This is a genomic window from Neisseria leonii (assembly GCF_028776105.2).
Taxonomy (GTDB): Bacteria; Pseudomonadota; Gammaproteobacteria; order Burkholderiales; family Neisseriaceae; genus Neisseria; species Neisseria leonii.
Window position 1 is genome coordinate 509,172 of sequence record NZ_CP145606.1, and the last position, 55,659, is coordinate 564,830.

At 57.2% G+C, this 55,659-nt stretch carries 54 protein-coding genes, 1 tRNA gene, 2 pseudogenes and 1 riboswitch (2 of these 58 running past the window's edge); of the genes and pseudogenes, 26 read left to right on the plus strand and 31 right to left on the minus strand.

Translation table 11 applies throughout. The features are described 5' to 3' along the window. The 4 genes from purN to ORY85_RS02495 form a co-directional block, all read right to left on the minus strand. Window positions 1–470: the 5' portion of a phosphoribosylglycinamide formyltransferase gene (gene purN / locus ORY85_RS02480; RefSeq protein ID WP_274571394.1), read on the minus strand. 157 nt of this gene lie to the left of the window's left edge; only the first 470 of its 627 coding nucleotides appear in the window; its start codon is at window positions 468–470; its stop codon lies beyond the left edge, outside the window. A gap of 82 nt (window positions 471–552) precedes the next feature. Next, the gene (locus ORY85_RS02485) at window positions 553–1,026 is read right to left on the minus strand and encodes a YchJ family protein (RefSeq protein WP_405030345.1); all 474 of its coding nucleotides are present in this window, start codon (window positions 1,024–1,026) and stop codon (window positions 553–555) included. A gap of 2 nt (window positions 1,027–1,028) precedes the next feature. Then, the gene (gene pncB / locus ORY85_RS02490; RefSeq protein ID WP_274571396.1) at window positions 1,029–2,252 is read right to left on the minus strand and encodes a nicotinate phosphoribosyltransferase; all 1,224 of its coding nucleotides are present in this window, start codon (window positions 2,250–2,252) and stop codon (window positions 1,029–1,031) included. Window positions 2,253–2,330: 78 nt separating this feature from the next. Beyond that, window positions 2,331–2,720 carry a RidA family protein gene (locus tag ORY85_RS02495; RefSeq protein ID WP_274571397.1) on the minus strand — a complete coding sequence of 130 codons (390 nt, stop codon included), beginning with the start codon at window positions 2,718–2,720 and terminating at the stop codon, window positions 2,331–2,333. Between the two features lie 116 nt (window positions 2,721–2,836). On the opposite strand from ORY85_RS02495, the gene ORY85_RS02500 reads away from it, so the two are divergent. Then, window positions 2,837–3,676, plus strand: a complete 840-nt coding sequence (locus tag ORY85_RS02500; protein ID WP_274571398.1) for a CoA ester lyase — start codon at window positions 2,837–2,839, stop codon at window positions 3,674–3,676. Window positions 3,677–3,778: 102 nt separating this feature from the next. Here the strand turns inward: ORY85_RS02500 and ORY85_RS02505 are convergent, their stop codons facing one another. The 4 genes from ORY85_RS02505 to queC form a co-directional block, all read right to left on the minus strand. Next, window positions 3,779–4,414: a 7-carboxy-7-deazaguanine synthase QueE gene (locus ORY85_RS02505; protein WP_274571399.1), complete on the minus strand. Its 636-nt coding sequence runs from the start codon at window positions 4,412–4,414 to the stop codon at window positions 3,779–3,781. Between the two features lie 73 nt (window positions 4,415–4,487). Beyond that, a complete protein-coding gene (locus ORY85_RS02510; RefSeq protein ID WP_274571400.1) occupies window positions 4,488–4,856 on the minus strand; it encodes a DUF1304 domain-containing protein in 369 nt (122 codons plus the stop codon). Window positions 4,857–4,859: 3 nt separating this feature from the next. Then, window positions 4,860–5,282, minus strand: coding sequence for a 6-carboxytetrahydropterin synthase QueD (queD, locus tag ORY85_RS02515; protein WP_274571401.1), 423 nt, complete (start codon window positions 5,280–5,282; stop codon window positions 4,860–4,862). Further along, a complete protein-coding gene (queC, locus tag ORY85_RS02520) occupies window positions 5,279–5,935 on the minus strand; it encodes a 7-cyano-7-deazaguanine synthase QueC (protein WP_274571402.1) in 657 nt (218 codons plus the stop codon). The genes queD and queC overlap by 4 nt, the downstream gene beginning before the upstream one ends. A gap of 4 nt (window positions 5,936–5,939) precedes the next feature. Further along, a riboswitch (PreQ1 riboswitch) is annotated at window positions 5,940–5,985 on the minus strand. A 155-nt stretch (window positions 5,986–6,140) separates the two neighbouring features. Between queC and ORY85_RS02525 the strand changes: the two genes are divergently transcribed. Together ORY85_RS02525 and grxB are read left to right on the plus strand one after the other, a co-directional pair. Then, on the plus strand, window positions 6,141–6,692 hold the full coding sequence (locus ORY85_RS02525) for a GNAT family N-acetyltransferase (protein WP_274571403.1): 552 nt from the start codon (window positions 6,141–6,143) through the stop codon (window positions 6,690–6,692). A 24-nt stretch (window positions 6,693–6,716) separates the two neighbouring features. Continuing rightward, window positions 6,717–7,364 carry a glutaredoxin 2 gene (gene grxB, locus ORY85_RS02530; protein ID WP_274571404.1) on the plus strand — a complete coding sequence of 216 codons (648 nt, stop codon included), beginning with the start codon at window positions 6,717–6,719 and terminating at the stop codon, window positions 7,362–7,364. A gap of 290 nt (window positions 7,365–7,654) precedes the next feature. On the opposite strand, the gene ORY85_RS02535 is transcribed toward grxB, so the two are convergent. From ORY85_RS02535 to ttcA, 4 genes are all read right to left on the minus strand, one after another. Continuing rightward, window positions 7,655–7,731, minus strand: a tRNA-Pro gene (locus tag ORY85_RS02535). Window positions 7,732–7,781: 50 nt separating this feature from the next. Beyond that, entirely contained in the window at window positions 7,782–8,276 is a 495-nt protein-coding gene (locus ORY85_RS02540; protein WP_274571405.1) for a DUF4442 domain-containing protein, read from the minus strand. Window positions 8,277–8,283: 7 nt separating this feature from the next. Continuing rightward, on the minus strand, window positions 8,284–9,144 hold the full coding sequence (locus ORY85_RS02545) for a folate-binding protein YgfZ (RefSeq protein ID WP_274571406.1): 861 nt from the start codon (window positions 9,142–9,144) through the stop codon (window positions 8,284–8,286). Between the two features lie 50 nt (window positions 9,145–9,194). After that, window positions 9,195–10,148, minus strand: coding sequence for a tRNA 2-thiocytidine(32) synthetase TtcA (gene ttcA / locus ORY85_RS02550; RefSeq protein WP_274571407.1), 954 nt, complete (start codon window positions 10,146–10,148; stop codon window positions 9,195–9,197). Window positions 10,149–10,321: 173 nt separating this feature from the next. Between ttcA and ORY85_RS02555 the strand changes: the two genes are divergently transcribed. The 3 genes from ORY85_RS02555 (at window position 10,322) to asd (ending at window position 13,247) form a co-directional block, all read left to right on the plus strand. Continuing rightward, entirely contained in the window at window positions 10,322–11,569 is a 1,248-nt protein-coding gene (locus ORY85_RS02555; protein ID WP_274571408.1) for a lipoprotein-releasing ABC transporter permease subunit, read from the plus strand. After that, window positions 11,562–12,236 carry a lipoprotein-releasing ABC transporter ATP-binding protein LolD gene (gene lolD / locus ORY85_RS02560; protein WP_274571409.1) on the plus strand — a complete coding sequence of 225 codons (675 nt, stop codon included), beginning with the start codon at window positions 11,562–11,564 and terminating at the stop codon, window positions 12,234–12,236. Before ORY85_RS02555 ends, lolD begins: the two co-directional genes overlap by 8 nt. A gap of 108 nt (window positions 12,237–12,344) precedes the next feature. Further along, the gene (gene asd, locus ORY85_RS02565) at window positions 12,345–13,247 is read left to right on the plus strand and encodes an archaetidylserine decarboxylase (protein WP_274571410.1); all 903 of its coding nucleotides are present in this window, start codon (window positions 12,345–12,347) and stop codon (window positions 13,245–13,247) included. A 214-nt stretch (window positions 13,248–13,461) separates the two neighbouring features. On the opposite strand, the gene rlmB is transcribed toward asd, so the two are convergent. Continuing rightward, complete coding sequence (rlmB, locus tag ORY85_RS02570; protein WP_274571411.1) at window positions 13,462–14,208, minus strand: 23S rRNA (guanosine(2251)-2'-O)-methyltransferase RlmB; 747 nt, start codon at window positions 14,206–14,208, stop codon at window positions 13,462–13,464. A gap of 232 nt (window positions 14,209–14,440) precedes the next feature. On the opposite strand from rlmB, the gene cmk reads away from it, so the two are divergent. The 3 genes from cmk (at window position 14,441) to ORY85_RS02585 (ending at window position 17,241) form a co-directional block, all read left to right on the plus strand. Further along, window positions 14,441–15,094 carry a (d)CMP kinase gene (cmk, locus tag ORY85_RS02575; protein WP_274571412.1) on the plus strand — a complete coding sequence of 218 codons (654 nt, stop codon included), beginning with the start codon at window positions 14,441–14,443 and terminating at the stop codon, window positions 15,092–15,094. A 140-nt stretch (window positions 15,095–15,234) separates the two neighbouring features. Continuing rightward, entirely contained in the window at window positions 15,235–16,923 is a 1,689-nt protein-coding gene (rpsA, locus tag ORY85_RS02580) for a 30S ribosomal protein S1 (RefSeq protein ID WP_405030336.1), read from the plus strand. Between the two features lie 15 nt (window positions 16,924–16,938). Further along, window positions 16,939–17,241 carry an integration host factor subunit beta gene (locus ORY85_RS02585; RefSeq protein ID WP_274571414.1) on the plus strand — a complete coding sequence of 101 codons (303 nt, stop codon included), beginning with the start codon at window positions 16,939–16,941 and terminating at the stop codon, window positions 17,239–17,241. A 156-nt stretch (window positions 17,242–17,397) separates the two neighbouring features. On the opposite strand, the gene ORY85_RS02590 is transcribed toward ORY85_RS02585, so the two are convergent. Beyond that, a complete protein-coding gene (locus ORY85_RS02590) occupies window positions 17,398–18,084 on the minus strand; it encodes a sulfite exporter TauE/SafE family protein (RefSeq protein ID WP_274571415.1) in 687 nt (228 codons plus the stop codon). A gap of 146 nt (window positions 18,085–18,230) precedes the next feature. On the opposite strand from ORY85_RS02590, the gene lysM reads away from it, so the two are divergent. Beyond that, on the plus strand, window positions 18,231–18,707 hold the full coding sequence (lysM, locus tag ORY85_RS02595) for a peptidoglycan-binding protein LysM (protein WP_274571416.1): 477 nt from the start codon (window positions 18,231–18,233) through the stop codon (window positions 18,705–18,707). A gap of 113 nt (window positions 18,708–18,820) precedes the next feature. On the opposite strand, the gene ORY85_RS02600 is transcribed toward lysM, so the two are convergent. Further along, a complete protein-coding gene (locus ORY85_RS02600; protein WP_405030337.1) occupies window positions 18,821–19,714 on the minus strand; it encodes a hypothetical protein in 894 nt (297 codons plus the stop codon). Between ORY85_RS02600 and ORY85_RS02605 the strand changes: the two genes are divergently transcribed. Continuing rightward, complete coding sequence (locus ORY85_RS02605; protein ID WP_274571417.1) at window positions 19,677–22,694, plus strand: DNA translocase FtsK; 3,018 nt, start codon at window positions 19,677–19,679, stop codon at window positions 22,692–22,694. The two genes, ORY85_RS02600 and ORY85_RS02605, sit on opposite strands and share 38 nt — an antisense overlap. A 169-nt stretch (window positions 22,695–22,863) precedes the next feature. Then, window positions 22,864–23,268, plus strand: coding sequence for a DUF2846 domain-containing protein (locus ORY85_RS02610; RefSeq protein ID WP_274571418.1), 405 nt, complete (start codon window positions 22,864–22,866; stop codon window positions 23,266–23,268). Between the two features lie 200 nt (window positions 23,269–23,468). Here the strand turns inward: ORY85_RS02610 and ORY85_RS02615 are convergent, their stop codons facing one another. Further along, window positions 23,469–23,645, minus strand: a complete 177-nt coding sequence (locus ORY85_RS02615) for a protein MIGRI (RefSeq protein WP_274571419.1) — start codon at window positions 23,643–23,645, stop codon at window positions 23,469–23,471. Window positions 23,646–23,728: 83 nt separating this feature from the next. On the opposite strand from ORY85_RS02615, the gene ORY85_RS02620 reads away from it, so the two are divergent. The 5 genes from ORY85_RS02620 to ORY85_RS02640 all read left to right on the plus strand — a co-directional run bounded on the left by ORY85_RS02620 (window position 23,729) and on the right by ORY85_RS02640 (window position 29,791). Next, entirely contained in the window at window positions 23,729–24,865 is a 1,137-nt protein-coding gene (locus tag ORY85_RS02620; protein WP_274571420.1) for a homoserine O-acetyltransferase, read from the plus strand. After that, window positions 24,862–25,449, plus strand: a complete 588-nt coding sequence (metW, locus tag ORY85_RS02625; RefSeq protein WP_274571421.1) for a methionine biosynthesis protein MetW — start codon at window positions 24,862–24,864, stop codon at window positions 25,447–25,449. The genes ORY85_RS02620 and metW overlap by 4 nt, the downstream gene beginning before the upstream one ends. Before the next feature lie 318 nt (window positions 25,450–25,767). After that, entirely contained in the window at window positions 25,768–28,047 is a 2,280-nt protein-coding gene (locus ORY85_RS02630; protein WP_274571422.1) for an NADP-dependent malic enzyme, read from the plus strand. Window positions 28,048–28,151: 104 nt separating this feature from the next. Beyond that, window positions 28,152–28,568, plus strand: coding sequence for an HIT family protein (locus ORY85_RS02635; RefSeq protein WP_274571423.1), 417 nt, complete (start codon window positions 28,152–28,154; stop codon window positions 28,566–28,568). Window positions 28,569–28,612: 44 nt separating this feature from the next. Then, window positions 28,613–29,791, plus strand: a complete 1,179-nt coding sequence (locus tag ORY85_RS02640; RefSeq protein WP_274571424.1) for an LD-carboxypeptidase — start codon at window positions 28,613–28,615, stop codon at window positions 29,789–29,791. Window positions 29,792–29,933: 142 nt separating this feature from the next. On the opposite strand, the gene ORY85_RS02645 is transcribed toward ORY85_RS02640, so the two are convergent. From ORY85_RS02645 to earP, 3 genes are all read right to left on the minus strand, one after another. After that, a complete protein-coding gene (locus ORY85_RS02645; protein ID WP_274571425.1) occupies window positions 29,934–30,842 on the minus strand; it encodes an NAD(+)/NADH kinase in 909 nt (302 codons plus the stop codon). Between the two features lie 95 nt (window positions 30,843–30,937). Beyond that, entirely contained in the window at window positions 30,938–31,498 is a 561-nt protein-coding gene (efp, locus tag ORY85_RS02650) for an elongation factor P (protein ID WP_274571426.1), read from the minus strand. Window positions 31,499–31,549: 51 nt separating this feature from the next. Further along, a complete protein-coding gene (earP, locus tag ORY85_RS02655; RefSeq protein ID WP_274571427.1) occupies window positions 31,550–32,710 on the minus strand; it encodes an elongation factor P maturation arginine rhamnosyltransferase EarP in 1,161 nt (386 codons plus the stop codon). Between the two features lie 423 nt (window positions 32,711–33,133). On the opposite strand from earP, the gene gyrA reads away from it, so the two are divergent. The 3 genes from gyrA to cysD all read left to right on the plus strand — a co-directional run bounded on the left by gyrA (window position 33,134) and on the right by cysD (window position 38,054). Then, window positions 33,134–35,953 (plus strand): DNA gyrase subunit A, encoded by a 2,820-nt coding sequence (gyrA, locus tag ORY85_RS02660; RefSeq protein ID WP_274571428.1) that lies wholly within the window; start codon window positions 33,134–33,136, stop codon window positions 35,951–35,953. Window positions 35,954–36,374: 421 nt separating this feature from the next. Then, a complete protein-coding gene (locus ORY85_RS02665; protein WP_274571429.1) occupies window positions 36,375–37,124 on the plus strand; it encodes a phosphoadenylyl-sulfate reductase in 750 nt (249 codons plus the stop codon). Between the two features lie 12 nt (window positions 37,125–37,136). Then, window positions 37,137–38,054 carry a sulfate adenylyltransferase subunit CysD gene (gene cysD, locus ORY85_RS02670; RefSeq protein WP_274571430.1) on the plus strand — a complete coding sequence of 306 codons (918 nt, stop codon included), beginning with the start codon at window positions 37,137–37,139 and terminating at the stop codon, window positions 38,052–38,054. Window positions 38,055–38,298: 244 nt separating this feature from the next. Here cysD and prmB read toward each other — a convergent pair whose 3' ends face one another. The 5 genes and pseudogenes from prmB to ORY85_RS02685 form a co-directional block, all read right to left on the minus strand. Beyond that, complete coding sequence (prmB, locus tag ORY85_RS02675) at window positions 38,299–39,201, minus strand: 50S ribosomal protein L3 N(5)-glutamine methyltransferase (RefSeq protein WP_274571431.1); 903 nt, start codon at window positions 39,199–39,201, stop codon at window positions 38,299–38,301. A gap of 93 nt (window positions 39,202–39,294) precedes the next feature. Then, the gene (locus tag ORY85_RS10610; RefSeq protein ID WP_405030346.1) at window positions 39,295–39,717 is read right to left on the minus strand and encodes a hypothetical protein; all 423 of its coding nucleotides are present in this window, start codon (window positions 39,715–39,717) and stop codon (window positions 39,295–39,297) included. Window positions 39,718–39,861: 144 nt separating this feature from the next. Then, window positions 39,862–40,173 (minus strand): annotated as a pseudogene (locus tag ORY85_RS10615) (ATP-binding cassette domain-containing protein); the annotation flags it as partial. Window positions 40,174–40,353: 180 nt separating this feature from the next. Continuing rightward, window positions 40,354–41,322, minus strand: a pseudogene (locus ORY85_RS10620) (ABC-F family ATP-binding cassette domain-containing protein); the annotation flags it as partial. Beyond that, a complete protein-coding gene (locus ORY85_RS02685; RefSeq protein WP_274571433.1) occupies window positions 41,289–41,678 on the minus strand; it encodes a MerR family DNA-binding protein in 390 nt (129 codons plus the stop codon). The pseudogene ORY85_RS10620 and the gene ORY85_RS02685, both read right to left, overlap by 34 nt. Before the next feature lie 219 nt (window positions 41,679–41,897). On the opposite strand from ORY85_RS02685, the gene ORY85_RS02690 reads away from it, so the two are divergent. Both ORY85_RS02690 and ORY85_RS02695 read left to right on the plus strand, forming a co-directional pair. Next, on the plus strand, window positions 41,898–42,923 hold the full coding sequence (locus ORY85_RS02690) for a cation diffusion facilitator family transporter (RefSeq protein WP_274571434.1): 1,026 nt from the start codon (window positions 41,898–41,900) through the stop codon (window positions 42,921–42,923). A 232-nt stretch (window positions 42,924–43,155) separates the two neighbouring features. Next, window positions 43,156–43,761, plus strand: coding sequence for a DUF4230 domain-containing protein (locus ORY85_RS02695; protein ID WP_274571435.1), 606 nt, complete (start codon window positions 43,156–43,158; stop codon window positions 43,759–43,761). Between the two features lie 70 nt (window positions 43,762–43,831). On the opposite strand, the gene ORY85_RS02700 is transcribed toward ORY85_RS02695, so the two are convergent. Further along, window positions 43,832–44,572, minus strand: coding sequence for a MarC family protein (locus ORY85_RS02700; protein ID WP_274571436.1), 741 nt, complete (start codon window positions 44,570–44,572; stop codon window positions 43,832–43,834). Between the two features lie 28 nt (window positions 44,573–44,600). Further along, window positions 44,601–45,122 carry a hypothetical protein gene (locus ORY85_RS02705; RefSeq protein WP_274571437.1) on the minus strand — a complete coding sequence of 174 codons (522 nt, stop codon included), beginning with the start codon at window positions 45,120–45,122 and terminating at the stop codon, window positions 44,601–44,603. 164 nt (window positions 45,123–45,286) lie between these two features. On the opposite strand from ORY85_RS02705, the gene recD reads away from it, so the two are divergent. Then, complete coding sequence (recD, locus tag ORY85_RS02710; protein WP_274571438.1) at window positions 45,287–47,050, plus strand: exodeoxyribonuclease V subunit alpha; 1,764 nt, start codon at window positions 45,287–45,289, stop codon at window positions 47,048–47,050. Here the strand turns inward: recD and ORY85_RS02715 are convergent. The 5 genes from ORY85_RS02715 to ORY85_RS02735 all read right to left on the minus strand — a co-directional run bounded on the left by ORY85_RS02715 (window position 46,995) and on the right by ORY85_RS02735 (window position 51,621). After that, on the minus strand, window positions 46,995–47,189 hold the full coding sequence (locus ORY85_RS02715; RefSeq protein ID WP_274571439.1) for a hypothetical protein: 195 nt from the start codon (window positions 47,187–47,189) through the stop codon (window positions 46,995–46,997). The genes recD and ORY85_RS02715 overlap by 56 nt on opposite strands. 1 nt (window position 47,190) lies before the next feature. Next, entirely contained in the window at window positions 47,191–49,197 is a 2,007-nt protein-coding gene (rep, locus tag ORY85_RS02720; protein ID WP_274571440.1) for a DNA helicase Rep, read from the minus strand. An 80-nt stretch (window positions 49,198–49,277) separates the two neighbouring features. Next, complete coding sequence (gene grxD, locus ORY85_RS02725; protein ID WP_274571441.1) at window positions 49,278–49,586, minus strand: Grx4 family monothiol glutaredoxin; 309 nt, start codon at window positions 49,584–49,586, stop codon at window positions 49,278–49,280. Between the two features lie 75 nt (window positions 49,587–49,661). Beyond that, window positions 49,662–50,546, minus strand: coding sequence for a DMT family transporter (locus ORY85_RS02730; RefSeq protein ID WP_274571442.1), 885 nt, complete (start codon window positions 50,544–50,546; stop codon window positions 49,662–49,664). 106 nt (window positions 50,547–50,652) lie between these two features. Next, window positions 50,653–51,621, minus strand: a complete 969-nt coding sequence (locus ORY85_RS02735) for a class 1 fructose-bisphosphatase (protein WP_274571443.1) — start codon at window positions 51,619–51,621, stop codon at window positions 50,653–50,655. Between the two features lie 280 nt (window positions 51,622–51,901). On the opposite strand from ORY85_RS02735, the gene ORY85_RS02740 reads away from it, so the two are divergent. The 3 genes from ORY85_RS02740 to ORY85_RS02750 form a co-directional block, all read left to right on the plus strand. Beyond that, window positions 51,902–52,987 carry a hypothetical protein gene (locus ORY85_RS02740; RefSeq protein WP_274571444.1) on the plus strand — a complete coding sequence of 362 codons (1,086 nt, stop codon included), beginning with the start codon at window positions 51,902–51,904 and terminating at the stop codon, window positions 52,985–52,987. Then, window positions 52,984–53,808, plus strand: coding sequence for an SDR family oxidoreductase (locus ORY85_RS02745; RefSeq protein ID WP_274571445.1), 825 nt, complete (start codon window positions 52,984–52,986; stop codon window positions 53,806–53,808). The genes ORY85_RS02740 and ORY85_RS02745 overlap by 4 nt, the downstream gene beginning before the upstream one ends. Before the next feature lie 96 nt (window positions 53,809–53,904). Further along, window positions 53,905–55,659: the 5' portion of a site-specific recombinase gene (locus ORY85_RS02750; protein WP_274571446.1), read on the plus strand. The gene runs 246 nt beyond the window's last position; 1,755 of the gene's 2,001 nt are visible here — the first part of the coding sequence; it begins with the start codon at window positions 53,905–53,907; the stop codon falls past the right edge of the window.

The window sequence follows — 55,659 nt, forward strand, 5'->3', positions numbered from 1 at the left end:
CCGTCCAAAACCGGTACTGCGCCTTGTGCGATGATCGGCCCGCAGTCCAGTTCGGCAGTAACAAAGTGAATGGTACAGCCGGCCACGCGGCAGCCTTCGGCCAATGCACGCTCGTGCGTGTGCAGGCCGGGAAACGCAGGCAGCAGCGAGGGGTGGATATTCATCAGACGGCCTTCGTAATGCGTGCAGAATGCGGGGGTGAGAATGCGCATAAAACCGGCCAGTACCACCAAATCGGGCCGGTAACCGTCAATCAGCGACATCATGGCACGGTCAAAGGCTTCGCGGCTGTCGAAATCTTTGTGGTTGAGCGCGGCGGTCTCTATACCGCGCGCTTGCGCCCAAGCCAAACCGGCGGCATCGGGGCGGTTGCTCAAAACGGCGGCAATCCGCACATCGGGCAGGCGGGCTGCGACAATGGCCTGCATATTGCTGCCTCGGCCGGAAATCAGGATAACGACGTTTTTCATAGTGTGTTTCCGTGTGTCAGTCAGAGTAGGGCAAACGGCGGTGTTCAGACGGCCTCGGGCAGCCGGAGCCGCCGTCAGCTGTTTAGTGTGTCGGCATTTTGAGCCGGCCGCCGCAACAGTGTTTGAATTTTCTGCCCGAACCGCAGATACAGGGCGATTTCATCGTGGGTAGGGCAACGGTGGGGTCGATAAAATACCAGCGCCCGCCGATGTATACAAAAGCGGAATCTTCGCGGTGGCAGTGTGTTTCGCCGTCGGCGCGGAAACGGGCTTCGAACACGACCCGGGCATGGTTTTTGCCGGTGTCGGGAATGTGGTGCAGAACCGTCAGCCCCAGCCATTCGCTGTCTCGGCTGTAACGGATAATGGCGGGCATATCCAGCAGCGGCTGCTGGGCGGGGACGGTGGTGTCGCGGATATAGCCGGTTTCGCCCAAGGCGTACGCGCTGTAACGCGAACGCATCAGGGTTTCGGCATCGGCGGCCGGGCGGCGGTTTTGGTGCAGCGGCGCGCAGCAGTCGGCATAAGGCGTATCCGTACCGCAGGGGCAGGGCATGGTCATGCCGTGCCGCCCTGAGGTTCGGGGATTTGGAATACTTGGCGCAGATAGGCCAGGAACGTATCGTTGTCGGTCATGGTTTTGCCGGGGCTGTCGGAAATTTTGGCTACCGATTGGCCGTTGCATTCCACCAGCTTCAAGACGATGTTCAGCGTGGTATGTCCCAAGTCGTTGGTCAGGTTGGTGCCGATGCCGAAGCTGGTTTTGAAACGGTCTTTGAAGTATTGGTGCAGGCTCCAAGCTTTTTCCAGATCGAGGCCGTCTGAAAAGGTGAGCATTTTGGTGCGGCTGTCGATTTTGAGTTTCCGGTAATGCGCATAGGCTTTGTCGCCCCACAGATAGGGATCGCCGCTGTCGTGGCGCAGGCCGTCGAACAGTTTGGCGAAATAGAGGTCGAAATCGCGCAGGAAAGCATCCATGCCGACGACATCGGTCAGTGCGATGCCCAAATCGCCCCGGTATTCTTTGACCCATGCTTCGAGCGCGGCTTTCTGGAAATCGCGCAGGCGCACGTTCAGTGCCTGAAAAGCCTGTAAAAATTCGTGTGCCATCGTGCCGATGGGGGTCAGGTTGAGTTTTTTCGCCAGATAGACGTTGCTGGTGCCGCGGAACAGCTCCGGCGCGGCGGCGGCCAAGGTTTGCACGACATATTCCTGCCAGGCCAGATTGTAGCGGCGGCGGGTGCCGAAATCGGAAACGAGAAACGGCGGGTCGGCGGGATTCTGCCGTGCGGCGTATTGTTGCAGCAGGGCGGCTTTGGCGGCCAGACGGCGGCGGCCTTCGGCCAGTACTTCGGGCGTTTCGAGGCGGCGGAAGTACAGCTCGTTCACAATGGCCAGAATGTAAATCTCGAAAAACATGGCCTGTATCATCGGGCCTTCGATGCGGATATGCAGGCGGCCTTGTCCGTCGCCGGAGACGCGGACAAAGCGGCGTTTGAGCTGGAACAGTTCGAGATAATCGACAAAATCGCTTTTGATAAAGCGCAGGCTGCGCAGATAGGCCAGTTCGTCCTGCGTCAGACGCAGTTCGCACAGATGATCCAGTTCGCGCTCGAGTTCCCCGCGTATTTCGGCCAGCGGATAGACCGTTTGGTCGTTGTTGCGGCAGCGGAATTCGTACACCCCGTGCGCCTGCGGGAATTGGTGCAGTACCACTTGCAGCATGGTGAATTTATAGAGATCGGTGTCCAGCAGCGAGCGGATAATCGGCGGATGCGCCATGACGGTCTTTCGTAAGCGTTATTTATGGAAAAGGCCGTCTGAAAACGGCATGGTTTCTGTTTTCAGACGGCCTGTGCATCAATCGGCCAATACCAGAACGGCTTCGGCTTCCACCTGTACCCCCTTGGGCAGGGCGGCCACGCCGACGGCGGCACGGGCGGGGTAGGGTTGGGCAAAATATTCCGCCATCACTTCGTTGAATACGGCAAAGTTGGCCAAGTCGGTCAGGTAGGCATTCACTTTGACGATGTCTTCCAGCGAACCGCCTGCCGCTTCGGCCACCGCGCGCAGGTTTTTGAAGACCTGATGGGTTTCGGCGCGGAAATCGCCGTCGCCGACCACCGTCATATCGGCAGGGTTCAGCGGAATCTGGCCGCTCAGATAAACCGTGTTGCCCGCGCGCACAGCCTGGCTGTATGCGCCGATGGCGGCGGGGGCGTGATCGGTATGGATAATCTGTTTGCTCATAAATCGTTACCTCCGGGCTGTTTAGGCAAAAAACGGCTTTATGGTAGCAGACTTTCCGCACACGGGCTATATTGATGCCTGCGGTAAAGATACCGCCGGACAGTAATCAGGAGAAAATGATGGGGAAAATACAGCCGGTCAGTTATTTGTTTGTGCCGGGTATGCGCACCGACCGGATTTCGAAAGCCTTGGCCGCCGGTGCCGACGCAGTGGTGGTGGACTGGGAGGACGCAGTGGCCGAAGCGGACAAGGCAGCAGCGCGCACCTTGCTGGCCGATTATTTTGCCGTCGGCGGCGCACCGGTGTGGCTGCGCATCAATGCGGCTGGCAGTGTGCATTATGCGGCAGATGTGGCGGCCCTGCGCACCCTGCCCGACATCATCGGTGTGCTGCTGCCGAAAACGGAGAGTGCGGCACAGGTGGAGGATTTGGCCCGGGCGTGCGGCCGGCCGGTGCTGGCGGTATTGGAAACGGCGGCCGGTTTGTGCGCGCTGGGCGGCATTGCCGGCGCGCGGGGCTTATATGCTTTGAGTTATGGCTGCCTGGATTTGTGCTGTCAATTGGGTATCCGCACCGGCAGTGCGGCGGCAGCCGATTTTTTCCGCCGTATCGGTTTTGATCTGCTGCTGCACAGTCAGGCAAACGGACTGGCCGCACCCGTTGCGACGATTTTCCCCGATTTCTGCGACGAAGCCGGTTTGGCGGACTACGCCGCTTATGCGGCCGATGCCGGTTTCGGCGGTATGCTCTGTATCCACCCGAATCAGCTGCCGACGGTACACCGCGCCTGGCAGCCCGATGCGGCGGCTTTGGCCGAAGCGGCACAAATTGTGGCGCAGGCCGATGCGGTCGGAGAAGCGGTGTTTGCCGTAAACGGCAAAATGGCGGACAAACCGCTGATCGAGCAGTCGCGCCGTCTGTTGGAGAGAGCCAAACGGTGCGGCGGTGCAGCGTAGCGGGCGGGTGGCGGAAAGCAGGAAAATGAGTGTCGGATATACGGTATCCGACCTACTGTTTGGTAGGGGAAAAATGGGGGCAAGAACCGCTGTGGCAGCGGTTTATTCGATGCCGGCCCATTTGTGTGTCTGCACACTCAATTGCCAATGGACGGGGCGGTTGGCGCGGCTGTTCAAGATGCCGATTTGGCGGATGGTATCGTAAATATTCATTTCGCCGTTTTGATCGCAGGGCGAGAGATAGTAATGGGCGGCACGGATCTGCTGTTCGATTTGCCGTGCGAATGCCAATACGTCGCCGTCGGCCACAATGCGCACTTCCGAGGCCGTCTGAATACACTGTTTGCCGTATTTTTCCGCATAGCGGGCTTTGGGGCTGGCGGAAACAAAGTCGATTTGCGGCGGTGCGGGGTTGAGGCCGTTGGTTTCCATGCACAGGAAATAGCCCGCATGTTTCAGTGCATCGAGCAGAACGGGCAAATGCGGCTGTATGGTGGGTTCGCCTCCGGTAATGATGATGTTGCGGGCGGTATAGGCGTTCAGACGGCCTAAAATATCGTGCAGCGCCATCATGCCGAAAGTGCGGTAGTCGGTATCGCACCACGGGCAGGCCAGATTGCATTTTCCCAAACGGATAAAGACGGCCGGCATACCGGTGTTGTAGCCCTCGCCTTGCAGGCTTTCAAAAATTTCGACAATGCGGTAAGCGGGGTTTTCGGGAAGCATATCGGTCGGCATTTCTTGAATCAAGGGGGCAGGCTGTCTGAAAACGGGTTTTCGGACGGCTGAAAACGGGCTGCCGCAAAGCGGGTCAGGCGCATAAAACGGCCGCTAAGGCCAGTGCGGCGGGCAGACCCTGTTTGATCAGAATATTCCTGCTTGACGTCAGTGCGCCCCAGAGTGCGGCTGTCAGCACGAAAGCGAGAAACAGCACGGTGGCGGAAGTACGGGCGTTGTCGGGAGCGAAAAACTGTGCCCAAATGATGCCGGCGGCGAGAAAGCCGTTATACAGCCCCTGATTGCTGAACATGACCTGTACGCGTTTTTGGCGCATAAATTCTTCGGGCAGACCGAAAATACGCGAGGCCTGCGGGCCGGGGATTTTGCACATTTCGAGATACATAATGTAAAAATGTTCGGCGGCTACGATTAGGGTCAGTACGGTTGCCAAGGTTTGCATGATTCAGTCTCCTTCATATTCGGCGCAGGATGCCGGGGTTTCCCACAGTTTGACGCGGCAAACCGCCAAGCCTGTGTTTTTCAGACGGCCGTAAATGTCCGCAGCCAGATTTTCGGCGGTGGTGCGGCGGTTCAGACGCAGGGTTTTCATGTCCCAGCTTTCCAGCAGTGCGGCGATGCGGCTTTCGCGTCCGTTGCTGCCATCATAGAGAAAAGCGTGGTCGAACGGCTCGATAACGGCCTGCCGAACCATGTTTTTCAAGTCGGAAAAATCCATGACCATACCGTCTTTCGCACCGCCGTGAATCAGGCCGCCTGAAACAGTGATTTCCAGAGAGTAAGTGTGGCCGTGCAGGTTTTGGCATTTTCCGTCGTGGCCGTCGAGCATATGGGCGGCATCGAACGTGAAGATTTTCGTGATTTTCATGCCGCTTTGCCTGCCAGATATTCGGCCAATCCGTTTTCGCGCAAAATACAGCTCGGGCAGCTGCCACAACCGCCCGACACGCCGTGATAGCAGGTGTGGGTATGTTCGCGGATATAGTCGAGTGCCCCCATTTCATCGGCCAGGCCCCAAGTTTGCGCTTTGGTCAGATACATCAGCGGGGTGTGGATTTGAAAGCCGTAATCCATCGCCAGATTGAGGGTAACGTTCATCGATTTGACGAAAACGTCGCGGCAGTCGGGATAGCCGGAAAAGTCGGTTTCGCACACGCCGGTGATGATGTGGCGGATGCCTTGGCTTTTGGCGTAAATCGCCGCATAAAGCAGAAACAGCGCGTTGCGCCCGTCGACAAAGGTATTGGGCATACCGTTTGAGGCCGTCTGAATTTCGGCGGTATTGTCCGTCAGCGCATTATGGGTAATCTGCCCCATCAGCGACAAATCCAAAACCATATGGTGCACACCCCAATCAGCGGCGATACGTCGGGCGCATTCCAGCTCGATGGCATGACGCTGGCCGTATTGGAAACTGAGGGCGGAAACGTTTTCTGCACCGTAGCGGCGGACTGCCTGAATCAGGCAGGTTGCGGAGTCCTGACCGCCTGAAAAGACGACCACGGCTTTTTGAGGGTTCATATCGGGGTTCCTAGTTTTGTTGTCGCGGGAGGATTGCGAACCGCGTTTGGCGAAAGGCGGCATCATAACCGAAAACCGGCGTTTGATAAAACGTTTTGCACGCCCGGCAGCTTGTTTCGGGCGGCGGTTTGGGGTATGTTGCCTTTTTTGCCGATCGGCCGCCCGGGTCGGGCGGGTGTGGAATCACCAAAATCAGGATAAGGCCATGAAACGCAAACCGCTGATCCGTCCAACCGAACCGCATGATTATGAAGGGCTGTACAAGCTGTATGCCTGCCCCGAAGTCTGCCGCCAAACGCTGCAACTGCCAGATTTGAGCGCGGCAGACTGGCAGCGGCGGCTGGCCGCCATTCCCGATTATGTGCATTCGTTTGTGGCGGCCGATCTGGCTGACGGGCAGATTCTGGGCAATATCGCACTGACGGTCGAAACCCGGCCGCGCCGCCGTCATGCGGGCAGTTTGGTCATGGCCGTCCGTCCCGACTGCCACAGACAGGGCATCGGTTCGGTACTGATGCAGACTGTTACCGATCTGGCGGACAACTGGCTGAATCTGGCCCGGCTCGAATTGCAGGTATTTACCGACAACGCCCCTGCGGTTGCCCTGTACCGCAAATCCGGCTTTGAGACGGAAGGTGTTTTGCAGGATTATGCCTACCGCAACGGCCGGCTGTGTGCGTTGTACAGCATGGCACGGTTGCGCCGGAGCATTGCGGCCGACAGCAGCGGTTCAACTGCGGCCGGCCATATCGAATAACGGATAAAACAGGAATTACCGACCATGAAACTTTATACTTACGACCATTGCCCGTTCTGCGTGCGGGCGCGCATGATTTTCGGCCTGCACCGGCTGGAGTTTGAAGAAGTGGTGCTGGCCAATGACGATGAAGCCACACCGGTGGCCATGATCGGTGCCAAGCAGGTGCCGGTTTTGGAAAAAACAGACGGCAGCTATCTGGCTGAAAGTCTGGACATTGTCCGTTATATCGACCATTTGGGCGGCCGGCCGCTGCTGGATGAAGCGGTACGCCCCGAAGTGTCGGACTGGATAGCGCGCACGGCCGATACGGTACGCCGACTGGTACATCCGCGCGTCGTATTAATCGGCCTGCCCGAATTTGCCACGCAAAGTTCAGCCGATTATTTCACACGCAAGAAAGAAGCCGCTATCGGCTGTTTTGCCGACAATCTGGCGCAAAGCGAAACCTTATTGGTACAACTGCACGGGGATTTGGCCGATTTGGCAGAGCTGGCCGTATCCGAACAGGCATTCGGCGGACGGTTGGGGTTGGAAGATATTCTGATTTTCCCGCTGCTGCGCAATCTGACCATGGTGCGCGGCCTGCAACTGCCGCCCAAGCTGGCGGCCTATACGGCAAAAATGTCCGCTGAAACGGCCGTACCGTTATATACGGATCAAGCGGTTTAACCGGATTGCTGCGGTGTCTGCCGCACAAAAGCAGATATAGTCGGGTTCCTTGGATTTTGACGGGGATGCCGGATAAATAAAGGAATTCGAACCGGGCTTACGCCGGTCATCATGACGGTGGCTCAAAGATACCGTAAAGTTTGGTTAATATTTTTCGAGCCTGTAATATATAAAGCCGTCTGAAAACCGGAAATGGATTTTCAGACGGCCTTTGGAGTTTGAAATACGCGCTGTTTCTGCGGGAAGTGCACAATAAAAAAGACCCGGTCAAAACCGGATCTTTAAAATTTTGGTCGGAGTGAAAGGATTCGAACCTTCGACCCCTTGCACCCCATGCAAGTGCGCTACCAGACTGCGCCACACTCCGACTCGATAAGCTGTGCATTATAGCGGTGTCCGAGGTGTTTGACAACTTTTTTATTGCGCCGGCGTGGTTTTCTGTGGCCGGAATTCGGGTTTGAGACGGATATACAGTGTTCGGCGGGCGACGGCGACGGTTTCGCCCGCTTTGTCTTTGATGACGACTTCATACTCGGGCAGGTATTTGCCGCCGTCGGCGGTGTGGCGGTAGATGTCGGCCATCATGTCGTCGGTCAGCACGCATTCGATGGAAACTTCGCCGCGGCCGGGGCGGATAAAGTCGATATGGGCGGATTTGTCCCAGACATAATATTGATCGCCGATCATGTGGTTGAGCATGATGGCGTAGGCGGCATCGGTCAGGGCAAACAGGTTGCCGCCGAATTGTGCGCCGTGCAGATTGCGCGTACCCGGCCAGTTTTTCAGGCGGGTTTTCATACGGCGGAAGTCGTCGGACAATTCGGTAACTTGAATGCCGCTCAGCAGCAGCGGCGGCCAGAGGTTCAGCATCAGGCGGGCGAGGCGGGGGTGGCGGAAACGGCGGCGCAGCATGATGGATTTACTCCTGAATGGCGGTTGCAAAGAACAGATGTTCAACGGTCAGCGGGCAGTCGGCCGCGTTCAGCGGGCGGGCTGCGGCGGCGTGTTTGATGACGGCCAAATGGACGGCACGTCCTTGTTGCGGCGCGCTGTTGATGATGAGGCCGGCTTCTTCGTTCTCTGTGTACACGGGGCTGCCCGCTTCAAGCGGGCGGCTCGAAGCCAGTACGGCTAAGCCGCGCTTGACTTGGCCGCGGTATTGGGCGCGGGCGATGATTTCCTGGCCGGGATAGCAGCCTTTTTTGAAATGGATGCCGCCGATGATGTGCTGGTTGAGCATTTGGGCGACCGAGCTGTCGGCGGTGGCGGCGGCAATCCACGGGTAGCCGCTGAGGATTTCATGTGCCTGCCATGCCTGTTCGGCCGTTTCGCTGTAAACCGGCAAAGATTCGCGCGGGCCGGCCAGCCATGTGCCGCCGTGGGGCAGGGCGATGCGGATCAGGCCGTCTGAAAACGCGGCGGGAAAGTTTAATGAAGGTTCGGCAGCGGGTTTCGGCATCAGGCTGTCCGGCCATTCGGCGGCCACGCCCCAATCGGGCAGCGGCTCGAATACGGCTTTGGCGCGCAGGACAAACAGGCGCAGCCGCTTCATCAGATTTTCCGCCACATCGGCGGCGGTTATCAGCAGGAAATCGGCTTCGCGGCGCAGCACAATCATATTGGCCGACACGCGGCCTTTGGGCGTGTTGTAGGTGGCGTAACAGGCTTGTCCGACGGCCAGACCTTCAATATGGTTGGACAGCTGGCCGTGGAGAAAAGCGGCAGCATCATCGCCGCTGACGCGGATCAGGCTGAAAAAGGGCAGGAGTGTGCGGTTCATGATGTGTGTTTTTCCGTAAAGGGGATCGGAGTGTGTTTATCGGGACGGCATCAGCTGTTTTTCGGTTTGCTCGCCAGAATATTGATGACTTTGCGCGCCGGTGCGGCGGTTGGGACGGGCGTTCCGCCATCTTCTTCATCAAGGCCGTCTGAAAAACGGGCGGGCACGGTTTCTTTATCAAACGCCAAATCGCCGCCGTGTTTCAGTTTCTGGCCGCGTTGCAGGGCGGGAAAGTCGAAAAGCTCGGTATCGGCCAGATGCGAGGGGACGACGTTTTGCAGGGCGGAAAACATGCTTTCGATGCGGCCGGGAAAGCGTTTGTCCCAGTCTTGCAGCATTTCTTTGATGACTTGGCGTTGCAGATTGGGCTGCGAGCCGCACAGATTGCACGGGATAATCGGAAACTGTTTCCATTCGGCATAGCGCACCAAATCTTTTTCTTTCACATAAGCCAGCGGGCGGATGACGATATGCTCGCCGTTGTCGCTCACCAGCTTGGGCGGCATGGCTTTGAGTTTGCCGCCGTAAAACATATTGAGAAACAGGGTTTCCAGAATATCGTCGCGGTGGTGGCCCAGCGCGATTTTGGTGCAGCCCAATTCTTTGGCGGTACGGTACAGCACCCCCCGGCGCAGACGGCTGCACAGCGAGCAGGTGGTTTTGCCTTCTTCGATCACGCGCTTGACGACGGAATACGTGTCTTCTTCCACGATTTTGTACGGCACGCCGATACTGTCGAGATAATCGGGCAGGATATGTGCGGGGAAGCCGGGCTGTTTTTGGTCGAGATTGACCGCGACCAGCTCGAAATCGACCGGTGCGGAGGCTTGGAGCTGGCGCAGAATGTCCAAGAGCGCGTAACTGTCTTTGCCGCCGGAGAGGCATACCATGATTTTGTCGCCGTTTTCAATCATATGGAAATCGTTCACGGCATCGCCAACGGCATGGCGCAGACGCTTGTTGAGCTTGTTGTTTTCGAGTTCGGTTTTGGTTTTTTTGGACATGGTGCAAATCTGAAAAAAATTGCGTCCATTATAAACAAATGAGCGGCGGCTTTCATCTTTCCGCGCACTCGGGCCGTCTGAAACCGTCCGCCGTTTCAGACGGCCTTAAAACGCTTTAACGGAAAATCGGGTAGAATGCGCGTTTTGTTTTGGTTGGGGAAGGCCGTCTGAATATGGCTTCTTTGGAAACTTGGATCGGCCTGCGCTATCTGCGGGCGAAAAAGCGCAACGGCTTTATGTCGTTTATCACGCTGGTATCGGTGGCGGGCATTGCGCTGGGTGTCACGGCACTGATTGTGGTGCTTTCGGTGATGAACGGTTTTCAGAAGGAAATCCGCGGCCAGCTTCTGAATGTCGCGCCGCATGCCGAAATCGGCTATTACGATGCTGAGGCGGGCGACTGGCGGGATTTGCGCAGGCTGGCGGCGGACAATCCTGCCGTGCTGGCCGCCGCGCCGTATGTGGCCGATCAGGCACTGCTGGCCAACGCGGGCGAGGTGCGCGGCGTGCAGGTGCGCGGCATTGAGCCTGCCGAAGAGAAAAATGTCGTGGATTATTGGCAGAAAATGACGGCAGGCAGTCTGGACGATCTGCGCCCGGGCAGCTTCGATATTATTCTCGGACAGAACCTGGCCGAAGCATTGGATGCGCAGGTGGGCGGACAGGTTACCGTGATTACGCCGGAGGGTAATATCACGCCGGCCGGTATGGTGCCGCGCCTGAAACAGTTTAATGTGGTGGGCATTGTGAAAACCGGCGTTTACGAAATGGACAATACGCTGGCCGTTATCCACATGAAAGACGCGCAGGTGCTGTATCGGTTGGGAGACGGGGTGAGCGGTGTGCGCCTGAAACTGGCCGACCCGCAGAATGCGCCCGCGCTTACGCCCAAGCTGCTGCCGGAAGCCCTGAAAGATCAGGCATGGGCGCGCGACTGGACGTTCAGCAATAAAACCTATTTCGATGCGGTGGAACTGGAAAAGCGCATGATGTTTATTATTCTGACGCTGATTATTGCCGTGGCGGCGTTTAATCTGGTGTCCTCGCTGGTGATGGCCGTTACCGAAAAGCAGGCCGATATTGCCATTTTGCGTACGCTGGGACTGCCGCCCAACGGCGTGATGAAGATTTTTATGGTGCAGGGCGCATTTGCCGGTTTGGCCGGCACGGCAATCGGCGTGGTATCCGGCGTGCTGCTGGGCTGGCAGGTTGGGCGGATTCTGGCTTTTTTTGAAAATCTGTTCGGCGTGAATCTGATTAATTCCCAAGTCTATTTTATCGACTACCTGCCCAGCCGGGTGGTGTGGCAGGAAGTGCTGCTGATTGCCGCCGTTTCGCTGCTGCTGGCGTTTCTCGCCACGCTGTATCCGAGCTGGCGCGCATCGCGCACGCAACCGGCGGAGGCTTTGCGTTATGAATAATCCGGTATTGCAGGCAGAGGCCGTCTGTAAAAGTTATCAGGACGGCGAGCTGAACGTATGTGTGTTGGATAATTTGAATCTGAATGTCGCTGCGGGCGAGAGCGTGGGCATTATCGGCTCTTCCGGCAGCGGCAAATCCACCCTGCTGCATATTCTGGGCGGTTTGGACCTGCCCACGGCGGGCAGCGTGCGTATTCTGGGGCAGGATTTGGCGCAGTTGGGCGCAAAAGCTTTGGGGCAGTGGCGCAACCGCCATCTGGGCTTTGTTTATCAGTTTCATCATCTGCTGCCCGAATTTTCCGCGTTGGAAAACGTGATGATGCCGCTGCTGATTGCCCGACAGCCCAAGGAAAAAGCCGAAGAACAGGCGCTGGCGATGCTGGACAGGGTGGGGCTGAAAGCGCGGGTGCGGCACAGGCCGTCTGAATTGTCCGGCGGCGAACGCCAGCGGGCGGCCATTGCGCGCGCACTGGTTACCCGCCCGTCCTGCCTGCTGGCCGACGAGCCGACGGGCAACCTCGACCGCAAAAACGCACACCATATCCTCGATATGATGCTGGATTTGAAAAACGAATTGGGTACGGCGCTGGTGGTGGTCACACACGATGACGATCTGGCACGGCGTTTCGACCGTATCCTGAGTATGCAGGACGGGCGTTTGGCTTAATGTCGTACCGGTTCCGGCCGCCTGAAATCCGCTTTTCGGGCGGCCTGTCAGGGGCGGCGGAATGCTTTGCCGTACTGCCGTTGCCGAAATATGATGAAGGAATATTTTATGCCTTTGAAACCATACCGCGAACCCCGTTGCGGCGAACGGGCAAAAATCGCGCTGCATTATCTTTTGCCGCAGTTGGCACTGACCCGTGCCGCCGGCTGGCTGGCCGAGCGCCGCTGGGGCGGAGCCACCCGGCTGATGATTCAACTCTTTGCCGGGCAATACGGCGTCAATTGGCAGGAAGCGGCCAAAGGGCCGTCTGAATTTGCTTCGTTCAATGAATTTTTTATCCGCAAACTGAAAGACGGCGCACGCCCGATTGATGCCGATTCCGATGCGTTATGCCTGCCTGCCGACGGCAGGGTGAGCGAGGCCGGTGCGGCGGACGGACGGCGGCTGATTCAGGCCAAAGGGCATTTTTTCACACTGGACGCATTGCTGGCAGGCGATAAGGCTTTGGCAGACGCGTTTTCAGACGGCCTGTTTCTGACCACTTACCTGTCGCCGCGCGATTACCACCGCGTGCATATGCCGTGCGACGGCGTTTTGCGCAAAATGATTTATGTGCCGGGCGCGCTGTTTTCTGTGAATCCGTTTTTGGCCGAACACATTCCGAATCTGTTTGCGCGCAACGAGCGGGTGATTTGCATATTCGATACCGATTTCGGCCCGGTGGCGCAGATTTTGGTGGGCGCGACGGTAACGGCCAGCATCAGCACGGTGTGGGCGGGCGTGGTCAATCCGCCGCGCAGCCGTACCGTGCGTGTGTGGGACTACCCGGCAGAGGGCGACAGTGCGGTGCGTTTGGCCAAAGGTGCGGAGATGGGCGCGTTCCGCTTGGGTTCGACCGTGATTAACCTGTTTGCACCGGATAAGGTTGCCTTGCTGCCGCATCTGACGGCGGGCGCGGTAACACGGATGGGCGGAAAAATGGCGGTGAAAACCGCATCTGAATCAGCATAACGTGGAAAAACGGTACGTTGAAAATAGGGAAGTTATCCCGTTTTCAGCGTACCGTTTTTGCCGGAAAGATGCGGCCGTATTCTTTAATTCTATTTTTCTCAGAACCGCCCCATTGGCCGGGCGAAACAGATGAGCGGGCTGCGGGGCGGTTGTGCCACTGGGCGGATTTACCGTATGCGGGGAAATGTGCGGGCACACGGTTTGCGGCGGTTTGTCAGTCCTGTTGCGATACACGCTGGCGGCGGGTTTCGGCCAGCACCATGCCGGCGGAAACGGAAACATTCATGCTTTCTACGGTGCCGAACATCGGAACGGACACCAGTTCGTCGCAATGTTCGCGGGTCAGGCGGCGCATCCCTTCGCCCTCGTTGCCCATCACCCAGGCCACGCTTTGCGGAATAGTGTAATGGAACAGGTCGCTTTTGCCGCCCGTGTCGGTGCCGACAATCCAAATGCCGTATTCTTTCAGTTCGCGCAGGGTGCGGGCCAGATTGGTTACGGTGATGTAGGGGACGGTTTCGGCGGCACCGCAGGCCACTTTGCTGACGGTGGCGTTCAGGCCCGCGCTTTTGTCTTTCGGCGCAATCACGGCGTGTACACCCATCGCGTCGGCCGTGCGCAGGCAGGCACCGAGATTGTGCGGGTCGGTGATACTGTCCAAGATCAAAAGGAAAGGCGGCTCTTGCAGGTTTTCCAGCACATCCTCCAAATGGATATGGTTTTTGCTGGCATCGATAAATCCGGCCACGCCCTGATGGCGCGCGCCTTTGGCGATGTTATTCAGGCGTTGTGTATCGGCAAAATGGATACGTATGTTTTCGGCGGCGGCTTTTTCCAGTACATCGCGGATACGCGCGTCCTGACGGCCTTCCTGAATATAGAGTTCGGTGATGGATTTCGGGTTTTGCCACAGGCGGGCATTGACGGCGTGAAAGCCGTAAATCAGGCGTTGGTTGGACATGGCGGTTTCCGCAAAAATCAGAACAGGCCGTCTGAAAAGCGGGCGGTATGCCGTTTTCAGACGGCCTGTATTTTAGCAAAAAGGAAACTTGCCGCGCGAATAATTATGCACCGGTTTCGTTGGAAGCAGAGGATATTTTGCCGCACCATTGCGGTAAATTGTCTTCCCGGATAGCCGAAGTGTTAGAATCGCACTTTTTCAGTCTGTGAAAAAGGGGGAGTGGAATCATATCATGCAGACAAAAGTAATCGCCATTGACGGGCCGGGCGCATCGGGCAAAGGGACGGTGGCTTCGCGCGTGGCGGACGCATTGGGCTGGGACTATCTCGATTCGGGCGCGCTTTACCGCCTGACTGCTCTGTATGCGCGCAGGCAGGGCGCGGAATGGGAAGACGAAGCGGCGGTGGCGCGCTTGGCCGCCGATTTGCCCGTCGCGTTTTCAGACGGCCGCGTTTGGCTGGCAGGAGAGGATGTTTCCGGTGAAATCCGTACCGAAGCAGTGGGTATGGGGGCTTCCGCCGTGGCGCGTTTTCCGGCGGTGCGCGCCGCCCTGTTGCAGCGTCAGCGGGATTTCCTGACCGACAAAGGGCTGGTGGCAGACGGGCGCGATATGGGATCGGTGGTGTTTCCCGATGCCGTCTTAAAAGTTTTTTTAACGGCTGATGCACGGGTGCGTGCCGAACGGCGGGCAAAACAGCTGGGACTGCCGCCGCACGGTGTGGCGTTTGACCGGATTCTGGCCGACATCGAAGCGCGCGACGAGGCCGACCGCCGCCGCTCCGCCGCACCGCTCAAACAGGCAGAGGACGCGCTGCTGCTGGACACTTCCGATATGGGCGTGGACGAGGCGGTAAAAAAAGTGCTTGATTGGTATGAAAAAAAATAAAGCTGCGGTATAATGCGGTGTTTTTCGTTTTCATCGGCAGCATTGAGGCCGTCTGAAAACAGTGATTCTGCCTGTTTGGCTAAGGAAAACAGGTATTTGCCAACCTTAACCCCGCATACCTTAGCGATGCACAGAAAGACATGACAAACATGGAAAATTTTGCCCAGTTGTTGGAAGAGTACTCAGCCGTACAGGAAATGAACCAAGGCGAGGTGATTACCGCCGAAGTGGTCGCCATTGAAGACAAATTCGTTATTGTCAACGCCGGTTTGAAATCCGAGTCTCTGATCGACATCAGCGAGTTTAAAAATGCCCAAGGCGAAGTGGAAGTCAAAGTAGGCGACTTCGTAACCGTTACCATCGAATCGGTGGAAAACGGCTTCGGCGAAACCAAACTGTCGCGCGAAAAAGCCAAACGCGCCGCCGACTGGATTACTCTGGAAGAGGCCATGGAAAACGGCGATATTCTGTCCGGCGTGATCAACGGCAAAGTCAAAGGCGGTCTGACCGTGATGATCAACAGCATCCGCGCTTTCCTGCCCGGTTCTCTGGTTGATGTCCGTCCGATTAAAGATACTTCGCACTTTGAAGGCAAAGAAGTCGAGTTCAAAGTCATCAAACTGGACAAAAAGCGCAACAATGTCGTGGTATCGCGCCGCGCGGTTCTGGAAGCGACTTTGGGCGAAGAGCGCAAAGCCCTGCTGGAAAACCTGCAAGAAGGTACAGTGGTCAAAGGTATCGTCAAAAACATCACCGATTACGGTGCGTTTGTCGATTTGGGCGGCATCGACGGCCTGCTGCACATTACCGACTTGGCATGGCGCCGCGTGAAACACCCGAGCGAAGTTTTGGAAGTCGGCCAAGAAGTCGAAGCCAAAGTACTGAAATTCGATCAGGAAAAACAACGCGTTTCTCTGGGTATGAAACAGCTGGGCGAAGATCCGTGGAACGGTTTGGCCCGCCGCTATCCGCAAGGCACCCGCCTGTTCGGCAGAGTGTCCAACCTGACCGATTACGGCGCGTTTGTTGAAATCGAACAGGGCATCGAAGGTTTGGTACACGTTTCCGAAATGGATTGGACCAACAAAAACGTCCACCCGAGCAAAGTTGTCCAACTGGGCGACGAAGCCGAGGTTATGATTCTGGAAATCGACGAAGACCGCCGCCGTATTTCTCTGGGCATGAAACAGTGCCAGGCCAATCCGTGGGAAGATTTTGCCGCCAACTACAACAAAGGCGACAAAATCCGAGGTGCGGTTAAATCGATTACCGATTTCGGCGTGTTTGTCGGCCTGCCCGGCAATATCGACGGTCTGGTCCACCTGTCCGACCTGTCTTGGACCGAGTCCGGCGAAGAAGCCGTACGCAAGTACAAAAAAGGCGAAGAAGTCGAAGCCGTTGTTTTGGCCATCGACGTGGAAAAAGAGCGCATCTCTTTGGGCATCAAACAGTTGGAAGGCGACCCATTCGGCAACTTTATCAGCGTAAACGACAAAGGTTCGCTGGTTAAGGGTACGGTGAAATCTGTTGAGGCCAAAGGTGCTGTGGTTGCACTGGCCGATGAAGTAGAAGGCTATCTACCCGCTTCCGAATTCGCCGCCGACCGCGTGGAAGACTTGACCACCAAGCTGAACGAAGGCGATGCCGTTGAAGCCGTTATCGTTACTGTGGACCGCAAAAACCGCAGCATCAAACTGTCTGTTAAGGCCAAAGATGCCAAGGAAAGCCGCGATGTTCTGAACTCGGTAAATGCCGCTTCGACTGCCAGCGCAGGTACAACCAGCTTGGGCGATCTGCTGAAAGCCAAACTGTCCGGCGATCAAGAATAAGCATCAGAGCCAGCCATGACCAAATCCGAGTTAATGGTTCGCTTGGCCGAAGTATTTGCCGAAAAAAGCGATGCGCCCCTGCTGGCCAAAGATGTCGAGTACAGCGTCAAGGTTTTGGTGGATACCATGACCCGCGCACTGGCTCGCGGCCAGCGGATCGAAATCCGCGGTTTCGGCAGTTTCGACTTGAACCACCGTCCGGCGCGTGTCGGACGCAATCCGAAAACCGGCGAAAAGGTGGACGTACCGGAAAAATACGTACCCCATTTCAAACCGGGTAAAGAATTGCGCGAACGCGTGGATAAGGTAAATGCCTGAATGATGTTTTAATAGAGTAAGAAATGAAAGCACCGCTTCTGCGGTGCTTTTCGTTTGTTGACCGACCGTCGGCCGTTGCCGCCGCACGCCTGTTGTTCGCTCTGCTTTGGAGTCTGCGCGCCCAACTATATGCCCATATCAGAATCGGCGGAGCCGTTAAGCTGCCGTCGGAAGCCCGGCGGCAAAAACAGCCAAGCGCCATACTGCCCATGCGGCAATCAGCAGTCCGGCAGTGAACCGGATACGGCGGTGTTGAAATATGCCGGTCAATTGCGACGAAAACCAGCCGACGGCTAAGAGATTAGGCAAAGTACCCAAGGCAAATGCCAGCATGGTCAGCCCGCCTTGCAGGGCATTGCCGCTGCCTAATGCGTACAGTGATGCGGTGTAAACCAAACCGCAGGGCAGCCAGCCCCACAATAGGCCGACACCGAAACAGGCCGGTGCACTGCGTATCGGCAGCAGGCGGTTCATCACAGGATTCAGCTGCCGCCAGATCGGCCTGCCCAGCGATTCGATTTTGCGAACTAGGCCGGATAATCCGGCCAGATAGAGTCCCAAAAACAGCATCAGTAGATTGGCAGACGCAAACAGGATGTTTTGCAGCCACCTGCTGTCGTCCAGTGCGATGCCGAACTGGCCGAGTGCCCCCAGCAGCAGGCCGATTAATGTGTAGCCGGTGATGCGGCCCAGGTTGAGCAGTACGACCAGCCAGAAACGCGGCAGGTTCGGCGGCAGTTGCAGCGAAAAGGCAGAGGAGAGCGGGCCGCACATGCCCAGACAATGTGTCCCGCCGAAAAAGCCGATGAAAAACAGGGAAAGGAAGCCGATGTCGCTAATCATGTGAGGCCGTCTGAAAAAGGAGTATGTAAAAGCAGGTAAGGGCAGGGCGGCGGGACTTGCTAAGTGTATGCCCAAGCATAATTATAGCAGCCGGCAGTATACCGCTGCCGATTCTGTCATCAATGATTATTGTTAGGAGTGTATCAATGGGTTTGTTCAGCTTTATCAAAAGTGCCGGTGAGAAACTGTTCGGCAAAGACGAAAAAGAAGTAGAGGAACAGGCATCGGTTGATGTCGAAGCATTAAACAGCAAGGCGGCAGCGGCGATTCAGGCTTATATCGAAAAGCAGAATCTGAATTTGGCCAACCTGCGTGTGCAGTTTGACGGTGCCAGCGGCAAAGTTACCCTCAGCGGCGAAGCGCCTTCGCAAGAAGCGGCGGAAAAAGCCCTGTTGGCTGCCGGTAATGTAACCGGTGTGGCCGATGTGGAAAACAATCTGACTTTCCCTGCCGAAACGGCCGCCCGTTATCATGATGTGGTGCGCGGCGATACTTTGTCGGCGATTGCGAAGCAGTATTACGGTGATGCCAATCAATATATGAAGATTTTCGAGGCCAACAAACCGATGCTGAGCCACCCCGATAAAATTTATGTCGGCCAGAAGCTGCGTATTCCGGCCTGAATCTGTATTTGACTTTCAAAAGGCCGTCTGAAACACCTTGTCAGGTATTTCAGACGGCCTTTTTGCAGGTATCTGGCGGTGTATCTGCGGTATTTTCCGGCTGCCGGATTGGTTTACGGCTCCGGCGGCCAGATGCGGTTGTCCGGTTTCAAATAACGCGCATCGTTGAAAGTGGCCAAAAGTTGCGGTGCGAGTGCGACAAAAATAGCCGTAAACAGCCCGCTGAGAAAGGCCTCGGCCCAGCTGAGCAGGAAGAATACCGGAAATGCTTTGCCCCACAATGCCGGTGCGGGAAAGGCATCGGCCGCCGCCAGCAGCAGACAGACGGACAGGCCGGTTAAAAGCATACCGGCCGCAGCGGCCAGAAAACCGTTGAGAAAAATATAGACAAACAGATTGGCAGGCAGCTTCGCAGCAGCGCGCCGCACAATCAGATTGGCGGCGACGGCGGGCAGAAAGAGAGCGCATGCATTCAGCGCCGTCAGCGGCAGAGCCGCGCTGCCGTAATAAAGTGCAAGGTAGGCCGGCAGCAGCAGTACTGCCAGCCAGACGGCGGCCGGTGCACCCAGCATCAGAACAGCCAGGTTTATACCAATTAAATGGTAGTTCATACCGGCCAGACTGCTGCCGCCGAGTTGGGCGCGCAGACTCCACAGCAGGGCGAACAACAGGCAGGCTGCGGCAACGGCCTGCGGCCGGCCGGTCAGACTGCGGGCGGCAGGGCGGGCGGTCAGTACCAGCAGCAATAACAGCGGCAGCCATGCGGCGGCAGACCAAAAAGCAGGAAACCATACAGGCAGAAAATTCATCGGCAGGCAGATACGCGGCAGGAAAACAGCAGCATTATAGCCCGATGCCGCATTTTTTCGTATGGTGAGGCCGTCTGAAAAAGCGGCGCAAAAACTGTTCAGAGTGGCGGGAAACACGTTAAAATAACGCTTTTGCCGTTTATTGAAGGTCGGTTCGGAAATGTTGTGGATAGTGTTGATTGTCTTGCTGGCGGCCATGGCTGCCCTCTTGTGGTGGAATCACAAGCAGGAACAGGAATGGCGTCAGGATATGGCGTATTTCAACCGCCACGAAACCGCACAAGTCAGCCCGCCTGAGGCCGATGTCAAGCCTGCCAAAATGCCGCGCGGTGCCGATTCCAACCTGCAAGACAGCCGCAGTCGGCAGAAAACCGCCCACGAGAGCCGTTTGGTGTACGAGCGCACCATGGAAAAGCTGCTCGAAATTTCCCCCAAGCGCCGCCGTTTGGCCGCTTTGAACAAACAAAAAACGTTGCCGCCGGAAGAAGATACGGGCATGCCGCTGTTTGCGGCACCCCATGCCGACGGGGCGGCAGACGGATTTCGGGAAATCGGTATTTCGGCAGACGACAGTCATACGGCAGGGCAGGTGGCTGCCGGAGACGGTATTCAGACGGCCTCAAACGGCCAAGTAGAAATCATTACGCTGGAAGAAGCCATGCGCAGCCTGAGGGAGCCGTCCAAGCCGTCAATCCCGGCCCCAGACGCGTACCGGTCTCCGTCCGCCGACCTGCCCGTGATTTCTCTGGAAGAGGCCACGCGCACGCTTCATGAGGAGTTGCAGGAAAAAATACAGATCCATCCGGTTGTCGAGAACGCTATGGTGGCGGAAGACGCGCTGCCGCAACCGCCGTCTGCCGATCTGCCCGTGATTGGGTTCAATGACCCCGCCGTGATGCGTACCCGCGAGCGCACCTTGGCCGAAGTGGAAAAACTGGCTTACGAACAGCGCCGGCCGGAGCCGAAAGCAGCGGTACGGGAGGTTGCACAACCGCCCCGCCAAACCATAGGCGAAGACGATATCCGCAGCAATCTCTTGCGTCAGCGTATGGCGCGCCGCCGCCAGATTTCGGTACAGGAACCTGTGAATGCGCAGAAAGTTGCGGTGATTGCCGAAGACGAAGTGCTGGCCAATCTGGCGAAAACCGATTCGCCGCTCAACCGCCGCCTGCGCCGCATCAGTACGGCAGTTCAGGCCAGCGTTCTGCCTGCGGCCGCGCGGGTGGACGAAGCGCACGCCAGCGAAGTAGTGCGTCCGAAAACGGCAGCGGACAAGAACCGTCCCGACAGCGCATTGAGCAACCGCTATGCGCCGTATTCTGCGGCAGCCAAAAAAGCATCTGTCCCGAGCGCATCGGCGACGGTGGTCGAACCGCCCGCAGTGCCGCCGACACCGCCGCTGAGCGTGAGTATCGCCTCGCCCGCTGCTTTCGATTCTCCTGCGGTGGCCGTAGTGGAAACGCCCAAACCGGTGATGCCCGACGTACATATCAGCGATGCACCGCGCTGGTCGATTACCGACCGTTTGGTCAGCGAATCGGTATGGGAAGCCGACAGCAGGCCGTCTGAAAACGGTATCTCGGCCGGATTGAGGGAAGCGGAAGAACAGGCCGAATGGCATGGCGGCGATGCCGAAGCGGACGATGTGCCGGTCGGAATTTCCGAAGCCGCAGACAATGCTTATCCGCTGCCCGGTCTGAATCTGCTGCTGCCCGCCAGTTATGATCCGAATGCGGCGCAAAGCGATGAAGCACTGCTGGAAAACAGCATTACGATTGAAGAAAAACTGGCCGAGTATAAAGTGAAAGTCAAAGTGATGGACGCTTATGCCGGCCCCGTGATTACCCGTTACGAAATCGAGCCCGATGTCGGCGTGCGCGGCAGCGCGGTGATGAACTTGGAAAGGGACTTGGCGCGTTCGCTGGGTGTATCGTCCATTCGGGTGGTCGAAACCATTCCGGGTAAAACCTGCATGGGCTTGGAGTTGCCCAATCCCAGACGGCAGATGATCCGGTTGAGCGAAATTTTTTCCGCACCCGTATTCCAAGAGAGCAAATCCAAACTGACACTGGCTTTGGGGCAGGACATCACCGGCCAGCCGGTGGTAACGGATTTGGCCAAAGCACCGCATCTTCTGGTGGCGGGTACGACCGGTTCGGGCAAATCGGTGGGCGTGAATGCGATGATTTTGTCCATGCTGTTCAAAGCATCGCCCGAAGATGTGCGCATGATTATGATTGACCCGAAAATGCTGGAATTGAGCATTTACGAAGGCATTCCGCATCTGCTTGCGCCCGTGGTAACCGATATGCGGCTGGCGGCCAACGCACTCAACTGGTGTGTCAATGAAATGGAAAAACGCTACCGCCTGATGAGCCATGTGGGCGTGCGCAATCTGGCCGGCTTCAACCAGAAAATCAGAGAATCGGCCGCGCGCGGCGAAAAAATCGCCAATCCGTTCAGCCTCACGCCCGACAATCCCGAATATCTGGAAAAACTGCCGTTTATCGTGGTGGTGGTCGATGAATTTGCCGACCTGATGATGACGGCGGGCAAGAAAATCGAAGAGTTGATTGCCCGTCTGGCACAGAAAGCGCGCGCCGCCGGTATCCACCTGATTCTGGCCACCCAGCGACCGAGCGTCGATGTGATTACCGGCCTGATTAAAGCCAATATCCCCACCCGCATTGCCTTTCAGGTATCGAGCAAAATCGACAGCCGGACGATTCTCGACCAGATGGGGGCGGAAAACCTGCTCGGTCAGGGCGATATGCTGTTCCTGCCGCCGGGAACAGGCTACCCGCAGCGCGTGCACGGTGCGTTTGCCTCCGATGACGAAGTGCACGGCGTGGTGGAGTATCTCAAACAGTTCGGCGAGCCTGACTATATCGACGATATTCTCACCAGCGGCGTAGGCAGTGACGATATATTCAGCAATGCCAACGACGGCCGCAGCAACGAAGGCGATCAGGATCCGCTCTACGATGAAGCGGTGGCGTTTGTGATTAAATCGCAGAAAGCGACGATTTCTTCCGTGCAGCGCCAATTGCGTATCGGCTATAACCGTGCGGCCAATCTGATTGAGCAGATGGAAAACGACGGTATCGTTACAGCGTCCGACAGCGCGGGAAAACGTACCGTACTGGCACGCGACAGCAGCCATCTTGATCCGGCGTGATAATTTTTTAATAAAAGTTTTTATTATCAAAAATGAGCGGCCGTTTCAGGTTTAGGATAAAATGCCGCCTGAATATTGATGGCATATTCAAAAGTAAATAATTCAAAATAAATTAATTATTTTAGGAGGAATCATGAAGAGACTCTTGCTGGTTTTGATACCGGTTTTGTTGGCTGCCTGTGCAGGCGGACCACTGGCCACAGTGGAGGCAGATGCTGCCGCGAAAAAATTTGTTGCACCGTCTGATAATACCGCTAATTTATATATCTACCGCAACGAATCGTTCGGTGGCGCGATTAATATGAATATCTTCATTGATAATCAGCGTGTTGCAACCACAGGGCCGAAAACATATATCATGAAAAACTTGCCGGCCGGTGCGCATAAAGTCGAGGGGGTGGCCGCAGAAGGAACCAGTATTTTAAATATCGACTTATTGCCCAATACGATTAAATTTGTGTGGCAGGAAGTGAAAATGGGCATTTTCGGTGCCCGAAATAAACTTCAAGAAGTATCGGCAGAAGAAGGCATGAAAGGTGTGCAGGAAAGCAAATTGCTGCTGCACGACAAATAATGAACTTGATGTAGAGCATAATGGAGGCCGCCTGAAAATGCTGTGTGCGTATTTTCAGACGGCCTTTTGCTGTGTCCGATAATGCCGTAGGTCGGATTCCCGAATCCGACATTAAATAAAAACTCGGTATCTCTAAAAGATATTTTGATAACAGAAACCCGTTTCAGTTTCAGACGGCTTTTCCCGCCCTGTCGTGCAGTCTAAGCAGCCAAAAAATAATACCATGCCAGCGCAAGCGCAGAGGCACTCAGACAGATCAGGGCACTTGTCTGTACGGTTTCATGCAGCGCACGTTTATGCCGCCGCCCGAGCAGGCATTGGAAAATCAGTACGGCCAGCGATGCCAGCAGGAAAAGTTTCAACAAACGGCCGATCATAGATGAAAACCGCCGCTGCGGGCGGTGCTAAATCTGATGGGAAACGCTATAATAAGTGCTTTGACAGCTTGGCGTACAGATTTATGTTTCCGGCCGACAGCGTGGGCTTGGTCAGCCCGCAGAAAATCGCTTTCGATACCCCGCTTACCCTGCAAAGCGGCCGTGTCCTGCCGCGTTTTGATTTGATGGTGGAGACTTACGGCCGTCTGAATGCGGCCAAAGACAATGCGGTATTGGTCTGTCATGCTTTGTCGGGGCATCATCATGTGGCCGGTTATCACAGTGAGAACGACAAGCAGCCGGGCTGGTGGGACAATATGGTCGGACCGGGCAAGCCGGTGGATACCGACCGTTTTTTTGTGGTCGGTGTCAATAATCTGGGCGGCTGCCACGGCAGTACCGGTCCTTTGAGTACCAATCCCGAAACGGGCGGCGAATACGGCGCGGATTTTCCGGTGGTTACCGTCAAAGACTGGGTACGCAGCCAAGCCATGCTGGCCGATTATTTCGGCATCGGGAAATGGGCGGCGGTCATCGGCGGCAGTATGGGCGGTATGCAGGCCTTGCAATGGGCGGTGGATTATCCCAAGCGGATTGCTCATGCGCTGGTGATTGCCGCCGCGCCGCGCCTGACGGCGCAGAATATCGCTTTTAACGATGTGGCGCGCCAAGCCATCATTACCGACCCCGATTTTCACGGCGGCCACTACCGCCGCCACGGCACATTGCCGCGCCGGGGTCTGCGCATCGCGCGCATGATGGGGCATATCACTTATCTGGCCGAAGCGGGTTTGGGGCAAAAGTTCGGCCGCAGTATGTGCCACGATACTTATCAGTACAACTACGATTTGGAATTTCAAATCGAATCGTATCTGCGCCACCAGGGCGACAAATTTGCCGAACAGTTTGATGCCAACACTTATCTGCGCATGACCAAAGCCTTGGATTATTTCTCGCCGGCCGAAGATTTCGGCGATGATTTGGTGGCCGCGCTCAAACAGGCCGAAGCCAAATTTTTTGTGGCCGGATTCAGCACCGACTGGCGGTTTGCGCCGCAGCGTTCGCGCGCATTGGTCAAGCATTTGGTGAAAGCGGGCAAGTCGGTGCAGTATATCGAAATCGAATCCGTCCACGGCCACGATGCCTTTCTGATGACCGACGAACCCTATATCCGCGCGGTGCGCGCCTTTATGAAAAATGTAGCCGGAAGCCCGATATGACACAGTTGCGCGATGATTTGCAGTTGATTTACGACTGGATTCCCGCAGAAAGCCGCGTGTTGGATTTGGGCTGCGGCGACGGCGCGCTGCTGGCCGCGCTGGTGGCACAGAAAGGCTGTACGGGCTACGGGGTGGAAATCGACACCGAAGGTGTACTGGCCTCGATTGCCCGCGGGGTAAACGTTATTCAAGCCGATTTGGAGCAAGGTTTGCGCGATTTCGACAGCAACAGCTTCGATGTGATTGTGCTGAGCCAAACCATTCAGGCCATGCAGAACACGGAAACCATTCTGCGGGATTTGAAACGCGTCGCCACGCAGGCGATTGTTTCCTTTCCCAATTTCGGCTATTGGCGCAACCGTCTGCAAATCGCATTGGGCGGCCATATGCCGGTGAGCGAGCGTATGCCGTACCAATGGTATAACACGCCGAACATCCATTGGTGTACCTTGAAAGATTTCGACCGGCTGTGTGCGAAAAACCGCATCGGCGTGCTGGAGCGCGCCGTGATGACGGGAGGCAGACGCATCAGCCTGATGCCGAATCTGCTGGGCAGTCTCGCGTTTTACCGTATCGGCGGCTAAGGCCGTCTGAAACAGTGCCGCGCAGCCTGTTTCGCAGCTGTTTTCAGACGGCATGATACGGCTGCTGCTGATGCGGCAGCAGGTACGTTGTGCTAGAATGGCGGTCATGTCCGTACCGTATTTCAAGGCTTGGCGGCACGGCGGGGAAATTTTGATGTCTCGGATGCCGGTCGGGTCTGTGTACGGAATCAGGCCGTCCCGGTGTCTGCCGCCGGAGGAGTCAGGCCTTAGAAAGCCGTCTGAAAACACCGGTTCTGCACAGGAAAATGCCGTTTCCGTTTTTCAGACGGCCTGTTACCAACGATTAGGAAAATCAGCATGGATGATTTAATCAAAGAAGCAGCACTCAAATTTCACGAATACCCCAATCCGGGCAAAATCCAAGTGGCGCCGACCAAGCCTCTGGCGACCCAATACGATCTGTCGCTGGCCTATTCGCCGGGTGTGGCCGCACCGTGTATGGAAATCTATGCTGACCCGCTCAATGCCTACAAATACACCGCGCGCGGCAACCTGGTGGCCGTGATTTCCAACGGTACTGCCGTTTTGGGCTTGGGCAACATCGGTCCTTTGGCCTCCAAACCCGTGATGGAAGGCAAGGGTGTTCTGTTTAAGAAGTTCGCCGGTATCGACGTATTCGATATCGAAGTGAACGAAACCGATCCCGACAAGCTGGTCGAAATCATCTCTGCGCTGGAACCGACATTCGGCGGCATCAATCTGGAAGACATCAAAGCCCCCGAGTGTTTCTATATCGAGAAAAAACTGCGCGAACGCTGCAATATCCCCGTTTTCCACGACGATCAGCACGGTACGGCCATTATTACGGCCGCTGCCGTACTCAACGCCCTGCGCGTAACCGGCAAAAAAATCGAAGAAGTGAAATTGGTCTGCTCCGGCGCGGGCGCGGCGGCGATTGCCTGTCTGGATCTGCTGGTTGCTTTGGGTATGCAGCGCGAAAATATTACCGTGTGCGATTCCAAAGGTGTGATTTTCCGCACCCGCGAAGACCGCGAACGTATGGATGAGAGCAAAGTGCGTTATGCCGTAGAAGACAACGGTCAGCGCACGCTGGGCGATGCCGTGCCGGGCAAAGACATTTTCCTCGGCCTTTCCGGTGCCAACCTGCTCAAAGCCGAGATGCTCAAACAGATGGCCGACTCGCCGATTGTGCTGGCTCTGGCCAATCCCCAGCCGGAAATCTGGCCGCCCGAGGCCAAAGCTGTGCGCCCCGATGTGATTATCGGTACCGGTCGTTCGGATTTCCCGAACCAGGTTAATAATGTCCTGTGCTTCCCGTTTATTTTCCGCGGTGCGCTCGATGTGGGCGCAACCACGATTAACGAAGAAATGAAGCTGGCCTGCGTACGCGCGATTGCCGATTTGGCGATGGCAGAATCCAGTGCCGAAGTGGCCGGTGCCTACGGTGATGCCGATTTGACTTTCGGTCCCGAGTATCTGATTCCGAAACCGTTCGACCCGCGCCTGATTGCCAAAATCGCACCGGCCGTGGCGCAGGCGGCCATGGATTCGGGCGTGGCCGCCCGTCCGATTGCCGATATGGAAGCTTATGTCGAACAATTGAACGAATTTGTTTACAAAACCAGCCTGATTATGCGTCCGGTCTTTGCGCAGGCGAAAAAAGACATCAAACGCATCGTGCTGACCGAAGGCGAAGACGAGCGTGTGCTGCACGCGGCACAGCAGGTGGTGTCGCAGAAACTGGCGTTTCCGATTTTGGTCGGCGATGCGCGCCTGATTGAAGAGCGTCTGCACAGCCAAGGCCTGACTATCCGTTCCGGTACCGATTTCGAGCTGATCGACATCAACGATAACCCATATTTCGACGAAAGTGCCAAAGCCTATTACGAACTGCTCAAACGCAAAGGCGTAACCGAAGAAATGGCCCGCCGCCGCGTGCGCGCAAACAGCACGCTGGTCGGTGCGCTGATGGTGCGGTTGGGGTATGCCGACGGTCTGGTATGCGGCACGATGGGGCGTTTCCGAGACCATTTCTCGATTATGGAGGAAGTCATCGGTTACGATAATCCCGAAAAGCATGCTTTTGCCATGAACGCGCTGATTTCCAACAAAGGCAATTTCTTTATCGCCGATACTTATGTCAATCACGACCCGACGGCCGAGCAGCTGGCCAAGGGGACACTGATGTGTGCGGCCGAAATGAAGCGTTTCGGCATCAAGCCGAAAGTCGCGCTGATTTCCAACTCCAACTACGGTTCGCACAGCGACAAAGACAGCGACAAAATGCAGGCAACGCTGGAATTGGTGCGCCAATGGGATCCGGATTTGGAAATCGACGGCGAAATGCAGGCCGATGTGGCTTTGGACGAAGAAATGCGCAAGAGCATTTTCCCCGAAACCACATTGTCCGGCGCGGCCAATCTGCTGGTGATGCCGAATGTGGAAGCGGCCAATATCAGCTACAACCTGCTGCGCGTGAATGCGACCAACGGCATTACGGTCGGTCCGATTCTGATGGGCCTGAACCGGCCGGTGCATATCGTTACCCCGATTTCCACCGTGCGCCGTATTGTCAATATGATTGCGCTGGCCGCCGTTGATGCGCAACGCCAATAAAGGCAGGGCTTAAATTTACGTAAATTCTGTCAGAAAAGGCCGTCTGAAATTCAATTCAGACGGCCTTTCCTTTACAATAACCCCCTTGTTTGGCGAGGAAAAGCATGAAACCGGATTGCCCGATCTGTTGCGCGGAAAATGAAGAAATCCTGCTGCAAACCCCGCAGTTGCGCGTGATTGCGCTGCACAACGAGCCGAACGCACCGGCCTTCTGCCGCGTCATCTGGCAGGAGCATACTGCCGAAATGACCGATTTGGCACCGGCGCAGCGTGCTTTGCTGATGGAAACCGTTTATCGTGTGGAAGCGGCGATGCGCACAGTGTTGCGGCCGGTCAAAATCAATTTGGCCAGTCTCGGCAATGTGGTGCCGCATCTGCATTGGCATATTATTGCACGCTTTGAAAACGATGCCTGCTTCCCCGCGCCGGTATGGACGGCGGCGCAGCGTGAGGCTGCCGTTACCCTGCCGCCCGACTGGCAGCTCCGTGTGGCCGAACTGCTGGCAGCCGGTTCTGCCTGATATTTGACCGGTATGCCGAACCTCCATTCTCCGAAAAGGACTGTATGAATATTGTATTATCCCGCCGCGGCCTGCTGCGCGGCGGCGCGGCACTGGCAGGCAGCGGCCTGCTGGCCGCCTGTGCCGCACCCGCACCGAAACCCGCCGCCCGCCCGGCCGCGTCCGCCAGCCCGGTTTCATCCGGCCGTGTACCCTCTGTATCAGGAAATACCGTGTTACGCATTATCGCTTCTTCGGGTTTCGGTTCCGACGGCAACCGTATCCAAACCGCGCTCAACCGATTGAGCCATGCCGGTTTCAGTGTGACCAACCATCAGGCGGCCTACCGCCGTTTCCAGCGTTTTGCCGGTACGGATCAGGAGCGTATTGCCGATTTTCAGGATATGGCGGCGGGCAGGGTTGCGACGCCGAAAGTGATTATGGGCTTCCGTGGCGGTTACGGTGCGCACCGTCTGCTGCCGCACATCGATTTCGCTTCGCTGGGCGCACGTATGCGCGAGCAGGGCACGCTGTTTTTCGGTTTCAGCGATGTGTGCGCACTGCAGTTGGCCTTATTGGCCAAAGGCAAAATGATGAGCTTTGCCGGCCCGATGGCATACAGCGAGTTCGGCCGTCCCGTTTTGTCGGATTTCACCATGGACTCCTTTATTCGGGGCACTACCGATCCGAACCATACCATTCACGTTTTCGATGAAATGCAGACACGGCCGGTTCAGGCGGAGGGCGTGTTTTGGGGCGGCAATCTGAGCGTGTTGGCGGCATTGGCCGGATCGCCGTATCTGCCCGACATCAGCGGCGGGATTCTGTTTCTGGAAGATGTCGGAGAGCAGCCCTACCGTATCGAGCGTATGCTGCAAACCCTGCTGCTGGCCGGAGTGCTGCAAAAACAGCAGGCGGTTATTCTGGGCGATTTCCGCATGGGTTCGATCCGTGATGTCTATGACAGCAGCTATACGCTTTCAACTGTGGCGGCGCAAATCAGCCGCACGGCGAAAGTGCCGGTATTGAGCGGTTTTCCGTTCGGCCATATTGCCGACAAAGCCACATTCCCCTTGGGCGCACACGCCAAGCTGCGCAGCAGCGGCAACGGCTATTCGGTACAGTTTGGCGGTTATCCCACGCTGAACCTGTCTGTTTTGGCTTTGGATACGCTGCGTCCGTCTGCTGTAGGCGTGGAGACCAGCGGTTTTGTGGCGGAGGACAGCGCGGCGGAATCCGATTAATCAGATCATCAGGGCTTCAAGATTTCTTGAATTTTTGTTGATATTCTTCTATCAGGCCGTCTGAATCCGATCACCATTTTGATTCAGACGGCCTTTGGGTTGTTGGAGACAGCGGCAAGGCGCTGCGGACAGGAAAACGCGGTCAGAATTTATCCGACAGATTGACCAGCTGTTCGCCCCAGTGCAGTTTTTGGCGCAGGATTTTGTAGTATTGGTAGTCGCTGGGATGCAGTACGCGCAGGCTGTGGCGGTAGCGGTGGATACGGATACTGTCGCCGGTGTGGACATCGGTATGCGACTGGCCGTCGAAGTGGACGCGGCCGTCGCCCGCTTTGGTAATGAGAATATTGATTTCGCAGGTGTCGGGGACGGCAATCGGGCGGTTGGTCATCGATTGCGGGCAAATCGGCACCAGCGTAAATGCACGCAGGCTGGCTTGCAGAATCGGTCCGCCGGCGGCCAGCGAATAGGCAGTCGAGCCGGTGGGCGTGGCGACAATCAGGCCGTCGGAGCGTTGGCTGCACACAAATTCCTGATCGATAAAAACTTCAAATTCAATCATTTGCCCCGCACCGCCGCGCGAGATAACGACATCGTTCAGTGCGAGAGCCGTATTGACGGAGGCGTTGTCGCGCAGTAGGGCGGCTTCGAGCAGGATACGTTCTTCCGCGCGGTACTTGCCGGTCAGCATACCGCCGATTTCGCCGGTCATGTTTTCGCGCGGCACTTGGGTAAGAAAGCCCAAATGCCCCTGATTGACACCGATCAGCGGGACGCGGAACGGGGCAACTTCGCGGGCAACAGACAAAAATGTACCGTCGCCGCCCAAGGCAACCACCAAATCGCAACGCCGCGCAATCGAGGCTTTGGTTTCCCAGTGGCAGCGCCCGGCATCTTCGGCATCGAGCAGATCGGGGGCGATACTTTCGCCGTCCAGATAAACATGGATTTTCCGTGCCAGTAAAAAGCACACCAATTCTTGCAGGCAGTGTTCGATGTGCGGGGTTTGCGGCCGGATAACGATGCCGATGTGTTTGAACTGGCTGATCATGGGCGGGCAGGGCGGTTGGAAATGGGGCGATTATCCATGAAAAAAGGCCGTCTGAAAACGGGAAATTGCGTTTTCAGACGGCCTGTGCAGGGGCGTTAAGCGCGTTTGCGGAATTCGCCGGTACGGGTGTCGATTTCGACTTTGTCGCCGTTTTCGATATAGGACATCACCTGGATTTCGGTACCGCCGACCAGACGGGCGGTTTTCATCACTTTGCCCGAAGTATCGCCTTTAACGGCAGGCTCGGTGTATTCGACTTCGCGCACGATGATGGTGGGCAGCTCCACGGAAATCGGGTTGCCTTCGTAGAACGTTACTTCGCACACGTCTTCCATGCCGTCCACGATGAATTTCAACGCGTCGCCGATGTTTTCGGCTTCGATTTCGTACTGGTTGAACTCTTCGTCCATAAAGACGTACATCGGATCGGCGAAATAGCTGTAAGTACAGTTTTTGCGTGCCAGAACGACGACATCGAATTTGTCGTCGGCTTTGTAGATGGTTTCGCTGGCTGCGCCGGTCAGCAGGTTTTTCAGTTTCATGCTGACTTTGGCAGAGGAGCGGCCGCCTTTGATGTACTCGGTTTTTTGAACCACCATCGGATCGTTGCCGACCATAAATACGTTGCCTGCGCGCAGTTCTTGTGCAGTTTTCATGTTGTTGTTTCCGTTTTGGTTGGAAGTTGGGAAGAAAATAAACGCGCTATTTTAGCCTTGTCCGCAGAATTTGGCTAGTTTTTCCACGGCGGAAGGTTGTGCGTGCAGAGCGGCCGACCAGCGGTGCGTGCTGTCCTGCCAGCAGGCATATTGAGACATCAGGGTGTGCCAGGCGGTGGTACGGGCGGTGTCGTCCAATTTTTCTGAACCGTTGATCTCGCCCGATAAAGCCTGATGGGCACGGAAAACGGTAGCGTCGTAATACGGTGCGGCCAGTTGCCAGAAAGCGTCCAGCTTGGGCAAATGCGCCGCTTCGTCTTGCGGGTAGATATGCCAGAGAAAGGGTTTGCCCGCCAATTGGGCGCGCACAAAGCTGTCTTCGCCGCGCACCACGGCCATATCGGCATGATGCAGCAGGTTGTCGAATTCACTTTGCGGGACAAACGGCAGTCGGATCAGGCGGATATTGCCCAGCATGAAGCTGCTGCCGACAGTGTGCAGCGCATCGGCAGGCAGCATACCGGCCTGACGGAAACTGTCGGCAATCTGATGTCCGGCCAGCAGCAGGGTCAGCGGCCGGCCGAGTGTCTGCCAGGCGGCCAGCCATTGCGGCCAGACGGTACTGCGGTAACCGAACAGCAGCCATTCGGGCGAACTGTTTTGCGGGGGGATGGGCAGGGCGGCGCGCCAGCGGCGCAGGGTTGCCGAGTCCGGTGCAGTATAGTTTTTTTCGCGCAGCAAACCGCCGCTTTTTTCACTGAAACCCATCAGCCAAAAATGTTTCCTGCTGCCGTCCGCAAGCAGGGAGGCTTTGCCGTGCATGGCTTCGGCCCACGCTTCGGCACTGAGATATTCCCAGTTCAGCCACCATGTGTCCGGTCGGCGGGCATGGTGTTCGACCGCTTCGGGCAGACGGCAGCCGAAGGTTTCGATGATGTAATCGGGTGTGCCGGCACAGTGCAGGCCGTCTGCATGGCGGCCTTCCTGCCAGCGGTTCAAGTGTATGCCCTTGTAGGTGCAGGGCAGTGCGGGCAGGTCGGGACAGAGCGCGCGCAGGGCATTTTCATCGTCCAGCCACAGATAAACATCCGCCTGCCATTCGGCGGACAGTATTGTGGCCAGCCGCCAACTCACACCGATGTCGCCGAAATTGTCGATAACGGTGCAGAACAGCCAGCAGGCGGGGGGGCGGTGGCGGGCAGGTAGGGGCATAACGGGAAAAAAGCAAAAGGCGCAAGGGTTTACTGTATCGTTCGTTTTGTCAAGGAAAATGATGCGGCAAAATGTTTTTTATCCACACGGCGGGAAAGCTCGGAGCTTGATGCCAAAAAGCAGCCGTTCTCAATACAGGTAAAGGGGTTTATGTTATATGTTTATGAAAATAAATGAATTTTTCAAACAGTCTAATTTTTGGGCAGTTTAGGCGCAGTGCCTGATTTATCGGGAAAAAGCACGGGCGTCCACGCACTACCCCCAGACTTATCCACAGAAAATGTGTACACGCTTCCCGGCCGTCTGAAAAAGCATAGCAACGCTGCTTCAGTTGTACCGCCCCTGCCGTGTTCCGGCCGATGCCGTGCGGGGCAATTGTGTGGTAAAATACGTGCTTAAATTTTCTGACCACGGCAGTTTGACATGACCGACGCAACCGTCCGCAACGACCATCATTTTGCAAAAGAAACCCTTCCCGTCAGCCTAGAAGAGGAAATGCGCCGCAGCTATCTGGATTACGCCATGAGCGTGATTGTCGGGCGCGCGCTGCCCGATGTGCGCGACGGTCTGAAACCGGTTCACCGCCGCGTGCTGTTTGCCATGCACGAGCAGAAAAACAGCTGGAACAGCCCGCATAAAAAATCGGCGCGTATCGTGGGCGATGTCATCGGTAAATACCACCCGCACGGCGACACCGCCGTTTACGACACCATCGTGCGCATGGCGCAGGATTTTTCGCTGCGCTATATGCTGATCAACGGGCAGGGCAATTTCGGTTCGATTGACGGCGATGCGGCGGCGGCCATGCGTTATACCGAAATCCGCATGGCGAAAATCGCCCACGAAATGCTGGCCGATATTGAAGAAGAAACGGTCAATTTCAGCCCCAACTACGACGGCAACGAACAGGAACCGCAGGTGCTGCCCACCCGTTTTCCCGCTCTGCTGGTCAACGGCTCGTCCGGCATTGCCGTCGGTATGGCGACCAATATCCCGCCGCATAATCTTTCCGACAGCATCGATGCCTGTCTGCGCCTGCTGGCCGAACCGCAAACCGACATCGACGAATTGATCGATTTGGTCAAAGCCCCCGACTTTCCGACCGGCGGTATCATTTACGGTCTTTCCGGCGTGCGCGAAGGCTATAAAACCGGCCGCGGCCGCGTACTGATGCGTGCCAAAGCGCATTTCGAAGTGTTGGACAAAGACCGCAAAACCCTGCACATTGCGGACAGCGACCGTCCCGCCAATCCGAAAAGCGACGAACGCGAAGCCATCATCATCACGGAAATCCCGTATCAGGTAAACAAAGCGCGTCTGGTGGAGCGCATCGGCGAACTGATTAAAGAAAAAGTCATTGAGGGTATTCACGATATTTACGATGTGTCCAATGACGAGGGTATCCGCATCGTTATTGAACTCAAACGCCACGAAAATGCCGAAGTGGTGCTCAACCAGCTCTACAAACTCACCCAGCTGCAAGACAGTTTCGGCATCAATATGGTGGCTCTGGTGGACGGTCAGCCGCGCCTGCTGAATCTGAAACAGATTTTGAGCGAATTCCTGCGCCACCGCCGCGAAGTCGTTACCCGCCGCACCCTGTTCCGCCTGAAAAAATCGCGCCACGAAGGCCATATTGCCGAAGGTAAAGCGGTTGCGCTGTCGAATATCGACGAAATGATCGAGCTGATCAAACAGTCGGCCGATGCGCCCGAAGCCAAAGAAAAACTGCTGGCGCGCCCGTGGCGTTCGGTATTGGTGGAAGAAATGTTAAGCCGCAGCGATTTGGACTGGCAGCTGGCCCGCCCGGAAGATTTGGAAGACGGCGGCCTGAAAGAGAACGGCTATCATCTGAGCGGCTTGCAGGCCGATGCCATTTTGCGCATGAGCCTGCGCAACCTGACCGGTCTGGATCAGGACGAAATCATCAAAGACTACAAAAACATCATGGCGCGCATCGTTGACCTGCTGGATATTTTGGCCAAACCCGAGCGCATCACCGCCATCATTCAGGAAGAATTGACCGAAATCAAAACCCAGTTCGGCGACGGCCGCCGCAGTACGATTAACCCGTTCGGCGGCGATATTGCCGACGAAGACCTGATACCGCCGCGCGAAATGGTGGTCACGCTGACCCACGGCGGCTACATCAAAACCCAGCCCACCAGCGATTATCAGGCGCAGCGGCGCGGCGGGCGCGGCAAACAGGCGGCAGCCACCAAAGACGAAGACTTTATCGAAACCCTCTTTGTCGCCAATACCCACGATTATCTGATGTGTTTCACCAATTTCGGCAAATGCCATTGGATTAAAGTGTACAAACTGCCCGAAGGCGGGCGCAACAGCCGAGGCCGCCCGATTAACAATGTAATTCAGTTGGACGAAGGCGAAAAAGTCAGCGCGGTGTTGGCCGTACGCGACTTCCCTGAAGACGAATACGTTTTCTTCGCCACTGCGCAGGGCCTGGTAAAAAAAGTCCAGCTTTCGGCGTTTAAAAACGTGCGTGCGCAGGGCATCAAAGCCATTGCGCTGAAAGAAGACGACAGTCTGGTGGGCGCGGCGCGAACCAGCGGCACCAGCGACATTATGCTGTTCTCGAATTTGGGCAAAGCCATCCGTTTCAACGAATATTACGAACGCAGCGGCGAAGCCGACGATGCGGAAGCGGAGGATTCAGACGGCCTCGATGCTGTCGGAGAAACCGATTCCGGTGATGATACCGATAACGGCGATATGCCGGTATTGAAAGGCAACGGCGTACGCCCGAGCGGGCGCGGCAGCGGCGGCCTGCGCGGTATGCGCCTGCCTGAAGGCGGCCGCATCGTCAGCCTGATTACCTTCGCCCCCGAATGTGACCAAGACGAAAACCTGCACGTTCTGACCGCAACCGCCAACGGTTACGGCAAGCGCACGCCGATTGCCGATTACAGCCGCAAAGGCAAAGGCGGTCAGGGCAACATCGCCATCAACACCGGCGAGCGCAACGGCGATTTGGTGGCGGCTACACTGGTCGGCGGTCAGGACGATTTGATGCTGATTACCAGCGGCGGCGTGCTGATCCGTACCAAAGTCGAGCAGATCCGCGAAACCGGCCGTGCCGCTGCGGGCGTACGCCTGATCAATCTGGACGAAGGCGAAACACTGGTCAGCCTGGAACGGGTTGCCGAGCCGGAAGAAGACGAAACCGATCATGCGGCTGCCGATTCCGCCACAGAAGAAGCGGCTGCGGGCGGGGACGAATAAACCAAAACAGCCGTACTCATAGGCCGTCTGAAAACGCATGATGGAAAACGCGTTTTCAGACGGCCTTTGTGGATTTTTGATGTATCCACATTTTTGGGCAGATTGGGGTAGATCGGATTCTGGAATCCGATTTGAATTTGAGCATGTGGTTATTTGTCGGATACAAGTATCCGACCTACGGCTATGTCCCAAAGTAGGTCGGATTTTTAAATCCGACATTATTCGGATACCACGGCCAAGGCTTGCACTCCCAATCTGAAGGTACGCCCGCAAGAAATATAACGGATTTTCAGACGGCCTTTGAGGCGTTTATCCGGCCTTTTCGCTTCGGTTATAAGCAAAGAAGAAAGCATTCTTTTTCTTCGGCGGCAGGCTGTGCCACGATAGCGGTCAATCAGTTGGTTTGAGGCGGAGGACGGCAGTGAAACCCGAATTGTGGCAGATACCCGAAGTGGCGGCAGCAGCGGCTGCGCGCTTGGGACAGAAAACGGCAGAGCTGGATCGGCGGCTGTGTGAAATTGCCGAACGTTTTCCCGATGCGGTGCTGGCGTCCAGTCTGGCAGTGGAAGATATGCTGATTACCGACCGTATTGCCGCCCTGTCGCTGCCTCTGGGGGTATTTACGTTGGATACGGGCAGGCTCAATCCTGAAACGGCCGCCTTGATCGGCGATACCCGCCGCCGTTATCCGCATATCGGATTGACGGTTTGGCGGCCGCAGGATGAAGCGGCGCAGGCGTTTGACCGCGAACACGGTGCGAGCGGTATTTATGAAAGCGTGGCGGTGCGCAAAGCGTGCTGCACCGTCCGTAAAGTCGAGCCGCTGAACCGCGCATTGTCGTCCGCCCGTGCATGGCTGACCGGCCAGCGGCGCGGCCAGTCGCCAACCCGCAGCGGGCTGGATTGGGAGGAGTGCGACCGGGAACGCGGTATCGTCAAATTCAATCCGATTTTCGATTGGGAAGAAGACGATGTCTGGGCGTATGCGGCCGCCCACAACCTGCCGCTCAACGCTCTCTACCGCCAAGGTTATCCCAGCATCGGCTGCGAACCCTGCACCCGTCCGGTCAAAAAAGGCGAGGATATCCGTGCCGGACGCTGGTGGTGGGAGAGCCGCGACAGTAAAGAGTGCGGCCTGCACAGCCAAAATACCGCAAATCCGTCATCATAAAGGAAAACCGATATGGCACATATCGAAAACAAGCATCTCGACTGGCTGGAAGCCGAATCCATTTATATTATCCGCGAAGTGGTTGCCGAAGCGAAAAATCCCGCGCTGCTGTTTTCCGGCGGCAAAGATTCTGTGGTGCTGCTCGCGCTTGCGGTCAAGGCGTTCCAAATCGAAGGGCGGCCGCTGCATCTGCCGTTTAAGCTGGTTCATGTGGACACCGGCCACAATTATCCCGAAGTGATTGCGTTTCGCGATGAAACCGTGGCGCGTACGGGCGTGGAACTGGTGGTGGGTCATGTGGAAGATTCGATTGCGCGCGGATCGGTGGTACTGCGCCGCAAAACCGATTCGCGCAATGCTGCCCAAGCGGTCACGCTGGTGGAAACCATCGAGGCGCACGGTTTTGATGCGCTGATGGGTGGCGCACGGCGCGACGAGGAAAAAGCGCGCGCCAAAGAGCGGATTTTTTCTTTCCGCGACGAATTCGGCCAATGGGATCCGAAAAACCAGCGTCCCGAGTTGTGGAATATTTACAATGCGCGCCTGTTTGCGGGCGAAAATATGCGGGTATTCCCGATTTCCAATTGGACGGAACTGGACATCTGGCAATATATCGCGCGCGAAAACCTCGCCCTGCCGCCGATTTATTATGCGCATGAGCGCGAAGTGGTCGAGCGCGGCGGTCTGCTGGTTCCCGTTACCCTGCTCACGCCCAAGCGCGACGGCGAAGAGTCGGCGGTGCGCAGCGTGCGCTTCCGCACCGTCGGCGATATTTCCTGTACCTGCCCCGTGGCCAGTACGGCCGCCACAGCCGAAGACATTATTGCCGAAACCGCGGCCGCCACGGTTTCCGAGCGCAGCGCCACCCGCATGGACGACCGCGCCTCCGAATCGGCGATGGAAGAGCGCAAGCGCGCAGGGTATTTTTAACCGCCCGCAACCGTCAAGGCCGTCTGAATGCGTTTTCAGACGGCCTGAACCGTCACAGTAAAGACATCAAGCCGGCCGGCAGCACGGCACTGCAGAGCATATGGGGGAAAAGTTTTTAACAGCCAAACTACTTTTCGGTTTGCCCGGTTCGGCAAATCAGACGGTTTGCGCTTTCGGGAAACGGTGTGGCCGTCTGAACGGGCGGTTTGCCCGAATGCCGTTCAGACGGCCTGAAACGGCCGGATTATGCCGCCTTCCCGAGCAGCTGTTCTCGGGTCAGCAGGAAAACGAAACCGTCGCCGCCGCTGGTTTCCAACCAGGTAAACGGCAAGTCGGGGTATTCGGCTTCAAGCATGTCGCGGTTATGGCCGATTTCCACCAGCAGCACGCCGTGCGGGTTGAGGTATTCGGCCGCACGCGCCAAGATGCAGCGTGTGGCATCGAGGCCGTCTGTACCGCTGCCTAGGGCAAGCTCGGGTTCGTGCAGGTATTCATCGGGCAGGGCGGCCACGGATTCGGCATCGACGTAGGGCGGATTGGAAACAATCAAGTCGTAGGTATCTTCCAATCCTTCAAACAAATCGGTGTGAATCAGATTGATGCGGTCGGCCAGATCGTACCGTTCCACATTGACGGCGGCCACTTCCAGCGCATCCAGACTCAAATCGACGGCATCGATGCGGGCGGCGGGATAATGATAGGCCATCTGCACCGCCAGACAGCCGCTGCCGGTGCACAAATCCAAAGCGCGGTGAACCAGTTCGTCGTGCTCTATCCACGGGCGCACCGCATCGCCCAGCAATTCGTAGATAAACGAGCGCGGCACAATCACGCGCTCATCGACATAAAAATCAAAATCGCCCTGCCAAGCCTGACGGGTGAGATAAGCGGCGGGCAGGCGTTCTTCCACGCGGCGGCGGATCAGTGCCAGTGCGGCGGCTTTTTCAGACGGCAAAAGACGCGCATCGAGATAGGGTTCCAGCGTGTGCGGCGGCAGATGCAGGGCATGCAGCAGCAGATAGGCGGCTTCGTCGTGCGCATTGTCGCTGCCGTGGCCGAAGAACAGGCCGGCTTCGTGGAAACGGCTGACGGCAAAACGCAAAAGGTCGCGCAGGGTGTGGAGGTGGGTTTCGGCTTCGTGAAACATTTCGGGCTTTCTCTATTTGAGTGATGGGGCGGGGTTGGGTTTCCCGTTTCGGTGCAAAGGTGTTTCTGCGGTCAGAAAACGGTTTGCCGGTTTTCAGACGGCCTTGCCGTTTTGCTTGTCTTCCAATAATGCCCAGCGTTCCAGTTTTTCCAGCAGCAGCATTTCAACGGCTTCGGCGCGTGTCTGTAATGAGGCGGCCTGTCCGTAGTCTTTGAAAATTTCCGGATCGGACAGTTTTTCGTTCAGTTCGCCCTGTTCGTTTTCCAAAGCGGCGATTTCGTCGGGCAGGGCATCGAGTTCGCGCTGTTCTTTATAGGAGAGCTTGACTGTGCGGTTGGCTTTGCGTTCGGTTTTGACGTTTTCAGACGGCCTGTCGGTTTTGCTGTTGGCGGCCGTCTGAAAACTTTGCTCGCGCTTTTTGGCATCGAGATAGTCTTCATATCCGCCGATGTATTCTTTCAGACGGCCCTCTCCTTCAAACACGATGCTCTGCGTCATCACATTATCCAGAAACATCCGGTCGTGGCTGACAAGAAACACCGTCCCCTGATAATCGCGCAGCAGCTCTTCCAAGAGCTCCTGTGTATCGATGTCCAAATCGTTGGTGGGTTCGTCGAGTACCAGAATATTGGCCGGTTTGGTAAACAGCTTGGCCAGCAAAAGGCGGTTGCGTTCGCCGCCGGAAAGGGAGGATACGGGCGACCGGGCGCGGGCGGGGTGGAACAGAAAATCTTCCAGATAACCCATCACATGGCGTTTTTTGCCGCCGATTTCGACATAGTCGTTGCCCTGCCCCAAAGTGTAGAACACGGTGTCGTTTTCGTTGAGTGCACTTCTGAACTGGTCGAAATAGGCCACTTCCTGTTTGCTGCCGATGCGGATTCGGCCGAAAGTCGGCTGCAATTCGCCTAAAATCAGTTTTAAAAATGTGGTTTTGCCGATGCCGTTGGGGCCGATTAAGCCGATTTTGTCGCCGCGCTGAATGATGGCGGAAAACGGCTGCATAATGATTTTGTCGCCGTATCGGAAGGCCGCGTGTTCCAGTTCGGCGATGATTTTGCCGCTTTTCTCGCCCGAATCGAGTTTGAAATTAACCTGCCCCTGCCGCTCGCGCCGTGCCGCGCGCTGGCGGCGCAATTCTTCCAGACGGCGCACGCGGCCTTCGTTGCGCGTGCGGCGGGCTTCGATGCCTTTGCGTATCCAGGCTTCTTCTTGGGCGTGGAATTTGTCGAACAGTCGGTTGTGCTCGGCTTCTACCGCCAACTCTTCGGCTTTTTTTGCGCTGTATTGGGAAAAACTGCCGGGATAGGAACGCAGCACCCCGCGGTCGAGCTCGACAATGCGGTCGGCCACATTGTCGAGAAAGCGGCGGTCGTGCGTGATGACGATGATGCTGCCGTTGAACTGGCGCAGCAGGTTTTCCAGCCACAGAATCGCATCGATGTCCAAATGGTTGGTCGGCTCGTCCAAGAGCAGAATATCGGGTTTCTGCACCCATGCCTGGGCCAGTGCCACCCGTTTTTTCTGGCCGCCGGACAGGCTGCCTACCGCTGCGTCGGCCGGCAGCCCCAATTCGCTGATGGTCTGGCTGATGGCGGCATCGAACTGCCAGCCGTTTTGCGTTTCGATTTCGCTTTGCAGCTCGTTCAGGGTTTTGAGCAGGGCTTCGTCTTGGCCGTGTTCGAGCAGGCGGGCGGTGTCGTGATAACGGCGCAGCAGGCCGCGCAGGCTGCCCAAGCCTTCGGCCACCGCATCGAATACCCGCTGTTCGGGATCGAAAGACGGCTCTTGCGGCACATACACACTTTTCAGGCCGTTTTGCAGAATCAGCTGGCCGTCGTCGGCTTTCTGCACACCTGCCAAAATTTTCAGCAGGGAAGATTTGCCCGCGCCGTTGCGGCCGATCAGGCCGACTTTTTCGCCGCTGTCCAGCTTGAACGAGGCTTGGTCGAGCAGGGCGACATGGCCGACGGCGAAAGAAAGGTTTTCTGCTTGCAGGATATTCATGATGGCGGGCGGCTTAAAAGGGCGTATTCTAATGGAAGAGGCCGTCTGAACAAAGCGTTTCAGACGGCCTTGCCGCAGATTCAGGCCTGTTCCAGGCCGCGCACGATACCGCATTCGCCGCTGCCGCCGCCCGCGCAGGCATCGTGCCAGTTTTGCAGGGTGGCAAGCATGGTTTGCAGGGAGGCGATTTTGCCGGTGATTTCGGCAATGTGTTGTGCGGTGAGGGCTTTGACTTCGCAGTCTGTACGGTGCGGGTCGGCCGACAGGCGCAGCAGTTCGGCGGTCTGCGCCAGTGAAAAACCCACTTCGCGCGCGTGGGCGATAAAGCGCAGACGGTCCAAATCGGCGGCGGTGTAACGGCGGTAGCCCGATTCGCTGCGCGGGGCGGGCGGCAGCAGGCCGCTTTTTTCGTAATCGCGTATCTGTTTGGCGGATAAACCGGCCGCTTTGGCCGCCTGGCTGATGTTCATATCGTCTTGACCTTAACTCAGGGTAAAAGTTTATAATGCCACCGCTTCGGCCGTCAAAGCAAGATCCTGCGTGCTTTTCCGCCGTTTCCGGCTTGTCAAAAAACCGTTTTGGCTTCGCAGAAACTGCGTTTTAGCTTCGCAGAAATGGTGCTACGCACTATTTTCAGACGGCCTGATGGTTTGAATATCCCCAACCCTTAATTGAGAAGAGAACCCGCTATGTCCCACAACCATGATCATGCGCATGATCACCATCACGCCCACACGACCAATAAAAAAGTCCTGCGTATCTCCCTGATTCTGATCGGCTCGTTTATGCTGGTGGAGGCCGTTGTCGGCTGGTGGAGCAACAGTCTCGCGCTGCTTTCCGATGCGGGGCATATGTTTTCCGATGCGGCGGCGATTGCCCTGTCGCTGGCGGCGTTCCGTTTCGGCGAGCGTCCGGCCGACCATAAATTGAGCTTCGGCTACCGCCGCTTTGAAATTGTGGCCGCCGCCATCAACGGCATCACGCTGCTGCTGATTGCATTGTGGATTGTGGTCGAAGCCGTCCGCCGCCTGTTTTCGCCGCCCGAAATCGCCGGCTGGCCGATGCTGTTTGTCGCCTCGCTGGGGCTGGCCGTCAATGTGTTTGTAGCCTGGTATATGCTGCGCAACTCCGATACCGAAGGCAATCTGAATATGCGTTCGGCTTATCTGCACGTGCTGGGCGACCTGCTCGGTTCGGTGGGGGCGATTTTGGCGGGTGTACTGGTGCTGGCCTTCGGCTGGACGTGGGCGGATCCGATTGTCAGCGTACTGATCGCGCTGCTGATTGCCAAGAGTGGCTGGGGCGTAACCAAAAACAGCCTGCATATTCTGATGGAAGGTACGCCTCAGGGGATGGATATGGCGGCGGTGGCGGAGGCTATCCGCGCGGTGCCGGGTGTACAGGGCGTGCATGACATTCATGCCTGGACGATTACCAGCCGCCAGCACGCGCTTTCCTGTCATGTGGTGGTGGACGGCAGCCTGAATATGGACGAAGCGCATCAGATTGCGCGCAACGTTGAAGCAGCGGTCAAACGCCACGGTATCGACCATGTAACGGTGCAGACCGAGCCGCCGCAGCACGGCCACGACGAACACGGCTGCCACGCGCCGCTGAATGTGGCCGAAGAGGCGCATGACCACGACCACAGCGGCCACGATCATGGCGAAGGCCATCAGCATTCGTCATCTTGCAGCGGCCGGCACAAACATTAAGACTGGTAGCAGAGGCCGTCTGAAAACCCTGTCAAACGGGTTTTCAGACGGCCTTTTGTCTTGAATACGGCCGCATCGGCCCGATGTGGGGCGGTAGGGAACCGAACGGCAGGTCCGCAGCGGCGGATTCTGACGGACCAACCGCCCCGGCATCGGGCAAATCGGGCAAAATGTTGCGGAACAGGTTTGCAGACATATACGCGCCGCGCCCAAGCACGGCAGAAAGGCAGCAATGAAAACGGTATGGATATTTTTGTCGGCACTGGTTTTGCTGGCGGCAGGTGCAGCAGGCGGAATCTGGTGGCAGCGGGGCGGGCAGACAGGAGCGGACGAAATACTGACGCGTCAGGCTGTGGTGCAGCGGGTGCAGGAATTGAACCGTTTGGAAAGCACCGCTTTTTATGTCGATACGATTATCCGCACCCGCAAAGAAGGCAGCTGGTACCGTTTGTGGCAGGACGCGCAAAGCGGGCTGTTTGTCGTGAAAGGGCGGGTGCTGGCAGGTGTGGATTTGGCCAAGCTCAATGAGCGCCATGTACAGCAGGCGGGCGGGCGCATGATTCTGACCATGCCGCCGGCGGAAATTCTCAGTGTGGATTTGAGCGATCTCGAAGTGTACGATCTGAAAACCGGTTCGCTGGGAATTCACCCGATCGATAAATCTGTTTTTACCGAAGTGCAGCAGAAAGCGCGCGCGCAAGTATTGGCCTCGGCCTGCGAAGGCGGGATTTTACAGCAGGCGCAGGCATCGGCAGAACGGCAGTTGCAGCAGCTGTTTACTTTGGCACAGGCACCGGTTTCGGTTTATCCGCCGGCCTTGCCCGAATGCAAAATTTAGCTTTTTGTCAAACAGATATATTTAGGCCGTCTGAACAGAACGTGTTTTCAGACGGCCTTTTCGATATGGGTCAGCGCAAAACGGGGAATGCGCCCTGCAAACCGGCAATCAGCATTTGCGCCCCGATCACGGCCAGAATCAAACCCATCATCCGGGTAACGACATTCATCACGTTTTTGCCCAGCAGGCGGGTAACGGCACTGCCGTAGAGAAACAGGACGTAGGTCATCAGGCACAGCACGGCAAAGGCTGCAACCGTAATCAGTTTGGAGCCGTAGGTTTCGCCGACCGACAGGTTCATCGCGGTGGCAATCGTGCCGGGGCCGGCCAGAAGCGGCATACCCAGCGGGGAAACGGCCACGCTCATGCGCTCTTCCAGCACTTGTTCGGGCGGCTCGTGTTCGTCGGGCTTGGGTTGGCGGTGCATGGGAGAACGATTGCCCTGTACCATGTGCAGGCCGATCATCAGTACCAGAATGCCGCCGGTTACGCGCAACGCGTAGAGCGTGATGCCGAACATTTCAAAAATCCACTGCCCCGACAGGGAAAACACCAGCACAATCAGAAAGGCAATCATCAGCCCTTTGCGCGCCACGGCTTTGGCGGTGGCCGGGCTGTCGTCCTCGGTCAGGCTCAGATAGACGGGCAGGCTGGAAATCGGGTTCATAATGGCGAAAAAAGCCATAAAGGCCAAGCCGAACTGGTGCAGGTAGTTCATGGTGTCGGACGGATGAAACGGAAAGGGCGACAGTATAAGCGAAAAATGGGGCAGATGTGCCGCCTGTACAAAAAAGGCCGTCTGAAACGGCATTCAGACGGCCTTGTGCGGAAACATGCAATCAGCGTTTGGCGGCGCGGTTCAGGCGCGCAGTAGCGGCAGTATCGACTGCACAGCCTTTGAGCAGAATGTCCTGAACGCCGGTGGGCACACCGTTTACAGTCAGCTCTTTGGCCTGGGTCAGCATATTGCCGTCCACGCGGGTTACATCGGCAGGCGTGGCTTTGTCGGTAATCCAGGTCAGGCCGTTGCCGTAGTAGCTGTTTTGCGATTCACCGTTCACATCGTTGAGCACGCGTGCCAGACCCGGTGTCAGTTCGCCGTTGACTTTGGCTTGGGCGACAATCAGGGTACCGTCTTTCACGCCGTACATCACGCTCATCGGCTGCACGCCTTGGGGCGTGGTGCAGCGGTAGGCCACTTCGATGCGGCTGTCGATGCTGTCCACAGCAGCCAATTGCGGCGCGCTGTTGGTGGTAGCGGCTTGGGCGCGGACATCTGTCTCGGCGGCTTGGGGCGCATTATTGGCGGCACAACCGGCCAAAGCCAGCATGGCGGAAGCGGAAATCAACAATTTTTTCATATTTGCTCCTGTGTCGTTGAATATCGGCCGGACGGCCGGAAAGGCTTCACATTCTAGCAACAAGTGCTGCCCTGCATTGTTCGGAAGGGTTAAGGTTTGGTGCAGGGCGAAAAATCATGTTAATGCCGCGTTATAATGGCGGCAGTTCGATACAGGAAAACAGCATGAGCAGCGGAGAATGGGCGGTACAGGCGGCACAGGCCGCAAATGATTTTCTCGCACGGCACGCGCCGCAGGCAGCGGAGATTTGCGCGCCGTTTGTCCGCCGTCTGTTTGTCGAATGGCAGAACGGGCACAGTTATCTCGATTTGACGGAAGCGGAACGGTTGCAGCTGGCCGCTGCGGTGCCTATTGTCGGTATGCGCGGCGACACGCCGTTGCAGTTGTGGGGACGGCGGCTGTTTTTGGGACGGGTGTGGCAGCTGGAACGCGATTTGGCATCGGAGCTGCTGCGCCTTTCTGCTGTGGTGTTGCCGCAGCCCGACGAAGCGGCGGCTGCGGCGCGTTTGGCCGCATGGTTTCCCGATGCGGGCAGCCGTGCGCAAAAAGAAGCGGCGGCTCTGGCATTATTACAGCCGCTGATGCTGATTACCGGCGGGCCGGGAACGGGGAAAACGACGACAGTGGCGAAACTGCTGGCCTTGTTGTGCGACGGCAGAGAAAAGCCGCCGCGCATTGCCTTGGCCGCGCCGACGGGCAAGGCCGCCGCGCATATGGCGCGCGCCCTGCATCAGGCGCTGGCGCGTTTTGAGCCGTCCGAAACGGTGCGCAGCCATCTGGCCGCTTTGTCGGGGCAGACGGTACACCGCCTACTCAAACTGCGTCCGCCGCAAATGCTGCCCGCATTTGACGGCAGCCGGCCGCTGCCGCTGGATATTCTGGTGGTGGACGAAGCCTCGATGCTGGATATGTCGTTACTGCTGTCGCTGCTGCGTGCCGTGCCGACAGGCTGCCGCGTGGTATTGCTGGGCGATGAAAACCAGCTGCCTTCGGTGGGCGCGGGTGCGGTATTGTCCGCGCTTTCGCAACCCACAGTGTTGGACGGCGAAACCGCCGCTGTGTGGCAGCGTTTGCTGCAAACCGCCCAACCGCCCGCTGTTCAGACGGCCGCTGAACCGCCGCCGCTGGCTTCGCAGATTATGCGGCTGACGGTCAGCCACCGTTTCGGCGACGACAGCGGCCTGGGCTGTCTGGCGCGTGCCGTGGCGGCAGGGGAGGCGGATTGTGCGTGGGCGCAGTTTGCCCGTTTCCCTCAGGAGTTGGCGGCAGGAGAGGCCGTCTTGGAAAGCCAGGTTCCTGCTTTTTATGCCGCGCAGACGGCCTATTGGCAGGCGGTGGACGGGGGTAGCGCAGAAGCCGCCTTCGCACATCAGGCCGATATGGTGATGCTGACGGCCAGACGGCAGGATGCGGCGGCGTTTAACGCGGCCTACCGGCGTTACCTGCAACAGGTGCGCGGTGTGGCGGCCGATCAGGTTTGGTTTGCGGGTCAGATGATTATGGTGGAAGAAAATCATTATCCGCTCGGAGTGTTTAACGGCGACATCGGCTTGGTGCTGCCCGACGCGCAGGGACAATTGGCGGCTTATTTCCCGTCGGCGCAGGGGCTGCGCACGCTCGCGCTCAGCCGTCTGCCTGCCTGCGGCGATGCGTTTGCGCTGACGGTGCATAAAAGTCAGGGTTCGGAATACCGCGAAGTGTGGCTGTATGCGCCCGATGCCGTTTCAGACGGCCTCACGCGCGCGCTGCTGTATACGGCGGTTACGCGTGCGCGCGAACGTTTCCGCTTTATCGGCGGCGAAAGCGTATTGCGTCGTGCCTGCCTGAACAATGAAACACGGCGTACCGCCTTGCGCGCGCTGTTGGCCAAACTCAGCGCAGAACAAAATACCACAGCGCGGCCAACCCCGCCGCCGCCAGCAGATTGACTGCACCGATGGTGCGCCAGCGGCGGTCGGCGGCAGCCACGCGGTGCCGGTTGCGCCGGATAAAGAAAAACGGACTCATCAGCATGGATACCGCGCACAGTAACACCAGCAGCGCATAGTAGATTTTTTCGTTTTCCATGTCAGCCCTCCGCCTGTTTTTTCGCCGCCAGCAGCGCGCGCATTTCGGACAGGCGGCTTTTGCCTTCTTCTTTGCTCACCACGGGTTCGCCGCCTTTGCGGCCGAGAATTTTCAAATCTTCCTGCGGCATTTCGTCGATAAAGCGGCTGGGTTCGGGAAACTGCCAGCTGCCCGCCCGTTTGCGCTTGATGCAGTGGGTCAGCGTGAGTTGGCGTTTGGCGCGGGTAATACCGACATACATCAGACGGCGTTCCTCTTCCAGATTGCCTGCTTCTACGCTGTCGGCATGCGGAAACAGACCTTCTTCGCAGCCGACCAGAAAGACAAACGGATATTCCAAACCTTTGGAAGCGTGCAGGGTGGACATTTTGACCGCATCGGTTTCTTCATCGTCCCGCCCTTCCAGCAGCGTCATCAAGGCCAATGTCTGTGCGGTTTCCAATAATGTTTTACCGTCTTCGCGGCTTTTGCGGCCGATCCAGTCGCACAAATCCTGCACGTTGCGCCATTTGATTTCGCCCGCTTTGCCTTCTTCGCTGTTCAGCAGGTGCGCTTCGTAGCCGATTTCGGCCAATAAATCCTGCATGATGCCGTCTGCCGCATCATGCGGGGCACGTTGGCGGCAGTGCTGCATCAGGTGCATAAACTGTATCAGGCTGTCGCGGCTTTTGCCGCCGATGTCTTCCAATGCCTTCATCGAACGGGCGGCCCCGAACAGAGAGCAGCCGCAGCGTTTGGCATAATCGTTGAGTTTGCCCAGCGTAGTATCACCGATGCCGCGCTTCGGTGTGGTAACAGCACGCAGAAAGGCGGGGTCGTCTTCGGGGTTGGCAATCAGGCGGATATAGGCCAGCACATCTTTGATTTCGGCTTTGTCGAAAAAACTCTGCCCGCCCGAAATGCGGTATGGTACACGCGCGGCACGCAGGGCTTCTTCAAAGGCGCGTGCCTGATGGTTGCCCCGATAAAGAATGGCGAAATCGGCATAGGCGGTTTTGTCGCCGCCCACCAGTTTCTGTTTCACAATCTGGCTGACGACCCATTCGGCTTCGTGCTGCTCGCTCTGGCAGGCCACAACTTTCACCGGCTCGCCTTGTCCCAGCTGCGACCACAGGGTTTTGGGAAACAGCTTGGGATTGTTCTGTATCACTTGGTTGGCGATTTTTAAAATCCGCGCGGTGGAGCGGTAGTTCTGTTCGAGCTTGATGATTTTGAGCTGGGGATAGTCGGTCTGCAAAAGCCGCAGGTTTTCCATATTCGCGCCGCGCCAGGCATAGATGGACTGGTCGTCGTCGCCCACGGCGGTAAACATACCTTCGGCACCGGTGAGCAGGCGCATCAGAGCGTATTGGCAGGTGTTGGTATCCTGACACTCATCTACCAGAAGATAGCGCAGGCGCAATTGCCATTTGTGGCGCAAGGTGCTGTGATCGCGCAAAAGCAGGGTGGGCAGACGGATTAAGTCGTCGAAATCCACCGCCTGATAATGCTGCAATGTGGTTTGGTAGGCGGCGTAGGCCAGGGCAGTCTGCCGCTCCCAGTCGTTTTGTGCTTCGGATAGGGCCTGCTCGGGCGTTTTGAGGTCGTTTTTCCACAGCGAGATTTGGTGCTGGGCGTGGAAAATCTGCTCGCGCCCGGCGGTTTGGACGATTTCGCCGATGATTTTGGCACTGTCGGCCGCATCGAGAATGGAAAAGTTTTTTTTCAGCCCGGCATATTCGGCATCTTCGCGCAGCATTTTCATGCCCAGCGAATGAAAGGTGCAGACGGTGAGGCCGCGTGTCTGCTTTTTGTTCAGCATCCGGCCGATGCGTTCCTGCATTTCTTTGGCCGCTTTGTTGGTGAACGTGATGGCGGCGACGGTGTGCGGCAGGTAGCCCGCCTGTGTAATCATATAGGCGATTTTTTCGGTGATGACGCGGGTTTTGCCGCTGCCCGCACCGGCCAGAACGAAAAGCGGCCCGCCCAAATAGTGGACGGCCTGCTGCTGTTGGGGATTGAGTTTCATAAGTCGGAAAAAGGCCGTCTGAAAACAGGATGGAATGATACGGTTTTCAGACGGCCTGTGCAGGAACGGTGTGGCGGGAATCAGGCGTTGAGCAGGGTTTGCAGCTCGCCCGCTTCGTACATTTCCATCATGATGTCGGAACCGCCGACAAATTCGCCGTTGACATAAAGTTGCGGAATGGTCGGCCAGTCGGAATATTCTTTGATGCCTTGGCGCACTTCGTCGTGTTCCAAAACATTGACGGTCACAAAATCTTCGCAACCGGCCGCTTTTAAAAGCTGTACCGCGCGGGAAGAAAAGCCGCATTGCGGAAACTGTTTGTCGCCTTTCATAAACAGCACGACGCGGTGGGCGGTAACGACTTCTTTAATCTGTTCTTGAATGCTCATGGTGTTCTTTCTGGTTTGCGGTAAAGAAATAAGCGGGCGTTATTATGGCACGCCCCACCGGCAGCGGCAATGTGTTTACGGTGCTGTCCGGCTGCTGAGCAGGATGCCGGCGAAAATGGCACCGATGCCGAGCAAATGGTAGGCATACAGGGTTTCACCCAGCAGGCCGACAGCCATCAGCGTGCCGAATACCGGCATCAGATGAATGCTCAAACCGGCGCGCACGGGGCCGAAGTGGGCGATGGCCGCGTTGTAGCACAAATAGGCCACTACCGAGGGCAGCAGCCCGACATAGGCCAGCGCGAGCAGCGCATCGGGCGAGGGCTGAGGCAGGCCGTATCGGGCGGTTTCCCACAGCCAGAACGGCAGCAGTACGGCAAGGGCGATGACAATCTGCACGGCAGTCAGGCCGGTGCGGTTGACGGCGGGGTCGATGCGCTTCATCCACAGGGTATAGAGTGCCCAGCAGACGACGGCGGCCAGCACCCACAAATCGCCGGGGTTGAATTGCAGGCGCACCAGATTCTGCCAGTCGGCACGCAGGATAATCAGTGCCACGCCGGTCAGCGAAACGGCCAAACCGGCAATTCGGCGGCCGTGCAGCGGCTGGCGGTAAAACAGCGCACCGAACAGCAGAATCAGTACGGGAATGCAGGAGTTGAGCAGAATGGCATTGGTGCCGGTGGTGCTGTGCAGGCCGGTGTAAACCAACGTGTTGAACGCTGCGCAGCCCGTTACGGCGGTGGCGGCAATCAGCGGCCACTGACTGCGGTAGTGCGGCAGGTCGCGGCGGATATGGGGCAGGGCGAAAGGCAGCAGTACCAACAGGGCGATGACCCAGCGGCCGAATGAAAGCGACAGCGGCAGAATATCGTCGCGCACGGCGCGTCCGACCAGCATATTGCCCGCCCACAGCAGGGGCGGGGTTACCAGGAAAAAATAAGGTTTGAAAACAGTCATGATGAGTGCAGTCGCGTTTGAGGCCGTCTGAAAACGGATGCGGGCGGTTTTAGGCAGTATCCGCTGCCCGTTTCCGCAGGCCGTATTTTCAGACGGCCTTTGCCGTTCAGCCGTGCAGACGGACGAGCTGATCCACTTCTTCGCGGCTGCCCAAAACCACGGGTACGCGCTGGTGCAGTTTTTCCGGTACGACATCGAGCATGGGCAGGCGCGTATCGCTGCACGCGCCGCCTGCCTGTTCGATTAACAGTGCCATCGGATTGGCTTCGTACATCAGGCGCAGTTTGCCCGGTTTGTCGGGATCGCGCGCGTCCTGCGGGTAAAGGAAAACGCCGCCGCGCATCAGAATGCGGTGCACTTCGGCCACCATGCTCGCCACCCAGCGCATATTGTAGTTTTTGCCCCGGCAGCCGGTGTCGCCGGCCAGCAGTTCGTCGATGTACTGGCGCACCGGCGCGAACCAGTGGCGGCGGTTGGACGCATTGACGGCAAATTCCTGTGTGTGCGGCGCAATCTGCGGCCGTTCGCGGGTGAGGACAAATTCACCGGTTTCGTCCAGCGTGAAAACGAACACGCCGTGTTTGACGGTCAGCACCAATTGGGTTTGCGGGCCGTACAGCACATAGCCCGATGCCAGCTGGCTGCGGCCGTTTTGCAGGAAGGCGGCGGTATTCAGGCGGCCTTCGGGTTGGGCGAGTATGGAGAAAATGGTACCCACGGAAATATTGACATCGATATTGGACGAACCGTCCAGCGGGTCGAACAAAACCAGATAGCCGCGGCCGCCACAGGCGACAAAATCATCTTCTTCCTCGCTGGCCAAGCCGCCGACAAAGGGATGGGATTTCAGTGCTGCAACCAGCATGTCGTTGGCGATGACATCCAGTTTTTTCTGTGCCTCGCCCTGAACATTGCCGCTGCCCGCTTCGCCCAATACACCGGCCAGCGCGCCCAGACGGACCTTGCCGCTGATGTCGCGGCAGGCGGAAACCAGGGAAAATAAAACGCTGCCCAAACTCTCCGGCAGGCGGTGCTCGGCCAGATGCTGCGGCAGGAAACGGGTAAAATTCGTCATGATTTCGCTTTCTCACAAAGGTGGGCACAGACCCGCCGATTGTAGTGGAAAAGCGGGGTAAAGTGAATGTGCGGCACAGGCCATCTGCCCGAATCCGATAGGGCCGGCACGGCTTGTCCGGCATGATGCTGTTCGCGTAGAATGAAGCGGCATCTCAAAAGGACGCATTCCGTTTCCGTATACGGTTTTGCACCATTTCAGACGGCCTACGGCCTTGTCCGCTGCGGCGGAGACGGAAAGTCCAAAAAAAACCATAACCGTCATACAAAGGAGCAACTTCATGTCCATTTTTACCCCGTTCGGCCATTTCGGCGGAACACGCGAGGCGGCCGCCCCCATGCAGCGCGTAGATAATGTCAAAGAAGCGGCCAAGGATTTCCGCCATACCATGCTGGGGCACCCCAAAGTTTTGTTTTATAAAAGCATAGAGCTTATCCGCATTCCGTATCCTTCCAAATACGCTTATCTGAATGCCTTCCGCCTGCCCGTGCCGTATATCCATATCTGCAACCGTCTGTTTGTGATCCAGTTCGACAGCAGCGAGGGCGTGAAAACACTGCTGGTCAGCCCGTCCGACTGGGAAAACCAGCGGGAAACGCCGTTTTTCGACCGCCTGCTCAAAAGTGGCGGCCCGTTGGCGGGAGCGGTGGAAAAGATGGTGGTTGATCCCAAAAATACGGTGCCTCAGGCACTGGCTGCCCTCGGCATCCGCCCCGAAGACATCGACTACATTACTTACGACCACCTGCATACGCAGAATCTGACCCGCTGGCTGGGCGGGGTATCGCCGCTGTTTCCGAACGCGAAACTGCTGGTGATGCGCAAAGAGTGGGAAAGTGCACGCGCCCTGCTGCCGTGGCAGAACCAGTGGTATTGTCCGGACGGCCTGGCCGGTATCGACGAAGCACGGGTCGAACTGATCGACGGCGATGTTTTTCTCGGCGACGGGTCGGTGGCACTGATGCAGACCAAAGGGCATACCGAAGGCAACCATTCCATTATCGCGCATACCGATCAGGGTCTGCTGGTTACCTCGGAAAACGGTGTCAGTCTGGACGCTTATTCGCCCGCGTATTCCAAAATTCCCGGGTTGGCCGCTTATGCCGCCGCCACGCAGGCAGAGGTAGTGCTGAACGGCAATACGCTGGAATTCGGTATCGACCAGTATATTTCGATGGTGCAGGAAAAAGCGGTGGCCGGCCCCTGTCCGGCAGATGAGCGTTTCTGCAATATGGCTCTGTCTTCCGAATCGGCAGGTTTTTATCTGTTTCCCGGCACCAGGCCGACGGCCGTGATGGGCGATCTGCATTTCGGCCGTTTCAGACGGCCTGAACGGGGCGGGCAGACAGCGGGGAGGGCGGTATGACGGCACAGGCGTTTTTGCAGCAGAGGGTGTTCATCGTAACCGGTGCGGCATCGGGCATCGGGCGGGCATTGAGCCGCCGCCTGCTGGACGCGGGGCATTGCGTGTGTGCCTGCGATATTGATGCAGAAACCTTGGCAGCCGTATATCCGGACAGTGCGCACTGCCTGGCCATACCGCTCGATGTGCGTATGTACAGCGCATGGCAGGCAGCCGTGGAGCAGGTAGTCGGCCGCTGGGGGCGGGTGGATGTTTTGTGCAATATTGCCGGTATTTTGCAGGACAACTGGGTGGTAGATGTACAGCCCGGGGAAATCGACCGCCATTTGGACATCAATACCAAAGGCGTGATGCTCGGTATGCACAGTGTTCTGCCGCACATGACGGCGCAGGGCGGCGGGCATATTGTCAATATGGCTTCGATGGCGGGCATCGCCGCCATTCCGGGGCTGGCACTGTACAGCGCGAGCAAGTTTGCCGTACGCGCCTATTCGCTGGCCGCAGCCGTCGAGCTGGCACCGAAGGGGATCGTGGTCAGCGTGGTGTGCCCCGATGCCGTGCAGACGCCGATGCTGGACAGGCAGAGGGGCCGTCTGCAAACCGCGCTGACTTTTTCGGGCGGCCGTATTCTGACGGCGGACGACATCGCCGAAGCACTGATGACGCGGGTGTTTCCCCATCGCCCCGTCGAGCTGGCACTGCCGTCCGCCCGGGGGTGGCTGGCCAAACTGTCCAACACATTTGTCGGACTGACGGCGTACCTGGTGCCGAAATTGCAGCAAAAGGGTCTGAGGCGGCAGCACACGCATCCGCATCAGGAATAAGGGGAAGCCGGGGCCGTTTTCAGACGGCCACCGTTTCACGGGTAGGAAAACAACTTGATGCTATAATGCCCCGTTTTCAGTATTTGACGGAACAGTATGCCCGCTCGTTTGACGGAAAAAAAGCTGCCTCAGTTTGTGGCGGAAAAAGTGGCGGCCAATCAGGCTTTTGAACTGCTGTACGGCGTGAGCGGCTGGCTGCGGCGGGGCGGCCGCAGGCACGCTTCCGCCCGTTTGGCGGCGGTAACGGCACTGCTGGCGGACGATCCGCAGCTGGCGCGCAAAACTGCCGTACTGCTGTGCCAATGGCTGTGCAGTGTGCGCCTGTATCCGCTCTTGATCAGCAGCGGTATTTTCTCGCGCAACGGTTTCGGCCGCGAAATGCGCGAGCGGCTTTATGAGCGCATCAATCCTTCGTTTAAGGATGTCAAAGACCTGCGCGGTGTCTTCGCGCTGATTTTCCACCGCCCCGACGATACGGTCTGGCTCGATGCTATCGCCCTGCGCGACTGGCTTGCGCTGCTGGATCTGCTGCGCTGCCATCTGACCGAACACGAGCGAAATACGGCGGCCAATTATGTGCGGCTGGAAGGGCTGTATGCGGTGGAAATGTTGTCGATTTGGGTGGCGGCCGAAGAATTGGATCCCGATTTGATCCGTTTGGACAACAGCCTGCTGGACGTGGATTCGCCGTTTGTCGCACTCAAACGCGAAGTGGTGTATTGGGTGGAGGCACTGCGGCGGAGCGAAGTATATGATGTGGCGCATCTGAATGTGATGCTCGATCAGTGCCGCACGCAGGTGGAGCGTCTGCGCCGTCGCGGGACGGGAGCGGGGACGGGGTCGTCGCTCAATGTCGCCCACCTTTTGGAGCGGCTTGATCAGACGCTGGCGCGGCTGACGATGCTGATGGCGGTTTTCGGCAAAAAACAACTGCCCCCGCGCCGCATACTGCTGCTGACTACTGTGCTGGCACGTGCTACGGCCGAGCAGAACAGCATTTCGCGCCTGTGGGCGGGCAGCGTGCGTATGCTCTCGCGATCGATTACCCACAATACGGGCGATCACGGCGAGCATTACATCACGCGCAATCAGAAAGAATACCTGAGCATGCTGTATTCGGCGGCAGGCGGCGGGGTATTGATTGCGCTGATGTCGCTCAACAAAATTTATCTGGGCGGCATTATCGACAACCGCTTCTGGCTGGGTATGGCCGAAGGCTTGAACTACGGCTTGGGCTTCGCGCTGATTTTTATGCTCGGTTTCACGGTGGCCACCAAGCAGCCCGCGATGACGGCTGCCCATTTCGCTGCTGTGGTCGAGAGCAAAGACCAGAGCAGGGGGGTGGATATGAAACTGGCGCAGCTTCTGGTGGACGTATTGCGTTCTCAGAGTGTGGCAGTATTCGGCAATGTTTTTGTGGCGGTCAGTGTGGCCGCGCTGATTGCCGCCGGTTTTGCCTACCGTACCGGTATGCCGCTGCTGGATACGGCCGAAGTGGCATACCAGCTCAAAGCGGTCGATATTTTCCAGCCGACTTTGTGGTATGCCGCCATTGCCGGCGTATGGCTGTTCTGTTCCGGTATTATTTCCGGCTTTTTCGACAACCGCTGCGACTATCTCAATCTGAGAATGCGGCTGCGCGAGCACCCGCTGCTCAAACTGCTGCTGCCTGCCGGTTGGCGCGCCAAATTTGCCGATTATGCGCATGAAAACTACGGTTCGATTATGGGGAATATCGGCTTCGGTATGCTGCTGGGGCTGACCGGTGCCGTCGGCCACGCCACCGGCCTGCCGCTGGACATCCGCCATGTGGCTTTTTCTTCGGCCAACGTGGGTTATGCCGCTGTCAGC

Excerpts from the sequence above, each read along its gene's own strand:
- ORY85_RS02485 (WP_405030345.1), bottom strand. The coding sequence starts at position 1,026 with ATGCCCTGCCCCTGCGGTACGGATACGCCTTATGCCGACTGCTGCGCG.
- pncB (WP_274571396.1), bottom strand. The coding sequence starts at position 2,252 with ATGGCGCATCCGCCGATTATCCGCTCGCTGCTGGACACCGATCTCTAT.
- ORY85_RS02495 (WP_274571397.1), bottom strand. The coding sequence starts at position 2,720 with ATGAGCAAACAGATTATCCATACCGATCACGCCCCCGCCGCCATCGGC.
- ORY85_RS02500 (WP_274571398.1), top strand. The coding sequence starts at position 2,837 with ATGATGGGGAAAATACAGCCGGTCAGTTATTTGTTTGTGCCGGGTATG.
- ORY85_RS02505 (WP_274571399.1), bottom strand. The coding sequence starts at position 4,414 with ATGCCGACCGATATGCTTCCCGAAAACCCCGCTTACCGCATTGTCGAA.
- ORY85_RS02510 (WP_274571400.1), bottom strand. The coding sequence starts at position 4,856 with ATGCAAACCTTGGCAACCGTACTGACCCTAATCGTAGCCGCCGAACAT.
- queD (WP_274571401.1), bottom strand. The coding sequence starts at position 5,282 with ATGAAAATCACGAAAATCTTCACGTTCGATGCCGCCCATATGCTCGAC.
- queC (WP_274571402.1), bottom strand. The coding sequence starts at position 5,935 with ATGAACCCTCAAAAAGCCGTGGTCGTCTTTTCAGGCGGTCAGGACTCC.
- ORY85_RS02525 (WP_274571403.1), top strand. The coding sequence starts at position 6,141 with ATGAAACGCAAACCGCTGATCCGTCCAACCGAACCGCATGATTATGAA.
- grxB (WP_274571404.1), top strand. The coding sequence starts at position 6,717 with ATGAAACTTTATACTTACGACCATTGCCCGTTCTGCGTGCGGGCGCGC.
- ORY85_RS02540 (WP_274571405.1), bottom strand. The coding sequence starts at position 8,276 with ATGCTGCGCCGCCGTTTCCGCCACCCCCGCCTCGCCCGCCTGATGCTG.
- ORY85_RS02545 (WP_274571406.1), bottom strand. The coding sequence starts at position 9,144 with ATGAACCGCACACTCCTGCCCTTTTTCAGCCTGATCCGCGTCAGCGGC.
- ttcA (WP_274571407.1), bottom strand. The coding sequence starts at position 10,148 with ATGTCCAAAAAAACCAAAACCGAACTCGAAAACAACAAGCTCAACAAG.
- ORY85_RS02555 (WP_274571408.1), top strand. The coding sequence starts at position 10,322 with ATGGCTTCTTTGGAAACTTGGATCGGCCTGCGCTATCTGCGGGCGAAA.
- lolD (WP_274571409.1), top strand. The coding sequence starts at position 11,562 with ATGAATAATCCGGTATTGCAGGCAGAGGCCGTCTGTAAAAGTTATCAG.
- asd (WP_274571410.1), top strand. The coding sequence starts at position 12,345 with ATGCCTTTGAAACCATACCGCGAACCCCGTTGCGGCGAACGGGCAAAA.
- rlmB (WP_274571411.1), bottom strand. The coding sequence starts at position 14,208 with ATGTCCAACCAACGCCTGATTTACGGCTTTCACGCCGTCAATGCCCGC.
- cmk (WP_274571412.1), top strand. The coding sequence starts at position 14,441 with ATGCAGACAAAAGTAATCGCCATTGACGGGCCGGGCGCATCGGGCAAA.
- rpsA (WP_405030336.1), top strand. The coding sequence starts at position 15,235 with ATGACAAACATGGAAAATTTTGCCCAGTTGTTGGAAGAGTACTCAGCC.
- ORY85_RS02585 (WP_274571414.1), top strand. The coding sequence starts at position 16,939 with ATGACCAAATCCGAGTTAATGGTTCGCTTGGCCGAAGTATTTGCCGAA.
- ORY85_RS02590 (WP_274571415.1), bottom strand. The coding sequence starts at position 18,084 with ATGATTAGCGACATCGGCTTCCTTTCCCTGTTTTTCATCGGCTTTTTC.
- lysM (WP_274571416.1), top strand. The coding sequence starts at position 18,231 with ATGGGTTTGTTCAGCTTTATCAAAAGTGCCGGTGAGAAACTGTTCGGC.
- ORY85_RS02605 (WP_274571417.1), top strand. The coding sequence starts at position 19,677 with ATGTTGTGGATAGTGTTGATTGTCTTGCTGGCGGCCATGGCTGCCCTC.
- ORY85_RS02600 (WP_405030337.1), bottom strand. The coding sequence starts at position 19,714 with ATGGCCGCCAGCAAGACAATCAACACTATCCACAACATTTCCGAACCG.
- ORY85_RS02615 (WP_274571419.1), bottom strand. The coding sequence starts at position 23,645 with ATGATCGGCCGTTTGTTGAAACTTTTCCTGCTGGCATCGCTGGCCGTA.
- ORY85_RS02620 (WP_274571420.1), top strand. The coding sequence starts at position 23,729 with ATGTTTCCGGCCGACAGCGTGGGCTTGGTCAGCCCGCAGAAAATCGCT.
- metW (WP_274571421.1), top strand. The coding sequence starts at position 24,862 with ATGACACAGTTGCGCGATGATTTGCAGTTGATTTACGACTGGATTCCC.
- ORY85_RS02630 (WP_274571422.1), top strand. The coding sequence starts at position 25,768 with ATGGATGATTTAATCAAAGAAGCAGCACTCAAATTTCACGAATACCCC.
- ORY85_RS02635 (WP_274571423.1), top strand. The coding sequence starts at position 28,152 with ATGAAACCGGATTGCCCGATCTGTTGCGCGGAAAATGAAGAAATCCTG.
- ORY85_RS02640 (WP_274571424.1), top strand. The coding sequence starts at position 28,613 with ATGAATATTGTATTATCCCGCCGCGGCCTGCTGCGCGGCGGCGCGGCA.
- ORY85_RS02645 (WP_274571425.1), bottom strand. The coding sequence starts at position 30,842 with ATGATCAGCCAGTTCAAACACATCGGCATCGTTATCCGGCCGCAAACC.
- efp (WP_274571426.1), bottom strand. The coding sequence starts at position 31,498 with ATGAAAACTGCACAAGAACTGCGCGCAGGCAACGTATTTATGGTCGGC.
- earP (WP_274571427.1), bottom strand. The coding sequence starts at position 32,710 with ATGCCCCTACCTGCCCGCCACCGCCCCCCCGCCTGCTGGCTGTTCTGC.
- gyrA (WP_274571428.1), top strand. The coding sequence starts at position 33,134 with ATGACCGACGCAACCGTCCGCAACGACCATCATTTTGCAAAAGAAACC.
- cysD (WP_274571430.1), top strand. The coding sequence starts at position 37,137 with ATGGCACATATCGAAAACAAGCATCTCGACTGGCTGGAAGCCGAATCC.
- prmB (WP_274571431.1), bottom strand. The coding sequence starts at position 39,201 with ATGTTTCACGAAGCCGAAACCCACCTCCACACCCTGCGCGACCTTTTG.
- ORY85_RS10610 (WP_405030346.1), bottom strand. The coding sequence starts at position 39,717 with ATGTTTCTGGATAATGTGATGACGCAGAGCATCGTGTTTGAAGGAGAG.
- ORY85_RS02685 (WP_274571433.1), bottom strand. The coding sequence starts at position 41,678 with ATGAACATCAGCCAGGCGGCCAAAGCGGCCGGTTTATCCGCCAAACAG.
- ORY85_RS02690 (WP_274571434.1), top strand. The coding sequence starts at position 41,898 with ATGTCCCACAACCATGATCATGCGCATGATCACCATCACGCCCACACG.
- ORY85_RS02695 (WP_274571435.1), top strand. The coding sequence starts at position 43,156 with ATGAAAACGGTATGGATATTTTTGTCGGCACTGGTTTTGCTGGCGGCA.
- ORY85_RS02700 (WP_274571436.1), bottom strand. The coding sequence starts at position 44,572 with ATGCCGTTTCAGACGGCCTTTTTTGTACAGGCGGCACATCTGCCCCAT.
- ORY85_RS02705 (WP_274571437.1), bottom strand. The coding sequence starts at position 45,122 with ATGAAAAAATTGTTGATTTCCGCTTCCGCCATGCTGGCTTTGGCCGGT.
- recD (WP_274571438.1), top strand. The coding sequence starts at position 45,287 with ATGAGCAGCGGAGAATGGGCGGTACAGGCGGCACAGGCCGCAAATGAT.
- ORY85_RS02715 (WP_274571439.1), bottom strand. The coding sequence starts at position 47,189 with ATGGAAAACGAAAAAATCTACTATGCGCTGCTGGTGTTACTGTGCGCG.
- rep (WP_274571440.1), bottom strand. The coding sequence starts at position 49,197 with ATGAAACTCAATCCCCAACAGCAGCAGGCCGTCCACTATTTGGGCGGG.
- grxD (WP_274571441.1), bottom strand. The coding sequence starts at position 49,586 with ATGAGCATTCAAGAACAGATTAAAGAAGTCGTTACCGCCCACCGCGTC.
- ORY85_RS02730 (WP_274571442.1), bottom strand. The coding sequence starts at position 50,546 with ATGACTGTTTTCAAACCTTATTTTTTCCTGGTAACCCCGCCCCTGCTG.
- ORY85_RS02735 (WP_274571443.1), bottom strand. The coding sequence starts at position 51,621 with ATGACGAATTTTACCCGTTTCCTGCCGCAGCATCTGGCCGAGCACCGC.
- ORY85_RS02740 (WP_274571444.1), top strand. The coding sequence starts at position 51,902 with ATGTCCATTTTTACCCCGTTCGGCCATTTCGGCGGAACACGCGAGGCG.
- ORY85_RS02745 (WP_274571445.1), top strand. The coding sequence starts at position 52,984 with ATGACGGCACAGGCGTTTTTGCAGCAGAGGGTGTTCATCGTAACCGGT.